Source organism: Acinetobacter sp. NIPH 542 (assembly GCF_000369825.1).
Taxonomy (GTDB): Bacteria; Pseudomonadota; Gammaproteobacteria; order Pseudomonadales; family Moraxellaceae; genus Acinetobacter; species Acinetobacter oleivorans.
In genome coordinates, this window is the sequence record NZ_KB850206.1 from 2,424,845 (window position 1) to 2,482,515 (window position 57,671).

General features: G+C 37.8%; 55 protein-coding genes, 1 tRNA gene and 3 pseudogenes (2 of these 59 running past the window's edge). 24 read left to right on the forward strand and 35 right to left on the reverse strand.

The window, feature by feature from the left end; all coding sequences use genetic code 11:
- Positions 1-296 carry the final stretch of a LysR family transcriptional regulator gene (locus tag F886_RS16770; protein ID WP_005307775.1) on the forward strand. The gene continues 598 nt to the left of window position 1, outside the view, so 296 of the gene's 894 nt are visible here — the last part of the coding sequence; the start codon falls outside the window, past its left edge; the stop codon is at positions 294-296.
- A gap of 234 nt (positions 297-530) precedes the next feature.
- On the opposite strand, the pseudogene F886_RS20050 reads toward F886_RS16770, so the two are convergent.
- The 3 genes and pseudogenes from F886_RS20050 to F886_RS16780 all read right to left on the reverse strand — a co-directional run.
- A pseudogene (locus F886_RS20050) lies at positions 531-650 on the reverse strand (oxidoreductase); the annotation flags it as partial.
- Between the two features lie 349 nt (positions 651-999).
- Positions 1,000-1,848, reverse strand: coding sequence for a 4,5-DOPA-extradiol-dioxygenase (gene ygiD / locus F886_RS16775; RefSeq protein WP_005307778.1), 849 nt, complete (start codon positions 1,846-1,848; stop codon positions 1,000-1,002).
- Positions 1,849-1,884: 36 nt separating this feature from the next.
- Positions 1,885-2,922 (reverse strand): LLM class flavin-dependent oxidoreductase, encoded by a 1,038-nt coding sequence (locus F886_RS16780; protein WP_005307781.1) that lies wholly within the window; start codon positions 2,920-2,922, stop codon positions 1,885-1,887.
- 424 nt (positions 2,923-3,346) lie between these two features.
- Between F886_RS16780 and F886_RS16785 the strand changes: the two genes are divergently transcribed.
- Positions 3,347-4,246 carry a LysR family transcriptional regulator gene (locus F886_RS16785; protein WP_005307784.1) on the forward strand — a complete coding sequence of 300 codons (900 nt, stop codon included), beginning with the start codon at positions 3,347-3,349 and terminating at the stop codon, positions 4,244-4,246.
- A 128-nt stretch (positions 4,247-4,374) separates the two neighbouring features.
- Here F886_RS16785 and F886_RS16790 read toward each other — a convergent pair whose 3' ends face one another.
- Complete coding sequence (locus tag F886_RS16790; protein WP_005307787.1) at positions 4,375-5,328, reverse strand: aromatic alcohol reductase; 954 nt, start codon at positions 5,326-5,328, stop codon at positions 4,375-4,377.
- A gap of 182 nt (positions 5,329-5,510) precedes the next feature.
- Between F886_RS16790 and F886_RS16795 the strand changes: the two genes are divergently transcribed.
- A complete protein-coding gene (locus F886_RS16795; RefSeq protein ID WP_228129974.1) occupies positions 5,511-5,837 on the forward strand; it encodes a winged helix-turn-helix transcriptional regulator in 327 nt (108 codons plus the stop codon).
- A gap of 37 nt (positions 5,838-5,874) precedes the next feature.
- On the opposite strand, the gene F886_RS16800 is transcribed toward F886_RS16795, so the two are convergent.
- Positions 5,875-6,138, reverse strand: coding sequence for a hypothetical protein (locus tag F886_RS16800; RefSeq protein ID WP_245349784.1), 264 nt, complete (start codon positions 6,136-6,138; stop codon positions 5,875-5,877).
- Positions 6,139-6,243: 105 nt separating this feature from the next.
- Between F886_RS16800 and F886_RS20660 the strand changes: the two are divergent.
- Positions 6,244-6,363: pseudogene (locus F886_RS20660) on the forward strand (TetR/AcrR family transcriptional regulator); the annotation flags it as partial.
- A 3-nt stretch (positions 6,364-6,366) separates the two neighbouring features.
- Complete coding sequence (locus tag F886_RS16805) at positions 6,367-6,807, forward strand: TetR/AcrR family transcriptional regulator C-terminal domain-containing protein (RefSeq protein WP_005307796.1); 441 nt, start codon at positions 6,367-6,369, stop codon at positions 6,805-6,807.
- A 17-nt stretch (positions 6,808-6,824) separates the two neighbouring features.
- Here F886_RS16805 and F886_RS16810 read toward each other — a convergent pair whose 3' ends face one another.
- Positions 6,825-7,628, reverse strand: coding sequence for an AraC family transcriptional regulator (locus tag F886_RS16810; protein ID WP_005307799.1), 804 nt, complete (start codon positions 7,626-7,628; stop codon positions 6,825-6,827).
- Positions 7,629-7,714: 86 nt separating this feature from the next.
- Between F886_RS16810 and F886_RS16815 the strand changes: the two genes are divergently transcribed.
- Positions 7,715-8,911 (forward strand): MFS transporter, encoded by a 1,197-nt coding sequence (locus F886_RS16815; RefSeq protein WP_005307811.1) that lies wholly within the window; start codon positions 7,715-7,717, stop codon positions 8,909-8,911.
- Between the two features lie 48 nt (positions 8,912-8,959).
- Here F886_RS16815 and F886_RS20170 read toward each other — a convergent pair.
- Together F886_RS20170 and F886_RS16820 are read right to left on the reverse strand one after the other, a co-directional pair.
- Positions 8,960-9,121, reverse strand: a pseudogene (locus F886_RS20170) (ethanolamine permease); the annotation flags it as partial.
- A gap of 13 nt (positions 9,122-9,134) precedes the next feature.
- Positions 9,135-10,085, reverse strand: coding sequence for a helix-turn-helix domain-containing protein (locus F886_RS16820; protein WP_005307814.1), 951 nt, complete (start codon positions 10,083-10,085; stop codon positions 9,135-9,137).
- A 395-nt stretch (positions 10,086-10,480) separates the two neighbouring features.
- Here F886_RS16820 and F886_RS16825 point away from each other — a divergent pair, with 395 nt between their 5' ends.
- The 6 genes from F886_RS16825 (at position 10,481) to F886_RS16850 (ending at position 16,789) form a co-directional block, all read left to right on the forward strand.
- On the forward strand, positions 10,481-11,530 hold the full coding sequence (locus F886_RS16825; protein WP_005307815.1) for an aliphatic aldoxime dehydratase: 1,050 nt from the start codon (positions 10,481-10,483) through the stop codon (positions 11,528-11,530).
- A 113-nt stretch (positions 11,531-11,643) separates the two neighbouring features.
- Complete coding sequence (locus F886_RS16830) at positions 11,644-12,495, forward strand: transporter (protein ID WP_228129975.1); 852 nt, start codon at positions 11,644-11,646, stop codon at positions 12,493-12,495.
- A gap of 140 nt (positions 12,496-12,635) precedes the next feature.
- Positions 12,636-14,150: an amidase gene (locus F886_RS16835; RefSeq protein WP_005307817.1), complete on the forward strand. Its 1,515-nt coding sequence runs from the start codon at positions 12,636-12,638 to the stop codon at positions 14,148-14,150.
- A 90-nt stretch (positions 14,151-14,240) separates the two neighbouring features.
- Entirely contained in the window at positions 14,241-14,840 is a 600-nt protein-coding gene (nthA, locus tag F886_RS16840) for a nitrile hydratase subunit alpha (RefSeq protein WP_005307820.1), read from the forward strand.
- Positions 14,841-14,884: 44 nt separating this feature from the next.
- Positions 14,885-15,532: a nitrile hydratase subunit beta gene (gene nthB, locus F886_RS16845; RefSeq protein WP_005307822.1), complete on the forward strand. Its 648-nt coding sequence runs from the start codon at positions 14,885-14,887 to the stop codon at positions 15,530-15,532.
- 42 nt (positions 15,533-15,574) lie between these two features.
- Positions 15,575-16,789 carry a GTP-binding protein gene (locus F886_RS16850; RefSeq protein ID WP_005307824.1) on the forward strand — a complete coding sequence of 405 codons (1,215 nt, stop codon included), beginning with the start codon at positions 15,575-15,577 and terminating at the stop codon, positions 16,787-16,789.
- A gap of 484 nt (positions 16,790-17,273) precedes the next feature.
- Here the strand turns inward: F886_RS16850 and F886_RS16855 are convergent, their stop codons facing one another.
- The 10 genes from F886_RS16855 to F886_RS16895 all read right to left on the reverse strand — a co-directional run bounded on the left by F886_RS16855 (position 17,274) and on the right by F886_RS16895 (position 24,922).
- A complete protein-coding gene (locus tag F886_RS16855; protein WP_005307825.1) occupies positions 17,274-18,311 on the reverse strand; it encodes a DUF932 domain-containing protein in 1,038 nt (345 codons plus the stop codon).
- 56 nt (positions 18,312-18,367) lie between these two features.
- Positions 18,368-18,661 carry a hypothetical protein gene (locus tag F886_RS16860; RefSeq protein ID WP_005307826.1) on the reverse strand — a complete coding sequence of 98 codons (294 nt, stop codon included), beginning with the start codon at positions 18,659-18,661 and terminating at the stop codon, positions 18,368-18,370.
- Between the two features lie 81 nt (positions 18,662-18,742).
- Positions 18,743-19,072 (reverse strand): hypothetical protein, encoded by a 330-nt coding sequence (locus tag F886_RS16865; RefSeq protein WP_005307827.1) that lies wholly within the window; start codon positions 19,070-19,072, stop codon positions 18,743-18,745.
- Between the two features lie 58 nt (positions 19,073-19,130).
- A complete protein-coding gene (locus tag F886_RS16870; RefSeq protein ID WP_005307828.1) occupies positions 19,131-19,823 on the reverse strand; it encodes a hypothetical protein in 693 nt (230 codons plus the stop codon).
- Positions 19,824-19,904: 81 nt separating this feature from the next.
- Positions 19,905-20,930: a J domain-containing protein gene (locus F886_RS16875; protein WP_005307829.1), complete on the reverse strand. Its 1,026-nt coding sequence runs from the start codon at positions 20,928-20,930 to the stop codon at positions 19,905-19,907.
- 73 nt (positions 20,931-21,003) lie between these two features.
- Positions 21,004-21,150: a hypothetical protein gene (locus F886_RS20400; protein ID WP_005307830.1), complete on the reverse strand. Its 147-nt coding sequence runs from the start codon at positions 21,148-21,150 to the stop codon at positions 21,004-21,006.
- A gap of 99 nt (positions 21,151-21,249) precedes the next feature.
- Positions 21,250-21,513 carry a hypothetical protein gene (locus F886_RS16880; RefSeq protein ID WP_005307833.1) on the reverse strand — a complete coding sequence of 88 codons (264 nt, stop codon included), beginning with the start codon at positions 21,511-21,513 and terminating at the stop codon, positions 21,250-21,252.
- 499 nt (positions 21,514-22,012) lie between these two features.
- The gene (locus F886_RS19520) at positions 22,013-22,801 is read right to left on the reverse strand and encodes a hypothetical protein (RefSeq protein ID WP_005307836.1); all 789 of its coding nucleotides are present in this window, start codon (positions 22,799-22,801) and stop codon (positions 22,013-22,015) included.
- Positions 22,802-23,079: 278 nt separating this feature from the next.
- Positions 23,080-23,937: a YagK/YfjJ domain-containing protein gene (locus F886_RS16890; RefSeq protein ID WP_228129976.1), complete on the reverse strand. Its 858-nt coding sequence runs from the start codon at positions 23,935-23,937 to the stop codon at positions 23,080-23,082.
- Between the two features lie 721 nt (positions 23,938-24,658).
- On the reverse strand, positions 24,659-24,922 hold the full coding sequence (locus tag F886_RS16895) for a hypothetical protein (protein WP_034591270.1): 264 nt from the start codon (positions 24,920-24,922) through the stop codon (positions 24,659-24,661).
- Positions 24,923-25,019: 97 nt separating this feature from the next.
- Between F886_RS16895 and F886_RS16900 the strand changes: the two genes are divergently transcribed.
- The 4 genes from F886_RS16900 to F886_RS16915 all read left to right on the forward strand — a co-directional run bounded on the left by F886_RS16900 (position 25,020) and on the right by F886_RS16915 (position 28,681).
- Positions 25,020-25,979, forward strand: coding sequence for a hypothetical protein (locus F886_RS16900; RefSeq protein WP_005307844.1), 960 nt, complete (start codon positions 25,020-25,022; stop codon positions 25,977-25,979).
- A 548-nt stretch (positions 25,980-26,527) separates the two neighbouring features.
- Positions 26,528-27,367, forward strand: a complete 840-nt coding sequence (locus F886_RS16905; RefSeq protein WP_157411683.1) for a hypothetical protein — start codon at positions 26,528-26,530, stop codon at positions 27,365-27,367.
- A gap of 15 nt (positions 27,368-27,382) precedes the next feature.
- Positions 27,383-28,354 carry a hypothetical protein gene (locus tag F886_RS16910; RefSeq protein WP_005307858.1) on the forward strand — a complete coding sequence of 324 codons (972 nt, stop codon included), beginning with the start codon at positions 27,383-27,385 and terminating at the stop codon, positions 28,352-28,354.
- A gap of 60 nt (positions 28,355-28,414) precedes the next feature.
- Complete coding sequence (locus F886_RS16915; protein ID WP_005307859.1) at positions 28,415-28,681, forward strand: helix-turn-helix transcriptional regulator; 267 nt, start codon at positions 28,415-28,417, stop codon at positions 28,679-28,681.
- A gap of 120 nt (positions 28,682-28,801) precedes the next feature.
- Here the strand turns inward: F886_RS16915 and F886_RS16920 are convergent, their stop codons facing one another.
- The 5 genes from F886_RS16920 to greB all read right to left on the reverse strand — a co-directional run bounded on the left by F886_RS16920 (position 28,802) and on the right by greB (position 33,332).
- Complete coding sequence (locus F886_RS16920; protein ID WP_005307861.1) at positions 28,802-29,062, reverse strand: hypothetical protein; 261 nt, start codon at positions 29,060-29,062, stop codon at positions 28,802-28,804.
- A gap of 235 nt (positions 29,063-29,297) precedes the next feature.
- Entirely contained in the window at positions 29,298-31,052 is a 1,755-nt protein-coding gene (locus F886_RS16925; protein ID WP_005307864.1) for a hypothetical protein, read from the reverse strand.
- 205 nt (positions 31,053-31,257) lie between these two features.
- Positions 31,258-32,490, reverse strand: coding sequence for a tyrosine-type recombinase/integrase (locus F886_RS16930; RefSeq protein WP_005307867.1), 1,233 nt, complete (start codon positions 32,488-32,490; stop codon positions 31,258-31,260).
- A gap of 168 nt (positions 32,491-32,658) precedes the next feature.
- Positions 32,659-32,748 (reverse strand) — tRNA-Ser (locus tag F886_RS16935).
- Between the two features lie 89 nt (positions 32,749-32,837).
- Positions 32,838-33,332 (reverse strand): transcription elongation factor GreB, encoded by a 495-nt coding sequence (gene greB, locus F886_RS16940; RefSeq protein ID WP_005307869.1) that lies wholly within the window; start codon positions 33,330-33,332, stop codon positions 32,838-32,840.
- 372 nt (positions 33,333-33,704) lie between these two features.
- Between greB and F886_RS16945 the strand changes: the two genes are divergently transcribed.
- A complete protein-coding gene (locus F886_RS16945) occupies positions 33,705-34,817 on the forward strand; it encodes an MltF family protein (RefSeq protein WP_005307871.1) in 1,113 nt (370 codons plus the stop codon).
- Positions 34,818-34,907: 90 nt separating this feature from the next.
- On the opposite strand, the gene F886_RS16950 is transcribed toward F886_RS16945, so the two are convergent.
- Together F886_RS16950 and ttcA are read right to left on the reverse strand one after the other, a co-directional pair.
- Positions 34,908-35,291, reverse strand: a complete 384-nt coding sequence (locus F886_RS16950; protein ID WP_002118641.1) for an SCP2 sterol-binding domain-containing protein — start codon at positions 35,289-35,291, stop codon at positions 34,908-34,910.
- 205 nt (positions 35,292-35,496) lie between these two features.
- Positions 35,497-36,402 carry a tRNA 2-thiocytidine(32) synthetase TtcA gene (gene ttcA, locus F886_RS16955; RefSeq protein ID WP_005307874.1) on the reverse strand — a complete coding sequence of 302 codons (906 nt, stop codon included), beginning with the start codon at positions 36,400-36,402 and terminating at the stop codon, positions 35,497-35,499.
- A gap of 505 nt (positions 36,403-36,907) precedes the next feature.
- Here ttcA and F886_RS16960 point away from each other — a divergent pair.
- Complete coding sequence (locus tag F886_RS16960; protein WP_034591274.1) at positions 36,908-37,768, forward strand: lytic transglycosylase domain-containing protein; 861 nt, start codon at positions 36,908-36,910, stop codon at positions 37,766-37,768.
- Between the two features lie 246 nt (positions 37,769-38,014).
- Positions 38,015-38,920, forward strand: a complete 906-nt coding sequence (gene htpX, locus F886_RS16965) for a protease HtpX (protein WP_005307880.1) — start codon at positions 38,015-38,017, stop codon at positions 38,918-38,920.
- Positions 38,921-38,969: 49 nt separating this feature from the next.
- On the opposite strand, the gene F886_RS16970 is transcribed toward htpX, so the two are convergent.
- Both F886_RS16970 and F886_RS16975 read right to left on the reverse strand, forming a co-directional pair.
- A complete protein-coding gene (locus tag F886_RS16970; RefSeq protein ID WP_005307882.1) occupies positions 38,970-39,545 on the reverse strand; it encodes a DUF4112 domain-containing protein in 576 nt (191 codons plus the stop codon).
- A gap of 72 nt (positions 39,546-39,617) precedes the next feature.
- Positions 39,618-42,713: a multidrug efflux RND transporter permease subunit gene (locus F886_RS16975; RefSeq protein ID WP_005307884.1), complete on the reverse strand. Its 3,096-nt coding sequence runs from the start codon at positions 42,711-42,713 to the stop codon at positions 39,618-39,620.
- A gap of 263 nt (positions 42,714-42,976) precedes the next feature.
- Between F886_RS16975 and F886_RS16980 the strand changes: the two genes are divergently transcribed.
- The gene (locus tag F886_RS16980; RefSeq protein ID WP_005307886.1) at positions 42,977-44,119 is read left to right on the forward strand and encodes a glycerophosphodiester phosphodiesterase; all 1,143 of its coding nucleotides are present in this window, start codon (positions 42,977-42,979) and stop codon (positions 44,117-44,119) included.
- A gap of 43 nt (positions 44,120-44,162) precedes the next feature.
- On the opposite strand, the gene F886_RS16985 is transcribed toward F886_RS16980, so the two are convergent.
- Entirely contained in the window at positions 44,163-45,125 is a 963-nt protein-coding gene (locus tag F886_RS16985) for an MBL fold metallo-hydrolase (RefSeq protein WP_005307889.1), read from the reverse strand.
- Positions 45,126-45,231: 106 nt separating this feature from the next.
- On the opposite strand from F886_RS16985, the gene F886_RS16990 reads away from it, so the two are divergent.
- Complete coding sequence (locus tag F886_RS16990; protein ID WP_005307893.1) at positions 45,232-45,606, forward strand: diacylglycerol kinase; 375 nt, start codon at positions 45,232-45,234, stop codon at positions 45,604-45,606.
- 171 nt (positions 45,607-45,777) lie between these two features.
- On the opposite strand, the gene groL is transcribed toward F886_RS16990, so the two are convergent.
- The 4 genes from groL to F886_RS17010 all read right to left on the reverse strand — a co-directional run bounded on the left by groL (position 45,778) and on the right by F886_RS17010 (position 49,624).
- Positions 45,778-47,412 (reverse strand): chaperonin GroEL, encoded by a 1,635-nt coding sequence (groL, locus tag F886_RS16995; RefSeq protein ID WP_005307896.1) that lies wholly within the window; start codon positions 47,410-47,412, stop codon positions 45,778-45,780.
- 58 nt (positions 47,413-47,470) lie between these two features.
- Positions 47,471-47,761: a co-chaperone GroES gene (locus tag F886_RS17000; protein WP_002120604.1), complete on the reverse strand. Its 291-nt coding sequence runs from the start codon at positions 47,759-47,761 to the stop codon at positions 47,471-47,473.
- 185 nt (positions 47,762-47,946) lie between these two features.
- Complete coding sequence (locus F886_RS17005) at positions 47,947-48,705, reverse strand: metallophosphoesterase family protein (RefSeq protein ID WP_005307899.1); 759 nt, start codon at positions 48,703-48,705, stop codon at positions 47,947-47,949.
- Complete coding sequence (locus F886_RS17010) at positions 48,686-49,624, reverse strand: diacylglycerol/lipid kinase family protein (protein WP_005307901.1); 939 nt, start codon at positions 49,622-49,624, stop codon at positions 48,686-48,688. The genes F886_RS17005 and F886_RS17010 overlap by 20 nt, the downstream gene beginning before the upstream one ends.
- 389 nt (positions 49,625-50,013) lie before the next feature.
- Here F886_RS17010 and F886_RS17015 point away from each other — a divergent pair, with 389 nt between their 5' ends.
- Positions 50,014-51,846: a phosphoenolpyruvate carboxykinase (GTP) gene (locus F886_RS17015; RefSeq protein WP_005307903.1), complete on the forward strand. Its 1,833-nt coding sequence runs from the start codon at positions 50,014-50,016 to the stop codon at positions 51,844-51,846.
- Between the two features lie 41 nt (positions 51,847-51,887).
- On the opposite strand, the gene glpD is transcribed toward F886_RS17015, so the two are convergent.
- Positions 51,888-53,405 carry a glycerol-3-phosphate dehydrogenase gene (glpD, locus tag F886_RS17020; RefSeq protein WP_005307905.1) on the reverse strand — a complete coding sequence of 506 codons (1,518 nt, stop codon included), beginning with the start codon at positions 53,403-53,405 and terminating at the stop codon, positions 51,888-51,890.
- Between the two features lie 153 nt (positions 53,406-53,558).
- The gene (glpK, locus tag F886_RS17025) at positions 53,559-55,067 is read right to left on the reverse strand and encodes a glycerol kinase GlpK (RefSeq protein WP_005307907.1); all 1,509 of its coding nucleotides are present in this window, start codon (positions 55,065-55,067) and stop codon (positions 53,559-53,561) included.
- Positions 55,068-55,439: 372 nt separating this feature from the next.
- Here glpK and F886_RS17030 point away from each other — a divergent pair, with 372 nt between their 5' ends.
- Together F886_RS17030 and F886_RS17035 are read left to right on the forward strand one after the other, a co-directional pair.
- Positions 55,440-56,771: an MFS transporter gene (locus F886_RS17030; RefSeq protein ID WP_081402205.1), complete on the forward strand. Its 1,332-nt coding sequence runs from the start codon at positions 55,440-55,442 to the stop codon at positions 56,769-56,771.
- Positions 56,772-56,887: 116 nt separating this feature from the next.
- Entirely contained in the window at positions 56,888-57,310 is a 423-nt protein-coding gene (locus F886_RS17035) for a hypothetical protein (RefSeq protein ID WP_005307920.1), read from the forward strand.
- Between the two features lie 21 nt (positions 57,311-57,331).
- Here F886_RS17035 and F886_RS17040 read toward each other — a convergent pair whose 3' ends face one another.
- A protein-coding gene (locus tag F886_RS17040) for a class I SAM-dependent methyltransferase (RefSeq protein ID WP_005307923.1) crosses the window boundary here: on the reverse strand, positions 57,332-57,671 show its 3' portion. Its footprint extends 329 nt past the window's final position; 340 of the gene's 669 nt are visible here — the last part of the coding sequence; its start codon lies off the right edge, out of view — the gene reads right to left on this strand; its stop codon occupies positions 57,332-57,334.

The window sequence follows — 57,671 nt, forward strand, 5'->3', positions numbered from 1 at the left end:
TTTTTGAATTTATGCTTGATGGGGTGAATACTTTCATTCCTCGCCATTTAGAATTCTTTACTACCGATTCTCAGGCTGAAATTCAGGCGGCATTAGCGGGTAAGGCTGTGATCCAGTCCAGCAATTTAGCTTGTAAGGAATACCTTAAGAATGGAAGATTAGTAGAAGTTCTGCCCGAATTGAAACTTGAGACTTGGCAACTTTATCTTTATCGTCCCTACCAAACACTTATACCTAAGCGTATAAAAAAAACCTTTGATATTCTTGAAGATATTTTACTCGAACATTTTAAATAAAACCTTATTAGAATAAAATTAACATTTCCTTTAAAGATCATCAATTAGCCCCACCAGTACTTTATAAATGCTGTATCTTTCACACTTATGAGTACTGGTCACCATTTGAATCACCCTATTGGCTAAAAATAAAATAAAGGGAACGAATCATTATTGGGAAATCCTCATCTGAAAAATGAGATTTCCACCATTTCTAAGTTTGAAAATCCACTCTAAAATTTTTAAAACTAAAAATTATAGCTTTACAACAACTCTGCCTCTTATTTTTCCATCTAAAATTTCATTTGAAAAATTTAAAGCATCGCTTAGCTGAATCTCTGTCGTTACTGTTTCCAATTTCGTTTTATCTAATTCTAAGGTTTGCAATCACACAATTCAAAATTCTGGTTTAATCACTGTGTGGGCCCATACACCAAGGCAAGACAATGAGCAATCCACACGGATGTGTCACCCTATATCTGGTGATCCAACAGATATAAAGAAAATGAAACCAGAAGAAAACGCTATCTGTTATTTACACGACTGGAAACCATAAAAACTCTTTACTTAACTTCATGTTCACATGGAGTCACAACATAAATCTCGGAATAACATTTGTTCGAATGGCATAAGCTAAAAGAAATTCTACGGAATGATGCTCTTTTAATTAACAATGTTTTTTCGCAATTAAGTCCTTAGTATAAGAGAGCCGCAAATAGGTACTCTATTGATTGGATTCATGATTTAAAATAAATGATGTCATACTTAATGATCCCATCGTATTAGATGCATTAAACAACGCCATTTGATCTTTTTCCTCTTGTAGCGCCAAACTATACAACATCGGATAGTAATGATCAGGTGTAGGTATTGCTAATTGCATCGCCAGCCCTTGTTTATCCCAGTCAATCAAAGCATTATGATTATGATTCAACCAATAACTTTGTACTTTTTTATCGGCTTCTATAGCCCAATCATAGCCATAATGCGGGTCATCCATTTTATCCCAAGCAATTTTTCGTAAGTTATGCACAATATTGCCACTAGAAACAATCAACACACCTTTTCTACGAAGTACTGCCAACTCTTTTCCTAAAGCATAGTGATAGCTTGCATCTTTTGAATAATCTATGCTGAGTTGTACAACAGGGATATTAGCTTCAGGGAACATATGAACAAAAACACTCCATGTACCGTGATCTAACCCCCACTGATGATCCTCTTGGACTTGTGTCATATTAATTGCAGCTATACTTGCCTCAACCAAAGCTTTATTCCCCGAAGCAGGATACTGCATTTGAAATAACTGATCAGGAAATCCACCAAAATCGTGAATTGTTGGTGGTAACTCCATTGCAGTAACGGCAGTTGAACCTTGAGTCAACCAATGTGCTGAAATACACAAAATCGCTGTAGGCTGAGCGACTTCTCGACCTACTTTATTCCATGCTTGTGTGAATTCATTATCTTGAATCGCATTCATTGGGGAACCATGACCAACAAAGATCACAGGCATAACAGGCGTATTGGGTAATGCTTTACTCCACGCTGATAAATCTTTCAAATTTTTCATATTTCACCTATTAATAAAAAATCCGATTTAAATTAACTATTTATGTAATGATTTCTTTACTTCAGGAATAATCTTAGTTCCATATATTTCAATGGCACGCATCATGTCTAAATGACTTCGTGCAGCACCTGTATCTAAATGTGCTGCAAAGCGCGATAAACCGAATGTTTCAATGATCTCTAAGATTTTATCTTGGGTGGACGAAACATCACCAACTACTAAATGGCCTTGCTTTGAGCGCCCTTGAGCATAGCGTTGTGGGGTGTATCTTGGCCAACCACGACCTTTACCAATACGATCGATTTGAGCTGCATAGTTTGGATAATGTATTTGCATTAAATCTTTTTCATCATCAACAAAAAATGAATGCATGTGTACACCCATTTGGAATGCACTCATATCGTGACCATATGCTTGATAGCTTTGTCGATAATAATCAAATAACGGCTTATATTCTTTATAGTTACCCCCAATGATCGCAAACATTACAGGTAAACCTAATTTAGCTGCACGGTCAATAGATTCTGGTGTTCCACCTACAGCAATCCAAACAGGTAATTGATCTTGTTGCGGTCTTGGGAAAATAGATTGCTGTTTCAAGCTTGGGCGAAATTTTCCATTCCAAGTTATCGGATTTTGTTGATTTAGCTTAATCAATAAATCTAATTTTTCTTCAAATAATTCGTTGTAATTTTCTAATTCATACCCAAACAATGGAAAAGATTCAATAAATGAACCACGACCTGCCATGACTTCTATTCGGCCATCAGAAAGTTGGTCAATCATTGAAAAATCTTGGAATAATTTAACAGGATCACTTGAACTAAGTACAGAAACTGCACTACCTAAAATAATATTTTTAGTTTGTATACTTGCCGCAGCCAAAATAATTTCAGGTGCAGATACTGCATAATCATCACGATGATGTTCACCTAAACCAAAATAATCTAGACCGACTTCATCCATCAATTTGATTTCTTCGATCATTTCTTTAAGGCGCTCTTTAGGTGCCTGCATTTTTTGCTCTTCTACGCTGAATCGTAAATCTCCAAACATGGTAATCCCGAACTGCATACAAAGATTCCTTACGTAAATATCATCAGTCTAGTATGTTCTTTTTAAATAGACACGTAAGCACAAATAAACATACGTAGCGTTGCAAAAATTACACTTAACAAATATCTATAGAAAAAATTCTCACGACTAACAACTTTTAGCAGCATGAACTTTACTAAAAATAAAATGCGTATTTCTATTTTTATGATTACTAGCGTTAATGCAAATCGATTTATTCATCAATATATAAACTATTTTACTCCCACCTCAAACCGAGGATTATCAAAACCTCTTAACATCAGTTGAACGTATATGCCTCCTAATTTAAATCTACTACTTTGTATTGTCTTCAACCTGCTTAATTAAAAAGTAACTAAACTGTTTTTATTATTCAGCAAAAACGAATAATCTAAAATTATAAAGATGGTACTGGGATAAAGGTATGAGATTGGATCGTATTCAGGCAATGCAAATTTTTGTTCGAGTGGCAGAAGCTGAAAGCTTTATCCACGCCGCAGAAGCACTTTCCCTACCTGCCTCAACAGTCACTAGCACAGTTAAAAATCTTGAAAAGTATTTACAAGTCCGTCTATTAAACAGGACAACGAGACGGGTTAGCCTGACTCCAGAAGGTGCAGAATATCTCATCCAGTGCAGAGATATACTCGACCTAATTGAACATACTGAGTCCAACCTAACTAAGGCCATCAAACAGCCGCAGGGTCGATTAAGAGTTGATATGCCCGCAGGTATTGCTCATTCGGTGATCATGCCAAATCTGAAAGATTTTCAGCACCGTTATCCAGATATTTACCTCATGATAGGCGTCAGTGATAGACAAGTAGATCTTATTAAGGAGGGTGTGGATTGTGTGATCCGCATGGGAAATTTAGAAAACTCCACACTGGTTGCCCGCCCTCTTGGTGAGTTCCGCTGGGTAACATGTGCTTCAGCAGCATATTTAAAAGAAAATGGAATTCCAAAAACTCCCTATGATTTAGAACATCACCGTGCTGTTCATTATTTTTCAGGGAACAATAGACACGCAGGTGAAATGCGCTTTGTACAAAATGGAGAGAAAAAAACTGTACAAATGAGTGGGACTACCGCTGTTAATGAAACTGAGCTTTATATAAAAATGTGCCTTGAAGGATACGGAATCGCTCAACTTGCTGAAAGACTTGTGGAAGAACACTTAAAAGAAAAAAGACTAATTGCCGTATTACAAGACTGGTGCCCGCCGCCTGTTGCTGTGACTTTACTTTATCCGCATCAGCGTTTTCTTTCACCGGCAATACGTGTATTTTCAGAGTGGATGGCCGAAATTATTAACAATAAATGATCTGATTTATTGTTAATAATTTCTTCTGTTTTCTTAAAATAATGACGTTTAGATGCAGAATTGCTCCCCAGCTTATAAAGCTAGAGAGCAGAATTAATTAGTAGGTTTATTACTAATAGAAATTAAATTCACTTGTTGTTATTTAAGATAAGATTTGTATTGATCCAAGATGATACATCAGTAACTGGAATAGCATGCTGATGGTTAAATGTACGCCCCTTATCCCATGCAACCCCGCGCCCTTGAGCAAAAACTGCACGATATTTATTCATCATATCGTTTGGATCACGTTCTAATTTATCCATCAAATACTGCTCACTCCATTCTAAGCGTCTAAAGGGACGGCCAAGTTCAGCCTGCAGTTTGTCAGCAACATCACTGTAAGTAACCGTATCACCAGCGATATACACGATTTCATTACATATACGTGGTTTGAAGAAAACAATTTCGGCAGTTAACATCCCGATATCATCAGGCGTTGTAAGCGTCATCGTGTTGTCAAGACTCCCCAAAGCGTGAACAGTATCGTTTTGCAAGTCAACGACACCAAAGTCTGGTTCAAACAGATAACTCATAAATATACCAGTCGAAATGATAACCCACTCTGTCTCATGCTGACTGCGTAATAATTCACGTACATCTATCTGTGCATCAAAAATGTCTTGAGGACTACCACGACCGATCTCATCAAAATCAGCCCCAAACTGCCATGGGAAATATCTTGGGATTCTTGCCTGCAAAGCAGCTCGCGCCAACTTTATTGGTGTATCGATTCCTGCTGCATAGCCTGCGCAACCGATTACCGTATCATATTGAGCAAATATTTCTGCCAGCTTATCAATAGAACTCTTAACAAGGTCTCCTTCAATGATATCAATTCCGAGATTTCTAATCTCGGTGATAAGATTTCGCTTGTCTGGTTCGTTAGACTCAATGGCACTTGCACGCAATAAAACGCTGATTTTAGCATCACCCTCATCCCTTGCACGGAGCGCAAGGCTGCGTAATACAGGAAAACCCAGTTCGCCAGCACCGAGTACAAGAATATTTTTAGATGTAATATTGGTATCTGCTTTATTCATAAACAGGCCTCTTAAGAAATGAATTGCTGTACTCTAGCAATTCAAGAGTGAGCATAAAAGAAGGTACATACGTGATACTGCTGGGAGCAAAATGAATGGATCAAGATGAAATACTCCAATATTCACAGACCGTTTGTAATGGCTTGAGAGACGATGATGATGGATTACGACGAGAGGTTCTTGTGCATGCAGGAAGCCGTTGGTCTCTTGGTGTTATCAACACGCTGGGCGTGTATGGGAGACTGCGCCATGCTGAAATCGGCAGACGTATGCATGGCGTTACTCAGCGTATGTTGACACGGACTTTACGGCAACTTGAGCGTGATGGCTTAGTACTCCGACATGATTACGCAGAAATGCCACCCAGAGTCGAGTACGAATTGTCTGACACAGGCATGGAGTTACTCGTTCGTATGATCCCGCTCTGGACCTGGATTGTAGAAAATGCAGATCGTTTTCGTGAAGCTAGGCAGAATTTCGATAAATTACATCAGGACTTACACTCATAGCTTCTCCTTTTTCGGAATGGATGGCAGAGCTAATGATTCATAGCCCTGCTACCAACATAAGCCCACCAATAAGTGATATATGTTCTAATGCAATATGAAATTCAGCGGTTCGCTTAGGTTCATTAAATTTCCAGAAAGCATGGCCAAACGGAATAGTTAAAAGAGTGAAAATAATTAAACCACTAGCACCAACCCATCCATAGCCCAGAGGATTAAAAATAACCAAGGCTGACTCAATAAGATGATAAAGTATTGTAACTACTGAAAATAACTTAGGATTTGGACGTTTAACTTCGATCATTTCTTTTTCAATTTCATTAAAGTTGAAAAGCCCGTAAGTACCGATCATCCAAAAGAAAAAAGTCGCGGCCCTAGTCGTCCCAAAGACAAGTCAAAAGAAATCGTAATTCTTACAGCAGCTCGAAAATTATTTCTCGAAATTGGTTTAGACGTTACAACTGATGCAATTGCATTAGACGCAGGAGTAGCGAAATCGACAATCTATTCTTATTTTTCAGATAAAGAGTGCTTGTTAGAAGGTGTCATTCGATTAGAGTCTTACCTCACTATAAGTGATGAACAATTTGAAAAAAGCTTCGGTTTGCCTTTGTATGACGTTCTTAAATCCTTTGGATTGAGATATGTTAAGTTTATCAATAATAGAGAAATTTTAAGGTGGGGTCGCCTTATTGCATCTGCTGCAATCAAAACCCCAAACTTACCTGAACGTTTTTTTGCAGCAGGACCTGGTCGTGGACAATATATGCTGATCGCTCTATTATCCCAAGCGATAGCCAAAGAACCTCAAGTTGCAGCAGACAATTTAACTGGATTATGGCTAGGGTTCACAAATCTAGAAGTAAAATTAGGGGTTAGACCTGCACTATCAGCGCAAGAAATCGAAAATAGAGTCGAACATGGCATTAATGTATTTATGGCTTTTTATGCCAATAAAAATCAGATTAACTAATTATCAATAAAGAATTTTTAACTTCTGGTTTCTAGTGAAGAAAAATATTTTGTAGGTGATTGCCCCAGTGCTTTTTTGAACATGGTGATAAAAGCATTCACTGAATCATAGCCAAGATTCCCAGCAACATTCTGAACGGAATTCCCTTCAGCTAACTGAGCTAATGCAATCATTAAATGAAGCTGCTGCCTCCATTTTCCAAAACTCAACCCCGTAGATTTTTCTATTAGTCTTGCTAGTGATCTCTCACTTATTGCAAGTTGATTTGACCATTGTTTCAAAGTCATTCGATTGCTTGGATCAGATATAAGTGTATCTACCATAGATTTTATTTTCGGATGACCTGAAATCGGTAAATGTAACTCTTGAATTGAGGCTTTTGAGAGTTGCTCTAAGAGTACAGTAACAATACGTGCAGTTGCCCCATCTGATGGGTATGATGGCTCTTGTTCGGCCAAATAAAGGATTAACTCTCGAACCAATGGTGTAATAGCAACAGTACAACATTCGTCAGGCATTAAAGCCGCATCTGGATCAATGAATAAAAAATATGTTTGAGCATTTTCAGTAGCACGACAGCTATGTGATATGCCACTGGGTATCCATACAGCATGCTGCGGAGGGACTAGCCATAATGCATTAGCTACTTCGCATGTAACTGCCCCCTGTAAAGACAAAATTAATTGCCCCTTTCTGTGATTATGTTGTTTTGGCTCAATGGGTTTTAGCCGCGGAGCTAATTGTAAGGCAATCGCTGTTTGCTCAAAGACATCTGAATCAAACTCTTCATTAGAGCTTACCACTATCTTATTTTTTGGCATATTTTAGATATATCTTGTCTATACATTTGTATTATGCCAAAAATATATCTCATAAAATGCATTTCTTTGCATTTCCTTTTTAATTTATGAGTAGTCTAAAACAATCGCTTAACCCTAAAGCCATCTTCCTTATTCTCGGTATCCTTCTTATTGCATTAAACCTGCGATTGCCTTTTACGGGTATTGCTCCTGTATTACCTTGGATTCAAAAAGAATTTAATTTAAGTACAACTGCAATAGGTTTTCTTACCTCTTTACCACTCATTGCCTTTGCCATATTCTCTCCGTTAAGTGCACCTATAGCTAAAAAATTTGGTATTGAACGAACTCTATTTGCTGCACTCATGACGATAGCATTTGGAATTCTTATCCGCTCAGGACAAAGTGCATGGATGACTTTCTCTGGAACATTACTAATCGGTATTGGGATCGCACTAGGTAATGTTTTATTACCAGGCTTAATCAAACGAAATTTCCATTCACGTGCTGCATCATTAACGGGTGCTTACTCTATTACGATGGGTGCAGGTGGAGCAATCGCATCAGCTAGTGTTATTCCACTTACAGTAGCTTGGGGGTGGCATATTGCTTTGTCCATATTTGTAATAGCACCTGTTCTAGCACTTTTGGTGTGGATTCCTCAATTAAAAAATCATGAAACGATTAATGTATCTAAAAACAACCCACATTCAAGTAGCGCCGTATGGAAATCTCCACTTGCTTGGCAGGTCACTCTTTTTATGGGTTTAAATGCAATGCCTTTTTACATCGCTGTAGGTTGGTTACCAACAATTCTAATGAACAAAGGGTTATCAGCCGCTGAAGCAGGTTCAATGCATGGTTCTCTTCAATTAGCCACAGCAATTCCCGGTTTGATTTTAGCAGCAACATTACGTCGTATGAATGATCAGCGCTTAGCTGCGGTTGTAGTCAGTTTACTATCTTCTATAGCATTTGCTGGTTTTGCATTTGCTCCAAAATTTACATTATTTTGGTCTCTAATACTTGGTTTTGGCTGTGGTGCTAGCATGATGTTAGGTCTAACTTTTATCGTATTACGAACCAACACGACTGAAGATGCAGCAGTACTTTCCGGCATGTCTCAATGTATTGGATATTTAATGGCAGCATCAGGGCCATTAATATTTGGTAAGCTTTTTGATTTATTTAGTGACTGGACAGTACCTTTACTCATGACTTCAATAATCGCCGTATTGGGAGCTTTTAGTGGAATCATGGCTGGAAGAAACAAACATATTGAGCACAAGAGCAAGTTAAATTAGAAGGCGAATCAAAATTAAAGAGGCCGATGCCTCTTTATTTCTATCAGACTAAGAATCAATCATGGAGAATTCTTGCCAAGAAGTGCCTTTAACCAAATGATGACGACTATATAACAAGTAATAAAGAATAAATCCGACATAAATAAGCGTAGCTATCAACGAAACTTATGGGCTAACCATTAGACATCCATTTACAGCAGCAAGAATCAAGAGATACTGGGAACTAACACTTTTTAAAATATTCTCTCGGCGTTACACCAAAAGCTTTTTTGAATGCATGGCTAAAATGCGAAAAATCAGTAAACCCATAATCTAAAGCCACTTCTGAAATGCTGGCCACCCGACCACTTTTTAGTGCATCCCGACTCGCTATTAAACGTTCACACCAAATTACCGACATTACTGTCTTTTGATGTCTCGCAAATGCCCTACTCAATGTGCGTGTTGATACACAATGGGCCTGTGCAATCTTTTCTAAGTTAAGTTCAGGATTTTGTAAATTTCTCAAAATAAAACTCATCGCTTTACTATATAAATCCCGTTCAATATTTACTTTAGCAATATCCTGTACTTCTAAGCTTAATACCAATAACTCTAAAGCTGATTTAGCAAAGCGTTCAGCAAAATCCATGTTAGTAAAATCAAATTTATCATCTACTGATTGGCGTAGCATTTCACGCAGAGGAACAATTCCCGGCCGCGTTTCATCTAAAACTTGAGCAGTTAAATGTTCAATGTTAGGCACACGATTGATTAATAAATGACGAGGAATTCGGATTAAGTGATTTTTGTTCCCTGCTAAATTGAACTGAAAGGTTTGTGCTGCATCGTATAGCATGAGGCTATTATTTTGGTATTGGGTTGCCCTGCCACCTTGGGCTATTTGTCCACAGCCATCTTCCATAAAGCCAAGCCATAAGTCATCATTCGGCCCAAAACGTAGATGCTTTTCGGTGCGTTCCCAAAAGTGCATAGTGGATGAAACAGTGCATATATCTATCAAACCAAGCTGACGTACACTTAATTCACCATTAAAATTTTTTTCATCTTCAGGCTTACTTTGAGCTGGAATACAGTGCCGAAGAACAACATCATTCCAATATTCGAAACGTTCGGATGCACTTATATCTTGAGTTGAATAATGAATCGGATTTAATGACTGATAATGATTCATGGCAATTTAATCCCTTATACGACTACGCAAGATGTCAAAAAATATGGCCTTGCTTTCATCAAGCAACTTTCATACCACTGCTCTTCTGCTATCTCTGTGCATAGTTAAAGCCTTTTCCATAAGACTCATCTGTTCTATTTATCTACTTATACTTTTACATGCTGATCGAGCAATCCTGCATCATCAACAGCTCACTATAAATTAAACGATATATTTTTTTTGATCAAATTAAAACCTGTCTTTTTTAAACAAGAGATTGTCCATTCTGACCAAGTTTCATTTTATGCCTTACGTAATATCAATATAACAACGGTGCTCCAGAACACACATAGCCGTTAAAGCAATACAAATTTTGCGATAGAAATCACTGCAACAAGAGATGTAGGAGAAAGAAAATGGAATCAGCAATCGACAAACATCTAAAATGCCCTCGCACACTTAGCCGACGAATTCATGATGAATACGAACCTCCATTTGCTATGTGGGTAGCACGTGCTGATGAAGATCTTGAGCAAGTTGTGATGGCTTATTTGGGGATACAGTTTAAACCTGATCAAAAAGCTGCTGCTATAAAAGCGATGCAGCATATTGTGAAAAGTTTTGGTTTGGAAAATGGGCCATTAAACCATGATATAACGCATCATACTGATAATCAGAACTATGAAAATTATATTGTGGTTGGTTACTGGCGTGATCCCGCTGCTTACTGTCAATGGGCACGTTTAGCTGAGGTCAATGACTGGTGGAGTTCAGATGATCGACTAAATGATGGTATCGGTTATTTTCGTGAAATTGTTTCACCGCGGGCTGAACAATTCGAAACTTTATATGCATTTAAAGAAGATTTGCCGGGTGTGGGCGCAGTCATGGATCGTATCAGTGATGATATTCAAGAACATGGATATTGGGGATCAGCACGAGAACGCTTTCCAATTTCACAGACAGATCGCATGTTAGCCAATGGTGAATTACAGATACTTTCAGGTGACCCTAAAAAAGGTGGACGTGTGGTCGTACAGGGCCATGACAATATTACGTTAATCCGCTCTGGTCAGGACTGGGTCAATGCAGATGAACAAGAAAGAGCATTATATTTTAATGAAATGCTTCCCTCATTGCAGGATGGCATGGATTTCCTTCGCGATGAAGGCCAATCTGTAGGCTGCTATAGCAATCGTTTTGTTCGTAATGTTGATTTTGAAGGTAACTTACTTGATATCGCTTATGATATAGGCTACTGGCGCTCATTAGATAAACTAGAACGTTGGGCAGAATCACATCCGACACATCTCAGAATCTTTACCACTTTTTTCAAAGTTGTTACTGGCTTACAGAACTTGCGACTTTATCATGAAGTTTCAGTCAGTGATGCCAAACATCAAATATTTGAATACATCAATTGCCATTCTCAAACAGGCATGATGCGCGATGCACAAACGACCTAAATAACCCTCAAAATTATTTTATTTCGCAAGAACACAGGCACAGTCTAACTGTGCTCATGGTGGGCTATTGCCTAAAGGAAATGCAAATGAATTCAAAATATTATAAATATTACATGATGTTAATAGCCCTACTGGCTGCATACGCCGAAACACATGGGGCTGAAGTTATGCCGGGTGACTATGAGCAAGCTCCAGGCGGACTAACTCTCGGCGCAATCTATTATCAGCATGCCACGACCGATGCACTTTATAGCAATGGTTCAACTACAGCAAAAGATATGAAAGTCGAATCAAACATAGGAATCGCAAGGATGATCCATGTATTCGAACTCAATGATCGCGTCACAATTGAACCACAATTCTTATTACCCTTTGGCCGCGTTGAAGGCAAAGACAATGCCAGCGTACTGGGTAGCAGCTCTGGTATAGGAGATCTTGTTTTAACTGCTCCTGTCCGCTATCGCTTAAATGATGCTAAAGATGTTCTTGCAGGAACTCTATATGTCAATGCTCCGACAGGAGATTACGATAATGATAAACCATTAAATTTGGGCAGTAATCGCTGGAAACTCGATCTACAGGGTGCATATGTTAAACATTTCACACCAAATTGGGCATTAGATCTGGTTGGTGATGTCGTGTATTACACCAATAACGATAATTATGGAGCAAATTCGGACACCCTTAAACAAGATATCTCATTTGAAACACAAGTCATGGGACGCTATATGCCAAATGCCACAACTTCTGTGGGATTAGGTATCGGTCATAACTGGGGTGGTGAAACCAAAATCAATAATGTTTCACAGGATAACTCCACCGAAACCACCAACATTCGCTTTGCTATTAGCAAGTTTATGACGCCTAAAGACCAATTCGTCGTGCAGCTGGGGCGTGATCTTTCAGTAGAAAATGGCCTCAAAGAAGATTTTCGTCTGAACTTGCGTTATTTACGCATTTTTTAAAAGTTAGACCCTATCAGGATAACTGCTCATGTTGTCCTTTTTGAACAAATGTCTGGCGCTTTAAATCAAGTTTTCAAGAAAAAAACAGACTAATTTAAAACATATCTACAGTCAGAATAACAAGTGACAGGTAAAAAATTATGGCTATTCAAAGACCAACTATCGGTGATTTAAAACAGATTGCAAGCAACCTGCACATGCAGTTGACTGACTTAGAAGCCGAAGAATATCTAAATATTATGCAGGCTAATTTTGATGCTTATGATTTGATTGATGAGCAGGCAGATGAAATTCCAGAAGTACACTATCCACGTACCGAACCTTATCGACCAGATATCACCGAAAATCATCTAAATGCGTGGTATTACAAAACAGAAGTCAAAGGTGCACCAACTGGAAAACTCTCAGGGAAAACCGTTGCTCTGAAAGATAATGTATCACTTGCTCAAGTTCCAATGATGAATGGCTCATCGACATTAGAAGGTTTCATCCCAGATTATGATGCCACTGTCGTTACTCGTATGCTTGATGAAGGCGCTACGATTTTAGGTAAGGCGACCTGTGAACATTTCTGTCTATCAGGTGGTAGCCATACCTCAGACCCAGCCCCTGTACACAACCCATATCGTCACGGTTATTGTGCAGGTGGTTCATCATCTGGGAGTGCTGCACTTGTTTCAAACGGCGATGTTGATTTAGCAATTGCCTGCGATCAAGGGGGTTCGATCCGTATTCCGGCTGCTTTTTGTGGTGTTTATGGGATGAAACCAACCCATGGATTGGTTCCCTATAGCGGGATTATGCCTATTGAAAATACGATTGATCATGCAGGGCCAATAAGTCGTTCGGTTCAAGAAAATGCACTACTACTTGAAGTCATCGCAGGAATAGATGGGCTAGACCCGCGTCAGTATGGTGTTCATGTTGAAAGCTATACAAGTTATTTAAATCGCGGTGTGAACGGTTTAAAAATCGGTGTTGTTAAGGAAGGCTTTGCTCTACCCAACATGGATCAAAAAGTCGCAGAAAAAGTCCGCCAAGCCGCAGCCGAGTTTGAAAAATTAGGTGCCATTGTTGAAGAAATCTCTTTGCCTGAACATCAACTGGCAGGTGCATTATGGACACCGATAGGCTGCGAAGGTCTGACTGCACAAATGATGCATGGAAATGGTATGGGCTTCAATTGGTCAGGCTTATACGATGTCAAACTACTCGATAAACACAAAGACTGGCGTCAAAAAGCCGATCAGCTTTCTCCAACCTTAAAAGTCTGCATGTTTGTGGGCGAATATGGCATTCGAAACTATTCAGGTCGTTACTACGCTAAAGCACAAAATATTGTAAGACGTGCCCGTGCAGGTTATGACCAAAAATTGGCTGAATACGATCTTCTATTAATGCCAACTTTGCCCATTGTTGCCCAACCTCTGCCTGACTCAGACAGTTCATTAACGGAATACATTACCCGTGCATTTGAAATGATTGGAAATACAGCCCCACAAGATATTACAGGCCATCCAGCGATGAATGTGCCATGTGGGCTAGTAGATGATTTACCCGTTGGCATGATGCTGATCGGACGCCACTTTAACGAAGGCACTATTTATCAAGCAGCAGCAGCTTTTGAAGCAGCCGTTGACTGGAAAACTTTTTAAGTTAAGCAAAACCCGAAACATTCAATCAATCAAACCATTTCTTCATGAATATGGTTCGTTGAAACTCATCTCTACCAAGGAGTATTACACGTGAGTACATCTGTTTTTAAAACATCAAACTCCACCCCAGGCGAGAGAGCATGGGCATTACACACAGTCCTTAGCAATAAAGGATTAATACCTGAAGGATTTATCGAAGGTTTAACTGACCTGCTTGCCAATAAGTTTGATCCAGCTAATGGCGCTCGTGTTGTTGCGAAAGCTTGGACTGACCCAGCCTATCGTGAGCTTTTATTACGTGATGGTACAGCAGCATGTGAAATGTTTGGTTATACCGGCCCACAGGGTGAATATATTGTTGCCCTTGAAGATACACCAACAATCAAAAACGTGATTGTTTGTAGCCTTTGTTCTTGCACGAACTGGCCCGTGTTGGGCTTGCCGCCAGAATGGTACAAGAGCTTTGAATTTCGAGCACGATTAGTACGTGAAGGCCGCACGGTACTTAAAGAATTGGGCACAGAACTACCAGAAGATATCAAAATTAAAGTATGGGATACCTCTGCCGAAACACGTTATCTGGTATTACCAATGCGTCCAGAAGGAACTGAGCATATGACTGAAGAAGAACTTCAACAGCTCATCACCAAGGACGTACTTATTGGTGTTGCATTGCCAAAATTACCTTAGTTTTTAATCACACTTTTTAGCAACGATATAGTGGAGTAAACATAATGGATGGTTTTCATGATTTAGGTGGTAAGCAAGGTTTTGGCGCAATTGATCACCAAATTAATAGTAAGAGCTATAAACCTGTATTTAAAAAAGACTGGGAACACCTCGCCTATACATTAATGTTTTTAGGCGCAGGACATCTCAATAAATTTAATATTGATCAGATTCGTCATGCTGTTGAGCGTATTGGATTACGACAACATGTTGGGACTGAATATTACGAGCGTTATGTGATTGCAACAGCCACTTTGCTTACAGAGACTGGTGTAATTACGCAAGAAGAACTCGATGAAGCTTTAGGATCTCATTTCCAACTCGCTACCCCAAATCATTCAAATGGCCGCGAAGCAATTTCAGGACGCCCACCATTTGAAGTTGGCGACTTGGTTACAGTCCGCGATGAATCGATTTCCGGCCATATTCGTGTACCTGCCTATGTAAGAGGAAAAACAGGTGTTGTCCTTCACCGCACCACGGAAAAATGGCCATTCCCAGATGCTGCGGGTCACGGTCATGCCGATGCATTACCCCAACCCACTTATCATGTTGAATTTTCAACACAGGAATTATGGGGAGATGCAGGTCTTGAAGGTTCTGTAGTCGTTGATTTATTTGAGAGCTATTTAGATAAAGCTCAGACCTCTTAACCCGAGTTTCTATATTAACTATCACGAACTATGAGGTCATGCATGACAGCAATATCATTAAAATCAGAATTTGAACTTAATTCGTCTCGTATTCCTGTGACTGTTTTATCTGGCTTTTTAGGTTCAGGTAAAACGACCCTACTCAACTATATTCTGAATCATCAGCAGAATATGAAAGTAGCAGTAATCGTCAATGATATGAGTGAAATTAATATTGATGTTGAAGATGTGCGCCGTCATGTAGATCTCAGTCGTGGTACTGACCAATTAATTGAAATGAGCAACGGATGTATCTGCTGCACTTTAAGGGCTGATTTACTCGAACAAATTAGTACAATCGCGCAGAAGTCACAGTTTGATTATATTTTAATAGAATCTACGGGTATTTCAGAACCCATGCCTGTTGCTGAAACATTTGCTTTTCTTGATCAAAATGGCTTTAGCTTAAGTGAGCTGGCTCGTTTAGATACTCTAGTCACTGTAGTAAATGGCGAAAACTTTGTTCAAATGATTCAATCTACTGACAAAGTTGAAACGGCTCATCAAGAAGAAGAGTCAATATCGACAACACGCCCTCTATCTGATCTCCTGATCGAACAAGTTGAATACGCTAATGTTATTTTAGTTAGTCGTGTTGATGTGATTGGACAAGAACAATACTCTCAATTGCAATCACTGCTCAATGAATTGAACCCCGCAGCAGAAATTTTACCCATGTCCTTTGGTGAAATTGATTTGGAAAAAGTTCTAAATACTCACAAATTTAATTTGCCTGATTTAGTGAAATCCCCAGGATGGATGAAACAGATGGATCCGAATGAAGAGATTCATTCGGAATCTGAAAATTATGGTATTTCTTCTTGGGTATATAGTGAGCGTCTACCCTTTCATCCTCAGCGTTTTCAGAACTTTTTACATCAAGCGTGGAATAACGGTGCTTTATTACGTTGTAAAGGATATATCTGGTTTGCAAATCGTTATCAGGATATTGCGATGCTGGTGCAAACAGGAAATCAATTTGCATGGGAATATGTGGGAAAATGGTGGAATTTCATTCATCAGGCTGACTGGCCTCAAGATATTTATCGTCGTAATAGTATTTTTGAAAAATGGGATGAACGTACAGGCGACTGTCGACAAGAAATTGTTTTTATTGGACAAGGCGTTAATTGGGAGCAACTTCAGCAACAACTCAACGATTGTTTATTAACAATGGAAGAAATTAAGGATGGGCCTGATGTTTGGTCAGATTATTGAGGGTTCTGAATCGATCAAATCCTAAATATCTAAAAGATTTGTTATCATCTTTTAAATAGTATCTTTTCCAAAAGAGATAGAAAGTATGGATTCTCATAAATGATATTAATTTAATGTTTTTGATGAAAAAAAAGTCCGATAAATTGCTATTAATATTAAACAGCTTATAGTAAAAGACCTGCTTTTTAAGCAGGCCTTTTACTATATTTCAGGATTTAAGCTATTTATTTAATTTTATATAGTTTTCACTTGATATGATCCGAATGTATTTTTATCCGAAGACATCTCATAGTGCATCATGCATTTAAATGTTTTCCCTTTCAACTTGAAAAGATTAAAACACAAAACAGAAAAGTTTAGTGATACCAATAATTTAAAGGGGGCTTTATTAAAATTAAATAAGCTAAAATTGAATTTATTTTTCAGATGCAGCGTAATGAATTGACTTAGTATAAACAAGTAAATTGAATAGCCAACTGTATGATTAAGACACCATCTCTAATGCTTGCTCCATACCTCTTTGCTTAATCGTCGCTCCCATCCCAAACCATGCTGAGTTCAATCGATGATCACGACTCATCGCACGGCGTTCATGATCAACAAATTCCGTGATGCTACAAAGTAAACCATAAGCTGTATCTTTAGCTGAACTCAAATCCGCCCCTCGTCCTTGTCCGTTAAACATTTCCATAGCCTTAGACATCGCTCGACCATTCGGCTCAGATTTGGAGTTTGATTTTTTGTCCATAGATGCTGCTTTTAGGTAATACTGAATAATACTTTCCTCCTGATCTGTAGCATTCATCCTCGTATTATTAAACACAGCATCAAAGTAAGCAGCTGCTTCCTGCTGAGTTACTTTTCGTTGAGTTAGCTGTTTCATTTCATACATATGCTCATCCCAAGTCTTAATTGAAATACCTAATTGCTGTTTGATCTTTTCTGCATCAAATTTAGTGCTATGGGGTACTTTCACAACACCCTCTCCACTAGTCTGACCTCGTATCGCAATACTTAAAGTGTTATTACACACTACACGTACACTGGTGAATTGCGCCGTAGTAGCTAAAGTTCCATCACAAGCTGTCGCTAATAAAATGTAGCCATTACTAACATCTTTCCCTTTCAATGCAGCTGATTGTCCCGTTCTTGCCAATGCCCAGAACTTTCGGCCACCCTTGAGTACACCTGCTGTTTCCAGTTCAAAACCCGATTGTTCAGTAAGGCCACGATAAAATTCTAAAATCTCCATAGGTTGAACTTCTTGATAACGCTGACTCACTACCGAGAGCGGTGCATGCGTATCTGAACGATAAAGCACTCTCTGTTCTTCATAAGTCATCAAAATATTTTGCCCTCGTTCATTCTTTGCCATATAGCTGACATTGGATGATTCTATTCGCCAGTCCATACCCGCCTGCTGTGCCCATACTTCTATGGGTTGATTTTGAGTGAGTTGATTACCCAGACCATGCCAAGGGGTTTGACCAACGAATGCCATTGTTTCTATTTGATGTGCCATGATTATTTTTCCTATTTAAGTGATTTAAATAATTTAAATGCTGTAAAAGATGAGAATTACGAGAAACCTGATTGCTGGATTTCAAAATGTTCCAGACATTGCTCACACTGGTAAAACAGCGTCACCATATTGTCTTGATGCTGAACGTAGAGCAGAAACATGCCGCCGATAACCAAGCCCACAAAACCGCCTACCAAAGGGTGAACAGGACTGCGTTTTGACAACTGCATACAGGCGGCTGCCAGAGACATTGGCGAGAATGATGAAAGCTTTGCAAATACGCCCGAGGTTGGCTCGGTCTGGCGCAGTAAGGTGATATGTAATGAGTGACAGTAAGGACACTGATGCATGATCTTCCTCCTTAAATAAACGGCATAAAAAAACCACAAGCAATTGCTTGTGGCTTGATTAGATTTATGTCGTTTTTTAGATTAACGATTTACCTTTGGAGTTGCTAAAGCTTTCTTGGCACAAGGTTGGATACTTTCAATATATTGCCCATCACCAGTATCTTTAAAGAAACCATTTTTAGATTTGATTTCTAAACATTGCCCTTTCTTATATGGTTTAACTTGAGGAACCACTTTGGCTGGTATTGCATAGCTATTTAAAATGACCTCACCTTTAGTTGTAGAAAATACAACTGATTCTTCACCATAGTAAACATTAGATTTTAGTGTAACCTGCTCTGTTTTAGCGAAGGTAATAGAGCTGACTGAAAGGCTTAAAATTCCACATGCGATAAGTTTGATTGGGTTCATGATATTTTCTCTGATTAAGTTAAATAATAATTAGAAGAATGCTACAGGTCAGCTTTAATTAGTGACTGAAACATGGCTGGTATCCTTCTTTGAGGACTTGATTGCTGTTCTTATCCCAGCTCACCACATACCAGATACATTGGTAACGGTCAGAGTCCCAAGCAGCACGGTAAGTCATGGTATTGCCATGTTGAATCCAACCCTCAACTCGTTTAGCTACCTGATCTGGACCAGAGCGTCCCCATACATTCATGAGATGCGAAGCTAACATTTGGTCAATTGTAGGAATGATTGCTTTTAAATCGGCTGGAGCAGATTTGATTGGTTTTAGCCCGTAATGAGAAGCATTGGAACTTAAAGTTTTTCCTTCATGATACTCAGCATCTACTTCTGAACTGAGGTTACCTAAACTTGTATCTTGTGCTTTTGCCTGATCAACTGCGGCTATTGCACCTGTAACCACTTCATTCTCAGCTTGTGAGTGAGCAGATTGTTTTTCAGGTTTTTCCGCAATGCTTTCAATGCCAGTAAAACCTGATTCAGCGGGTTCTGATGCTGATTGTTCTGAAGAGGACTGATTTTGTAGTTTAGATTGTTCTAAAGCCAGTTGAGCTAACTGAAGTTCATTTTGACGTTTTTGATGTTGATTAAATAGAATTCCACCTGCAATTAACACGACCATCATTACTACAGTTAATAGCCAATATAACGGTGGAATTTTTTGAGTTGAATTAACATTGTTCTTTATCATATTGTCACCTTGAAATTGAGGATATATGGCGTTTTAGGGATGCCTTCATGGAGGTAATATGTAATTGAAAATTCTTTATTTTCAGTTGTTGTCCATATATTGCTTTAGCAATGCCCTCGCCTGATTGATTTGCTGTGCCTGTTGCTCAATGAGTTGTCGTACTGATTCAGGTAAGGTCTGATATTTATCGGGATGGAAATCTGCCATTTTTTTTCGGTAAGCAACTTGTAGGGTTTGCGCACTCAATAGTTCGGGCTGAATCTCAAGAAGTTTGCATGCTTGTCGTTGCTCATGATTCAAATCAGGAACTATTTTTTGATCTTGTTCTTCCGCTAAACATTCATAGATAATTTTGACAAGATCAGGAAAGACCGCTCTAGAAACATTCGATACACGGCACAGGTGAACCATAAAGAGATTCGCTTGCTCTTTATCAATTTTTCCAAGTGCCATCGTATAGACCAATCGCTCAATCATTTCCATACGAAGCTGATAAGCCAGCACATCCTTAAGCTCCGCAAAACGATGTAATAAATCTTCATAATCAAAGTTAGGATATCCAGTTAGTAGGCTTTTAATATATTGCTGTGATGCTTCATCATTCAGTTTGGCAAAATGATGAGATAGGGCTTGACTAGACTCAGCACTCCATCTACCTGTATTAAATGTGATGAAGTAAGCAGATAGATCAATGATAATCTTGATATCTGCTTCAATCTTTGAAGGAGTCTGCGGGGTTTCTGTCTTTCCCTGACAGATTTCATTGAGAAATTCAGCTAATGTTCGTACTGCTCCCTTGTCCAGTTGGGTAAAGCTCAGATTGTCCAACCGATTAAGTACGACGCCATGATTAATGACTCCAATATCATCATCAACACGATGAATATGGTTTAAAGCATAAGCTGCCTCTTCCCCAAAGCTTTCTTTATAAAAAAGCGTTGTTGCTGTGAGGCATAGCCCTGCTTTGGCACTTCCGAAGACGGTATCGTCAATCAACATTAAAATGTCATCTGGATGAATCCCTTTGGGGACATAACTCATAGCACCTTGAAGTTTTTTATAAGGAATAGCTGGTGCGAAATAAATGTTTTCACAAGCCCTTAGCATCAGCATCCAGCGGCTTTTTTGCAGTGACTGTATCGATATAACTGACATGGCAATCTCTTATTAGGTTTAGGTACTAAAACAACCAACGAAGAAAATCAGCAGGCCAGACAATGGCACGACCTAATAAATACATATTTGAAATAACTGGATACTCCCAGATTAAATACAGCCAGTAACCAATAACGATTGTGAAATAAAGACCAACCAATGGATGTTTCATCGTAATTTCCTTTTTTTTTAGATAAGCCTGTCCAACCCGCTATCCGATCACAGCAGGGGGAATTAAAGGCTTAACTAAGATTTAATTTGAAAACTGCTTCTAAAGTTTATGTACGCATTGCTGACCAGACTGAAAAGATACCTCTTCGAAATCTTCAGGCATTTTTACTTGCATTATGCCAATAGCCGTGAGTTTCTCCTCACCATAATGCGCTTCCATCTTGTCGTAGAAGCAGGAGCAGAAACTACGACTACCACCGTTATTCATACAGCCTTGCTTCATTCCCTTTTCAAATTGGGAAGAGCAGCTGCTTATAGAAATGACACAGACACCTAACGCAGCTAATAAAGTTTTATTGATCATTGTTCTATCCAGTGACATAGTCATGGAGCTTAGGCTTTTTTAGGCAATACAAAGCCTTGCCACGGTATATCTCACATGACATTCTTTTAGTTAAATTTTTAGACGAAAAAAACTAAAGCTTGAAGAAGTAGAAGTTCTTCAAACCTATTAAAAACTAATCAGGCGGTATAAAAAGAATATGCATAGCCAACTCCTTTATCTTGGGAGTTCTGCCAAAGCATTAGAGAATTATGGTGGCAGAACGAAAGAGGGTTGACAGACTGATAGTAAAGAACCAGCACGCACAAGGCGTCCCCCTTCCGTCCTACCGCAACAAAAAGAGGGACGGGTGTTCCTACATCGAAAAACAAGTTTTCAATGCACTTTACTATTCGGCCTGTCAAAGCCGACTGGCAATGTAGGCCAGCAGGCAAAGGATAATGTGCAATATTTAAAGTGTCAATCATCTATCGACTAAGTCTTAACGTGATTGTATTTGTTTTTTAATAGATTAATTATCTTATTCAATTTTTACTTCATTTGAATAAGAGGTATTTCGCTTGATATTGACTCCAAAACCACCAGAAGCATCTCTCAATACGAAAATATAAACATCCATTAGGTCAGAATATTGTCGTCCATATTTATCATGGTAAATAATTCTTAACTTGATATCTTGTTGAAATTCGCTTTTTAAAAGTTCAAGTCGCTCTCCTATGAGTTCAATATTAAGCCTAGTTTTCTGCTTTGCTGCTAACTCATAAAACTCTATATTAAAATCATCAAAATTTGAGTCCAACTCTTCAATAGTTACATGCTTTGCCACTTCTCCCCTATTTTCAATAAAAATCTTAATTTCTGCGACCTCATGAGGATCCATACCGATAATAGAGCCATCATCATCGCATTCTGGAAATTCCTTCTCCGTTAAGGTGAAAGGATAACTATAGAAAGTTAAATGAGGCCGTGCTTCAAAATGTTTAATTTCTAACTCTTGCTGTGTGACACTAAGTAGCTTCCTTTGCTCTTCAACATTATTTGCTAATTCTTGAGCCTGTTGATGCAATGCATCTGTGCTCGCTTTTAACTCTTGGCTTTGCATTTGTAAGGCTTTAGTGTTTTGTAAATAACCTAAAATCAGAAATAAAAAGGCCAATGGAGAAAATGCACCAGCTAGGAAATCACCAACTTCATTCGCAGGTAAAGCCTTGACCTTAACGGGTGTAATGCCAAAGAATTTATACAAAATGAAAAAATAGAAAACTGTAAATAGGATAAAGATCCAGTAATGGCTTTTTGTTTGAGTCATGGAAATTTTCCTAGCTGATTCTTAATAATAAAATGACTTCCCCCATAGTTTACCTGACAAAAAAACAGAAAAAGTAATATGCGATTTTTCATTGAAATCGCTCTAATTCATCTTTACATCACATTAAATTTTTTGCTAAATTCTTTTGGGTTACTAGCCCGTAATCAAGTTTAAAGAAAGCCTGACTCCCATAAGTTAGGCTTTCTTTTTATCCGTCAGTTGATGATTTTTAATGAGCTGAAGCAAAGGCTTCTCTCCTCTTCATAGGCTACTACCCATTAAAATGGCAATTCAACCTCATGATCAGATTTTATAGGCGGCTGTCTCTGTATGTGTGGACTTAGGGTAAACTGCCCATGCGCAAAGGTCTTCATTCGATTCTTCTTAATACGCAAACGCTGCTCATACTTATTTTGGCTAGTGAGATACAACCCGACTCGAAGTACATTCTGCAATTTAGTCTCATCCCCTCTAATCAACATATCTAAGCCATCAGTTCCATTTTTAATATAGCCATTCCGATATTCAGCATCATGCAAATTAAAATGGCAACCACGCTCCTTTGTAATCTTATTCCATAGCTTTCCTACCGCATCAGCAAAATACCATCCCCTTTGATGCTTAGAGCCCTTATAGATCAGCAATAAATGAATATGGTAACCGCCATTGTTTCCACCCTGTTCTAATGCCCAAGCGTAACCAATCAAGTCTTTAAAACAAGTATCCTTATCTGATATCCGCTTCAATAGCTTAGAGACATGAGAACTTACCTCAGTAATGGAAATAGAATCCTTGATCTCTTGCTTATACTTTAGGTCTACACGGACAATTAACGATTTACAATAACGCTGCAAGATTCCCCTTAAATACTCCTCCATACTCAACCTGTTGTTAGTTTCTTGCACGCAAAATGCTTTGCGATCTAAATCCCAATGCAACTTTCCAATAGATAAACTCTTGATGACATCAAACCAATAAGGGCTCGCATGAATCTCACAAAGGCTTAAATGGTACTGATGGCAAATAGACTGGATAACAGGCACTACCCGTCTAAAATGCGAAACTGGGAATTGTAACTGGAGTCCCAATGCATCTAACTCCATAAAGGCTGGAATAAGCTCGCAGCATCGTTGCACACATCCTCTTAATAATTGAGTCTTCTTCCAGTTCACATATCCTGCTTGATCATGTATACGGGCTATGTCCAGTAGGAGTTGTTCAATCTCCATTAGTACTACTATTTCATTTTTCATTGGAATCTACCTATTCAATATCATAGGTAGAACAATTCAATTATTTTTAAGTGATGCAGTTCAAATAGGAATATCAAGACAATCTTTCGAGTCGTCTTTGTCACTCCTCGAATAGACAGATATAAATAGGAAGGAACGAATGCAGGGAAAGATTTATGTAGTGATCTAGCTAAGTAATATTGAGATTACTCATCTGAAGTAACTGGTTCTATATTAGTAGTTATAGCTTACTTTCAGAGTTAGTCTAGTTATACATTAATTATATTAATATTATCATATACCCACTGCATCGAAGAGTTGAATGCCCTAGCTTTACCAAGAGCATAATTTCAAATCTATCGGCATTCCCTAGCAATAATTATTATAGGCTCAAGCGGAAGTTAAAATATAAACATCTAAAAATTTGTATCTACAATCATCACTCCTAGATTAATTGATATTGCGCTGCTCAGACTATAAAGATGTTATTTCACGCCCCCCACAAATAACACAGATAATTCAGCATAGGTGATTGATATATCAATATTTACCAACTAACTTTGTACATAATGTGCAGGGCTAATCCTAATAAAAAAGAGAGGCAAAATGCCCCTCCCTTACGTCTTTAACGTGCACCTATTGGTTCCAATCTTTGCCCCTCTGAAATCACAAAATAACGCCCACCATTATTCTGGAATTGTATTTCATTCTCACAGTTCAAACATGATTTTTGAGCTGTAAAAATATTGAGAGATATGTTTTCTAAAAGTGCATCCATTCCTGAATCTAAAAAATCTTGATCCAAACCGATATTGCAATTCGGGCAATTCGCCATCTTCTTTTCTCTTCGCAAGTAATAATGAGGAGATATTAATACGGCAAAATGCATAGAAAAACCAGACCTAAATTAAATGATTAATCAACTAAACTATTCAAGTATTTTATATAATACTTATTGGACTTGATTACAAATGATGCATTAAGTGATGTCAGAACAAATTTCGAATCAGATAGCAGTAGTTGAAAAATATATACTTATGATGTTCCTATCTACCCCTAATTTAATAGTGACTAAAAAAACAAAAAAAGAAGAACAAATTATTTTTACAGATGGGAGTCAAATAACCGAAATGACTCAAGTAGAAATTATCACGCCTACTATTGACTATGAATATCTAAAAATTGAACTTGCAAAAAATCCATTTAACTTGATTAAAAACATTCAGGATATTCACCTTACCTATATTTACTTTCTAACCAAAGATGCTCGCACTGCACTGTGGAAAAATGAGATCGAACGTGTTCAAAAAATCTTAACTCGAATCCAGAAAGTTAGAGATATTTTTGCCATCATGCAGGAAAATACACTTCACATTATTACACCTAATAAATTTGATCAGCCCCTTTCCACAACTCAATTATGTTTTTACTTTCCATGTGGAAATAAAATAATGCTCAGTCAATTTTTTTCCTCACAAAAAGAAACTAATGAATTTTTGAGTAGTAAAATTCAAAATCAACTAAAAGAAGCACATCGTGATATCTTCTACCAAATGATTGAAGAGTCTTATCAACAAGATAGACTATGGAAAAATCCAAATGCAGTAGTAGAAAGCATAAAAAATATTTTTAATGCACATCTCCAAGAATTAGTAGAATCCAACACGTCTAATTTTATTAAAGGTAGAAAAATATTTATCCAGCTCTATACAACCATCCATAAGAAACTAAAGAAGGAATTAAAAGAAAATCGTTCACTTACAGCCGAGCAACGTTCCAATGCAAAACAATGGCTCGAAAAGATTGAGCAATTAATTATTGAACAGCAAAATTATAAGGATCAAGATTTTATGTTCTTGAAAAAGTATTCTTACACAGGACGCATTTTAACTGACTGGTTAAACCAAAATGAAAATCTAAAAGAACAAGTGATCAAAGCCCAATAAACTAATTTTCAACTGAAATACTCTTCAATTCAGTTTGTTTTTTAGACAGTTAAATTCCCCTTTAAAAAACTAATTTTTTCAGAGAAAAGTCATCACAACCCCTATCAAATCATTGTTTTTTATACAGAAAAACCTTGAAAATGGGTATCAACCGCAACATAAAACTATATACTTATTTTTCAATGAGTTAGCTATTCCCCACACTTTATGACACGCTATTCAAAATAGAATTACATCGTTAACGACGCTCTCTACACTAAAAACATACCCAATAACGGAGAGCGCCACTATGGCAAAACAAGTGGATAAAATGCTGATTTCATCGATTCAGGACCATCAACTTATTCTTTCACCGTCTTCCGCGTATGCCTCTGGACGGATCAATAGTGATCCTAGAGTCGAACGATTACTTCAATTCACTAGATTCACTATAGCTTGTACAAAGAGTGAGTTACCCCGGCGTAGAGATTGTTGATCAATATCTCTTTTGGGGAAGAATTCGATATTTCGAATGGTTTCGTCCATTTATTAAACTGTTTGATGAGACATTGAATCCCGATATTAACTTCTTTAAGGACTTTGCTTTATCTGAAGAACTCAAGGTTTTTTTTAAAGCATTATCTTTAATGAAATATCCACCAAGCCTATTAGGTTTGGCTGAAAATAGTTTTAAAGCACAACCCGAGAATATTTGGAAAAATAAAATCCAATATCTCAATGAATTTATAAACCATATTCGTAATCTGATGAATGATACGGGGGTTAAATCCCTCATCAGGAAAAGAGATCAGAAGATTAGCAAGAATTTAAAATCTTGTCGGGAATTTACTAGAGCATTGTTTGAACAGCATGGTGAACTAACAGTCTTTCAGGTTGATTTGGCTTTTACACCACATGTTGAAGACTTAGAACATAATGACCTTACCAATTTAGGTTCATCATTTCATGCTCATCACCAACTTGAGTTACTTAAAAAGAATGTAGCTCAATTTTGGGGAAATCGTCGACACAACAAAATGCTTCAACAAATTGTTGGAAGGATTTTTAATTTCGAACATAGCGTTAAAAAAGGCTTTTATGTTCATGCAATCTTCTTTATCAAAAGCCATCCTGACCGTAATTTTTATTTGACATGCAAGTCAGAAATTACAAGGCAGTGGCAACAGATTACACAAAATAAAGGCTGTACGTATGACTGTAATTTAGCCCCCCGTCAATATTACAAAATTGATAAAGGGCTAAATCAGAGTGCATCAGAGAGAGAAAATCTTATGTTGAATATTGAATGTCGTTGTAAAGCACAAAAGTTTTTTATATTTAAGCTATTGGATTCTAAAGAATATAGAACACTGCAAAAGAGCCAGTGCCCTGTTTCTAAATCATTGTAAGGTGGAGCTTTGACCATGACGACTTATAACGTGCTTCACTTAAACTTTGCTATTGCAAGTATGAGCGGAATCCCAGCAGGCTCACAAACATGCATTACTAGTTTAAGGCAGAATATTAGACGTATTGCATCAAGTTCCTCAATTGGAATGGTAAAAGTTCTCACTGATAAAGAAGGACTGAAGCATACGCATTTGACAAACTTTGCGATTAATCTTGCAGAGACTATCAAATTCGTTCAGCAAATTCCTCAAGCCAATGGTCAGATGCAAGTCTGCTTACCCCCATTGATTGAAAATTTTAAAAACTTGGGGCTCCCATGGTTCAACCAAGATCAAGCTATCAATCCTCAATTTTTTCAAGAGAGCATTTCGCGTTTTCAATTCAATGTGCAAACTAGCGGATTCGATGAGGCAAATGAAGCTTGGTTAACCGTTTCTAAACGTGCAGCTCAAGATTTTGATAAATGTTTCAAAACTTTGTCGAAAAATACGAGGGGGTTCGATCTGTATGAATTATTAATCAGCACACCTTTAAATCCAGACCTTATGCCAAGTTTAATGGTATCGACCCAAACAAAATTTAATCAAACATTGGATAAAGAAATCCTACAACTCATTTGTAAGAACGAAATAAACCAAATTTGTGCAGTGCTGTGTAAGTCTGAAGTCAATATCAATCAACAATATGTTTCTCGATTCATTATCGCTGTCCAATGCGAATATATTAATGATTATCAAGACATAGCTGATAGCTCTTTCGTGGATGAAATTCGAACTCTAATCCAATCATACAACGCTAGTCAGGTCTATTTTCAGCCGTGTAAATTGAATGGTTTCCTTAGAAATAATCGCTTTATGAAGGAATCGCCAACTCTTAAAGCCCAAATAAAGCTACTCAAGACCTACTTGATAGGAACAGATACCTTGATCCGTATTCATCCTCAGCAACCGTCTTGTCGAATACTGTACACAAAATTCAAAGACTGAAACTTATGGTGTAGATACACCACATCTACTAATACGTAATAAATTTAGACTGGATTTAAAATGATTGAAAATCGCTACCGTGTAAAAGACCTCGTGAACTATCCTGAGCGTCAAGCAAAAGACTATATTGATCGTGGTGGTCGCCATCGTCGATTATCTTATAAACCCGCCACAAAGGGCTTATTGAATATCGCAGAATCAACATTCTGGAAAATGATCCGCCGTGGTGACTTCCCAGAACCAACTTATTTAACAGGAAGCATGCCTACTTGGACTGAAAGCCAAATCAATGCTTGGCTTGAAGCAAAGAATCCTAAAGCTGCATAAAGCAAACAGCCTGTCTATGACAGGCTGTTTTTAAATAGAGAATTAAATCATGACATTTCGCATAAGGCGTATTATGTTAATTTTAGGAAAACTTAATTTCTTAATGCGACAGCACCATATTTACTCTGGATCAGCATATAAATGACTAACACATATACCACATACAGAGCGGCCTAATTGAGCACATTTAATACGCACAATGGATTCATCCACTTCACAAGAGATATCCTTAAATCCAGAAACCCATTTCATCTTTTCACAAATTGAAAAACTTTCAGATGTACATTTATTATCTGAATTGGGAGGATTCAATTTGCCTTCAAAAAGGTGAAACTGATCTGTATTAGGATTCTTTTTCAAAGTGTAAGTCTTTTTAGTCATAAGATTCTTCTTTAAAGTTAAAAATATTATTCAACCAATACTAATTATATTACTAATAGACGACAATACTATAAATGGGTTATAGCGACATGTAGTGTCGTATCTTTTCACACATTTGACTATAACTCAGGTTACCAAACATGTATGAATAAAATTTGACGTGACTCCATGCTGAACGAACTAAAAAATAATCCATAAAAAAGGGAGCTTAAGCTCCCTTTTTTATGGATTAACTCTATGATTCCGTAAAGAGTAATTTACCGATCCACCAAATAGACTGGCCAAAATTTGAAATAAGTTGTTCGCCTTGTCTAAGATAAGATCTATTTTCATCAATTCCAGCTAGTTTCAAAGCATCTCCAATTTTAGAACTCATCTGATGTGCATCACCATTTCGCATATCATAGACTCCAGCAATCACTCCAAAAATCTCACGAGCTTTTTCGTTTCCAACTTTATCAGCTAAGATACTTTCAAGAAGTTTATTTGAACCGAGCTTCTCTTTATCTTTATGCGTTGAAAGCTTACGGAGTTGTTCCTTATTCAAACGCTCAGAGAAAAAACGGGTAACTTCCTTTGCTAATCTTAATAATGATGTCTGATCCTTACTCGAAAAACGAGAGATATCCTTAAAAAAGTTTGTATCACTTATATCTTGTGAAAATAACTTAATTCCATATTCATTATAAAACCCTGCTTCTAACAACTTAGTACATTCAAATAGCTTAGTTTCAGCAGCGTGTGTAGAAGCAGGTTTTGCCTTAACCTGTGACATTAGTAATTCAGAAGAAACCTTTCCATCTGGGGCTATGTTATGGCCAGCCCAAACATGTTGCTCCCATGCTTCTAAACGGGCTATATCATAAGCATATACAGTAATGAAATCTGACGAGTTCACTCCAAAATGTATTCTATATCCAGAAGTCGAATGAATAGCCCCAGTTTCTGCCGTATACCATTCAAGAAAAAATCCTCTATAACTAAGCAATTCATTAGCAACACTAGAACGAAACCATAGCCAACGACCTATATCTTCATCGTTTAATGAAGCAGCATTCATTCTTGTCCCATCAGTTTCCACAACGAAATTTGGTAATGTATCGTTTTGATCTCTACGAACACGTATACTTTTTCTTTGATGATGAATCCATTCATCCCTCCAAAACTCTCCTTCTACTCGTACACCTTGATATCCACCTGTATGACCTTTTGATGTTTCATAGTCTGTATTGTCATCATTTTCAGGCCCCATTACTGGTGCATCTTCACCTTCATCGACATCTGTTCTCCAAACTCTAAAAGATGCCCATCCACCTCCAAAAACATCATTTACATTGCGAATAAGTAACTCAAATCTTCCATCGTTTCGCTGTTCTTTAAAATTTGTTAAATCTGCATAAGCACTACTTGCCAAGGATTCAACATTTTCTACTCTTTGACGATAATATGAGAGTCGAAGTGTTAAACCTCTTGCAGCTAAATAATCTATTAAAAATTCTCTTTTAATTTCTATGAGTACATGGTTACCTTTTTCATCAAAGACCTCACGAACAACTTCAACAAAATTTTCCTCAGGTCTTATCCAGCTTTGACCTTCCTTAATTAAACCCAGAGCAACTATCAAGTCTGGATTAAGTATCCACCTTCTTCCACCAATAACAGGTTGTGGATATTCAAAAACTAAATGGACACCTATAGGTTCTCTATCATTGCGTTCATACTGATCAATTGGAGAGTAATGACCATCATTATATGCATATGGTTTACCAATTGAACTAATACCTATATCACTCCAACTTAAGTTATTTGCTTTATCTACATGCTCTGGTGGAAATGCAACTGATCCACATCCAAAAAACTCACTTTCAAAACCTATATTTTTGACAGAGTCTTTTTCATTGGTCTGTGACGCTCTAAGAGGAATCCAAGTTGAATTATTGAAACTTCTGCGAGTCTCTTGAATTTGAAGAATCCAGTTTTTTTTATCCACATTATTTCCTCTATATACTTTAATTCATTAAGATTAAGCTTACCCATTATTAATATAATATATTTTAAAATAAGTTAATTAAGATAAAAAATAAAAAGATTTTAAAAAATAATATTCCTTTAAAGTACATAGAGCCAATTTATTACAAATTGGCTTCACGTTAGACTTCATGGTAATATTTTGCCAAGCAATTTAAATCAAAAAATCAGTGATCTTCTGGCTTTTGATCAGTATGTTCAAGTAAAGAATCCAAATAATCAGCCCATTCTTGCATCATCTCTCTACGATTATTTAGAAATTTAGTCCGGTTATAAGCTGTCCCATTATTATCCTTTACTTTATGAGCTAACTGATGCTCAATAAAATCTACACGTTGCTCTAAAATTTCATCAAGCATAGTCCGCGCAGTTGCCCTGAAACCATGGGCAGTCTGTTCACCAGCATAACCCAATCGCTTTAAAGCTGAGTTAATGGTATTGTCAGAAATATAAGTTTTTCCATCCCGCCCTACAAAGATATATTCACTGTAAGGGTGTAAATCAATGATTGACTCTATTAGATCAAAGGCTTGATCTGATAAAGGCACAATATGAAGCTGTTTGGTTTTACTAGCCGTAAATTTAAAACAACGCTCCTCACGGTAGAAAAACTCCTTTTTAAGCATTCGTATCTCACCCGGTCGCTGAAAGGTCAATACAATGATTTTTAACGCAACCTGTGTTGTCAGCAAGCAACGAGGATAAATTTTGGAGTAGTTCCAAATTTTATTCAGCATAGGTGCTAAGTCTTGCTCTTCTGTCACTGCTGCAAAATTTCCGCCCTGTGGTTTTGGTAGTTCAATATCTTCAATAGGATTGTATTGAATCAGCTTTTTCTTACGTGCCGATTTAAATATTTGATTGAGGTCTGATTTAAGACGTTTGGCAACAGACAAAGCGCCACGTTCTACAATGCGTTTAAAGACCTTTATCTCAAGTACTTCCAACGTAAGCTGAGGAAAAGTTAGATCACCAATATAAGGATAAACATCGTGATTTAAACGACGGACTGTTTCTTCATCCTGTTTTTGTTCCAGTTCACGTTTATACAACCATGATTCAGCAATAACACGAAAGGTATTTTCTGCTTCTTTCTGCTTCTGTGACTTGGTTTCAATCCGCTCCATTGCTGGGTCAATCCCCTGCTTAATGAGCTTCTTATATTCATCTCGTATGGTACGAGCATCATCTAGTGAAACTTCTGGGTAAGTACCCAAAGATAAATCGTTACGTTTGCCCAAAAACGGACGTGTATAATTGAATATCCAGTATTTGCTACCACTCTGGTCAATACGCAAATACAAGTTTCCCCCATCTGACAATTTATATATTTTATCAGTATCAGGTTTAGCTTTTTTAACTTGTAAAGCACTAAGCTTATTTATTCCACGGGTCGTCATAACTCAGACATAAAAAAATGCAGTAAGAGATTATCTTACTGCATTTTTTACTACTTTATAACTGCTCATTGACGTACTGTGTCATAGCTTGCTATATCGCTAATTTCTAACTTTAACCTTATAAATCAATTATTTATAGAGTGTTAAACAGTGTCAGAAATTTGAATTTGGCGGAAGCGGTGAGATTCGAACTCACGGAGGACTCACACCCTCGTCGGTTTTCAAGACCGGTGCATTAAACCGCTCTGCCACGCTTCCAACGAGCGCTATAATATAAATAAAAACTCAAGTTGGCAAACCTTTTATTTAACTTTTAATTCAAACGCTCAAAATAAATACAAATTAATTTAATTTTCTGAATTTTCGTTCTTTTCATAGCGAATTGTATTGATATACCAAAGCTTTTTTCCAGATGGCGTGTGTACTTCAATCTCATCATCTACTTGTTTACCGAGCAGTGCACGAGCCATCGGCGATTCAATTGAGATATGTTGCGGGTGATGATCATAAATTTCATCGATCCCTACAATACGTAAAGTTTTTTGCTCACCTTCTTCGTTTTCAATCTCTACCCAAGCTCCGAAGTAAACCTTGCCATCTTGCTCAGGTGCGTAATCAATGATTTTTAATTCTTCTAACCGTTTTCCTAAATAGCGTACTCGTCGATCAATTTTTCTAAGTAGCTGTTTATTATATTGATAATCGGCATTTTCACTGCGGTCACCTAAGCTTGCAGCCCAATTCACTTTCTTTGTGATTTCCGGTCGTTCTTCATGCCAAAGTTGTTTTAATTCAGCAACTAATTTGTCATGCCCAGATCGAGTGATTAAGTTAGATTTCATGATTAAAAACCACTGTTCAACAACATATCGCTTACAAGATGTAGCATTTTATACCCTATTTTCTCATATCAGAAGTGTATAAATTTTCTTCCTTAAGAAATTCATGTGTTTATGATGATATATCGAATATTTAATTGTACGAAATTTGACAATACTTTTTTTCAATACTATGATGCGCGCAGATTAAATGTTGAGCAATTTTTAACCTTCTAGAAAACTATGTAGATTTTCTACACAGTTTGTTTTTTTCATTTCATGTCATTTTGAATGACGTCATGACTGCCCACCCCTTATTGAATTTATCAACTTTTAGAAGTTATGGCAGCTTTTTGTCTGACTTTTGGGGCATAAATTACCTGTAGCGGAGACAACATGCACAGTAATTCAAGTTCAGGGTCGAGGCTTTGCCTTAACTCTTTATTTTCTTCTCTCCCGTTAAAAGCACTTGCACTCAGTACTATGCTTTTTCCATTTCATAGTATTAATGCAGGAAAAACCCTACAGTACAATACTGTAGTAAATACAAATACTTTAACTGTTGTTGCGGTAGAAAGCCCGACAACCGTTTTCAAAGAAGATCAGTTTTTACATGGTTTTGGTTACGACTTAGCCCGTAACTATGCACAAAGCCTTAATGTAAAGCTGGACTTTAAAATCGTGGCAGACAATGCCACTGCACTTAGATGGGTTCAGCAAGGTAAAGCAAACTTTGCGATGACGACCGCTGGTTTAAGTACCATCGAGAACAAAGGTTTGATGTCTTTTTCTGCAAGCTGTGGTGACACAGTCGATTTGCAAAAAAATGGTTTAAATCCTGAGTTAAGCTGGGTGTTTAAACAAGCTGATGACCCCCTCACCCAGACCGCCAGCGGCTTTGTATGCCAAAGTAAGCAAAATGGTGTGACTCAGCAACTCGCTTCTTTTTACAATCGTAATGTGGTGAAACCAGAAGCTTGGTCAACCATTCAACGTGACTTAACGACACGTTTACCGATTTATAAAGCGAGCTTTAAACAAAGTGCAGCTAAATACGATCTCGACTGGCATTTACTTGCCGCAATTGGTTATCAAGAATCATATTTAAAGCCAGAATCTGTTTCTCCCACAGGTGTTCGTGGCTTAATGATGCTGACCAATAGCACTGCTCGAGCAATGGGTGTGAGCAATCGTAGTGATCCGGTTCAAAGCATTCAAGGTGGCGCGAAGTATTACGACCAGATGTTAAGTGAATATGATGATATTCCTTTCCCTGATCGGAACTGGTATGCGCTGGTGGCCTATAATATGGGACCAGGTGCGGTAAACCAGATTCAGAAGCGCTTGCAAGCACAAGGGAAAGATCCGAACCAATGGGTTAATCTCTACGATTATTTGCAAAGTAATAAAACGCGTAATGGTCGATATAAGCAAGCGGTTCAATATGTCACGCGTATTCGTGCTTATCTTGAACATATCAAAACAGCGCAAACACGAATTAATATCTAATTTTATTATTTAAAAGTTGATAAATTCTTTGTTTGTGTGAATAAAAAGCTTACCTCTTGGGGTAAGCTTTTTATATGAATTCTTTTAGATTTAAGCTGTATGCTCTAATACTTTCTTAAACAAATCTTTTTGTTCTTGGCTTGGCTTAGCTGTTTGTAAAGCCATTAATTGAGACATATCGCCTTGAACTTTAATTTTACCAGTCATGAATGCCTGCATAGCAGCAGCCATATCAAACTCTAAGAATACTTTACGTAAAGTTTCAGCATCCATATTTAAAGTTGTTTTGGCATTTGAAGACAAACCTTTTTGGATTTTACCCCCATCTAAAGCTAATTCGGTATTTCCAGAAGCATCTGTAACTACTAAATTAATTGCCAAATTCGCAAGAGCAGGTGGCAAATTAAGATCCCCTGCTTCAGCAGTTAATTTTTCGACAGTAGCAAACCAATCTTCAGTTAAAAATGCAGGCATGATTCTTCCTCAAATTTATTTGTTCAATTTCTCTAGTTGTCTATCCAGACAACATCATGTGAAGCAATTCTGCTTGAGCGTTGTTATAGCATGTAATTTAAATTTAGGGCTATGACTTTTTGTACGGAACATTCATTTTTTAGTATTTTGATACATTAAAGGCACTTGTTTATAAAGTGCCTTTAATATTGTCTATATCTAGCGTTTATTCAGCAGCAAAGCTTAAGTTCACGACATCTAAACGGTTTTTAAGCTCTTCTGGATCTTTAAAATCTAACTCGCGCTGAGAATCTAAAGCTTCAAAATCGAACAATTCACGGTCCGCTAACTGAGACGGCGATACGTTTTGTAACGCACCGAAAATACTGTGTAAGCGTTTCGGATATTGTTTATCCCAGTCACGCAGCATTTCATTAAGCATTGCACGCTGTAAGTTTTCCTGCGAACCACAAAGGTTACATGGAATGATTGGGAACTGACGTAACTCCGCATATTTGATGATGTCTTTTTCTTCAACATATGCCAATGGACGAATCAGAATATTCTTCTTGTCCGATGATAAAAGCTTTGGAGGCATCGCCTTTAAACTTCCGCCATGAAACAAGTTTAAGAAGAACGTTGCAAGAATATCATCACGGTGATGTCCTAAAGCAACTTTAGTCGCACCAATTTCTTGTGCAAAGCCATATAAAGAACCACGGCGTAAACGTGAACATACTGCACAGTAGGTTTTACCTTCCGGTGTCAAACGTTTAGTAATGGTATAGGTGTCTTTTTCTAAAATGTAATATGGAATGTTATTTTCTTCCATATAACGAGGTAAGACATCTTCAGGAAAGCCGGGTTGCTTTTGGTCAAGGTTAACCGCAACAACATCAAAATTGATTGGTGCAATACGTTTAAACTGCAACATGATATCGAGCAAGGTATAACTGTCTTTACCACCAGACACACACACCATGACCTTATCGCCCTCTTCAATCATATTGAAGTCACGAATAGCATGCCCAACTTGACGGCGAAGCTTCTTGAGCAAACGGTAATAGGCCGAGCTTGTTGGAAGTTCAGGCTTAAAATTAAATCCCTGATTGGACTCAACTGGCGCGTACATAGACGAGATATACCCATAAATAAAAATACCGCGCAATTTTATATGATTCAGAAGAGAATCGCATCAAAAGAATAGTTTCAATTCTTGAAGTCGTCACATTGCTCATGCATGATGCAAAAGTGATGCTCTATTTTTGACTGAAGCGTTCAAAAAATGTGCAAAATGCTTACTTTTTGGACTTTTCCACAGTTTTCCACAAAACCTGTGGATAAAATTGTGGATTTCTTCGTACTTGACAAACTGTTTTGACCTTCTGTTAAGGGTTTTATTTAAATTGATCATTTTTTAACCAATGTTTTTTATCCTTTAATATCAACATGTTATTCAAGTCAATAGAATCATTTTAAAAATAATTTTTAATTTTTTTTGATGAGCATTCGAACAAAACAGCTTGATTTTTTGAAAGAGTCGAAATAAAAAAAATTACACAAAACTTCTTTAAGTAATATTTTTTGATAAACTCTTTGGCAAGTTTTAAATACCTTAAAATTGTGAATAACATAAAATGAAAAATTCGGTTCAATTTATTATTTCTTGTTTGCTGGGGATGACCACTTTTACGGTCGGCATAACTTCGAGTTCAGCAGGCCAAATGTATATTTACCAAGATAAAAATGGTAGTACATTGCTCACCAACCGAAAAAGTTATGATCAATCACTTAAAAAAGTAAAAGTGACTTACTACCCTGATAGTAATATTCATAGTTATACGAACTGGGGAGCATCAGAAGCTTCAGTTCTGCCAAGCTACAATAAAAATAAAAATGCTTTTGACCATATTATTAAACAAGCTGCTCTACAGCATGGTGTATCTGAAGGCTTAATTAAGGCTGTCATGCATACTGAGTCAGGATTTAACGTCAATGCCCGCTCTCCAGTAGGCGCGCAAGGTCTTATGCAACTCATGCCTGCGACTGCACGTCGATTTAACGTGACCAATGCCTTTGATGCTCAGCAAAATATTTTTGCAGGTGCAAAATATTTAAGCTGGTTACTCAAACGTTTTGGGGGTAATACTCAAATGGCGCTTGCTGCTTATAATGCTGGCGAAGGAAACGTTGATAAATACGGCGGTATTCCACCTTTTCGTGAAACACAAGATTACGTGCGCCGTGTAACAAGCCGATATCAAAACTTATATTCATCTGGTTCGGGTTTTTCATCTTTTTCTAATACTTCAGCACAAGTCACCTCTCAATCTTCTAATTCAGTGGAAAACACAACAGCTCAAATAGCAGCACCGGCTCCTAAATATTCCAATTCTCGTCAAATTGTGACTTTATCTAATGGAACATTTACTGATGCGCCTACAGGTACTTATGTCACAAACAATGCCACAGCAATTGCACATATTCGAATAGAGTAAGAACGTTTACTGAGGGTTTATTCCGTCAAGTTTATGTGTTTTAAATTGTAATGATCTATTACCTGATCCTTACCATTTAGGCGAATTTAGCCAATTATTCTTTAAATTTAGGTACATTCTACTTCGTGAAAGAATGTATCAATTCCTTATTTTTTTCTTGAATTTTTCCCCTAAGCCCCGCATATTAGCTGCATGATTTAGAATTTGTAAATCAGATAACATTTTATTTATAAGAGGATTTTCTCAATGATGCGGATTGGTTTGTTTTTGCTTACCAACCTCGCGGTACTGGTTGTAGCTGGCATTATTTTGTCACTCTTCGGTGTCGGTAGTTACCATGGCGCGGGTGGCTTGAATCTAGGCAACCTTTTAGTGATCTGTTTTGTGTTTGGTATGGTGGGATCTTTAATCTCGTTATTCATGTCAAAATGGATGGCTAAGAAAACGACCGGTACAGAACTGATCGACCCGAATGCTCCTCGTAACCAAGCTGAAAGCTGGTTATTGCAAACAGTCGCTGAACTTTCTCAACGTTCTGGTATTAACATGCCAGAGGTTGGTATTTTTCCATCATATCAATCCAATGCCTTTGCAACAGGCTGGAATAAGAATGATGCCTTAGTTGCCGTTTCATCTGGTCTACTTGAACGTATGAACAAAGATGAGCTACGTGCTGTGCTTGCGCACGAGATTGGTCACGTTGCGAATGGTGACATGGTTACCCTAGCACTCATCCAAGGTGTCGTGAACGCCTTTGTTATGTTCTTTGCTCGCGTAGTCGGTGATTTTATCGACCGTAATGTTTTTGGTCGTCAAGATGATCAAGCCCCAGGTATGGGTTATTTCCTCATTACCATGGTATTAGATATCGTCTTTGGTATTCTCGCTTCTGCGATTGTGATGTGGTTCTCTCGTTATCGTGAATACCGTGCTGATGAAGCAGGTGCACGTTTAGCAGGTAAACAAGCAATGATTTCTGCATTATTACGTCTACAAGCTGAGACAGAATTGCCAGATCAAATGCCAAAAGAAATGAAAGCTTTCGCGATTGCGGAAGGTAAAGAACAAGGCTTTAGCTTAGCTGCTTTGTTCCAAACCCACCCAACAATTGAACAACGTGTGGCAGCTTTACATCAATTAGATTGCCCATAAAACGTTTAAAGTGAAGAAATAAAGCCTCCAACTGGAGGCTTTATTTTTATTACATGGTTTGATAGAGATCCCAAAGATAACTTGCACCCCACCAAACAGCGAAGCCAATTAAAAGCAGTACAAACGCGCCTAATAAATCGGGTATATGTAACCATAACCAACTCACCACAGGATTACGCCAGAAAGCTGAGTGCTGCTGCTTTTTTTCGAGCTTTTCATGCAAATATGGATGAACAACATGAATATCGCTCTGAATCGCATATTCTTCACGTATGTGTGTATGAACCACATCTAATGCTTTTCTACTAGGACGTATAAAAATATCAAAAATAGTCCCAGCAACTGGAACAAAACCCACTACAGCATCTACAACAGCGAGTTTGATAACTGGAGTTAACTTATGTTGTGGTACACCAATCTGTTTAGCTTTATAAATCGCATAACACGTCAGCACAAAACCTGCGACATCACCGGCAATCGGAATCGTGCTCAGTGCAGCATCAGCACCAATGCCCTGCTTCGTAAAAGGAATGCGCACTGCGCTGTCCATCATGGTGGCAAACTTGGCAAGGTCTCGTTCTAATGCGATGACCTGTTGCTCTGTTAATTTTTTTTCTTGAGGCATCTAAATCAAATATATGAAGAGAAGTTAAACTTAATATACTTGATTTGATACCTCTTTTTAAATTGTTTACTTTTAACTAGATGCTTTCGATCTAAATAGTGAACGCAATAACACATACATAACTGGAATAAAGAATAAAACCAGCACCGTACCAAACATCACGCCACCTAAAATACTAATACCGATTTCTTGACGGCTCACAGCCCCAGCACCTTGAGCAAATACAAGAGGAATCACACCTGCACCAAAAGCTAAAGATGTCATTAAAATCGGTCTTAGACGCAAGCTAGCGCCCTCTAAAGCCGCCTGAATGGCATTCTTACCCTTTTCTTGAGCCAAGGCTGCAAACTCAACAATTAAAATTGCGTTTTTACATGACAGGCCAATTGTGGTTAACAGTGCAATCTGGAAATATACATCATTTGGTAATCCGAAAATATAAGAGAAAATGACACTTCCTCCGACACCTAGCGGAATAGAGGTCATCACAGCGGCTGGAATGCTCAAGCTTTCATAAAGAGCGGCTAAACATAAGAAAATAAAGCCTGCCGAAATTAAATATAACCAGACGGCCTGATTTGTCGACTTCTGTTCTTCAAAAGATAAACCTGTCCAAGCTAAACCGACATCTTTTTGCTGATTTACAAGTTGTTCAACATCTTTCATTGCCTGACCTGAACTGCTACCACTCGCAACATCTGCTTGTAACTGCAAGGCGCTATAACCCATATAGCGTTTTACGATTTCAGGAGCACCACCCCAGCTAAAGTTAGCAAATGAACTAAAAGGCACCATTTCATTTTGGTTGTTACGCACAGACCAGTTATATAAATCTTCAGGTTTCGATCTGAACTCGGCATCACCTTGAATCATGACACGCTTAATACGGCCACGGTCAATAAAGTCATTTACATATGTTCCGCCCCACGCACTCGACAAAGTGTTGTTAATTGCAGGTAGTTCTAAACCATTTGCTAATGCTTGTTTCTGATCAATTTTGATATTGAGATTTGCTTTACTATTGGTTGATTGCTTATCAAAGTTTTCAAAAGTTGAATAATTTTTACTTTGAGTTTGCAATTGACGGAAGGTGCTATCTAGAAAATCTTGTCCTTGCCCATTTAAATCTTGAATCCATAAATCCATACCATCGGTTTGACCTAAACCATTTACTGAAGGTGGTAAAGTCACATTAATTTGAGCATTATTTAATTGACTAAAATATTTCATTGCCCGCTTTTGTATAGCATCCGCTGAGTTTTCTTTTCCAGTACGCACATCCCACGGTTTTAAAGCAATGAACCCTTGTGCTAAATTTTGCCCTGTACCCGAATTGTTTCGACCATAGCGGATTAAGACTAAATCCACATTTTTGTCTTCTTGAGTTAAGAAATATTGACGAACTTGTTCACCAATTTTCTGACTTTGAGAAATTGGAGCACTATCAACAAGCTTAATTTGAACGCTTAAAATGCCTTGATCTTCTTTAGGAATAAATCCACTTTTTAAACCGCTATAGAACAGGGCAAAAATAGCAATCAAAGCCACAAAAATCACAACAACCGACTTACTGTAACGAATGCTTGTTTGAACGATCTTGATATATTGATTTTTAAGTTGATCAATCTTTTGGTTAAACCAAACTGCCCAGCGCATAGGCTGAGGATTAGGCTTTAAAATTAAGGCACACAATGCTGGTGTTAGGACTAATGCAACAACAAGCGATAACGCCATAGCGGCAACTAAGGTAATTGAAAACTGGCGGTAAATCACCCCAATTGAACCACCTAAAAAAGACATTGGAATAAAAACAGCAGTTAGTACCAATGTAATCCCAATTAAAGCACCACTAATTTCGCCCATTGACTCTATAGCTGCTTCTTTGGGTGTTAAGTGCTGTTCATGCATGAGCCGTTCAACGTTTTCCACGACTACAATAGCATCATCCACTAACAAACCAATCGCGAGTACCAGTGCAAATAAGGTTAAGGTGTTAATGCTAAAACCGAGCACATATAAAACAGCAAAAGTTCCTAAAATAACAACCGGAACGGTAATACTCGGAATGAGTGTCGCGCGCCAGCTTTGCAAGAACAAAAACATTACCAGAATAACTAAAATAATCGCTTCAATAAGCGTCTTTACGACTTCCTTAATCGACTCTTGAACAAACGGCGTGTTATCACGTGGATAAACAATTTTATAACCCGCAGGTAGTTTAGTTGTAAGCTGATCTAGAGTTTGATGGATGAGTTTAGAAGTTTGAATGGCATTTGCACCCGAAGACAGAGAAATACCTAAACCTGCGGCAGGATAACCATTAATGGTGTTAAAAGACTGATAGTTTTCTGCACCCAACTCAACTCTAGCAATATCTTTTAGATAGACATAACTCGCTGTTTGGTTTGATTTCACTACAATATTTTTAAAATCTTCGACTGTTTTTAGTCGAGAACCAGCTGTAACTTTAGTATTTAAATATTGTCCATCAATAACAGGTAAATCACCAATTGCACCCGCAGCCACTTGGGTATTTTGAGCGGTGATTGCATTGGCAACATCACTTGGCATTAAATTATATTGTTTTAATTTATCAGGGTTTAACCAGATTCGCATTGCATATTGCGAACCGAAAACATCAGACTCACCCACTCCTTCAATACGGTTCAGGTTATCGACCACGTGTGTCGTTAAATAGTCTGATAGCTCAATATTCCCCGCTTTACCAGTCGAGTCATATAAACCCACCACCATAAAAGTATCGCCCAGAGACTTACTTACCGTCACCCCTTGGCGTTGTACTTCATCTGGTAAACGTCTTATCACGCCACTAATGCTATTTTGTACTTGCACCTGTGCCGTATCTGGATTTGTTCCATTATCAAAACTAATCGTAATTCGGCTACGTCCCGACGAATCACTTGTAGAGCTGAAATAAAGTAAGTGATCAATACCTTGTATTTGCTGTTCTAAAATCTGAGTAACACTTTGCTCAACCGTCTGTGCATCTGCCCCACTATAACTTGCCGATACTGTAATTTTTGGTGGTGCAATATCGGGATAGCGTTCTACTGGCAAATTCATAACCGAGAAAATACCAAATGCCATAACAATAATTGCGAGTACACTGGCAAAAATAGGGCGCTGAATAAAAAATTTAGATAGCATGGCTGCTCAGAATTAAGTCGTCAATTAACAGGTGGCAATACCGAATTCGGCATCTTGATCATCAACGAGCGATATATAAAAGACAAGTAGAATTAACACAATAAATGCAATTAGGACAAAAACAAAGCAGGAATGAGCATTTCCTACAAACCCATAAAGAAGGTTTTAACAAGTGTCACTGAAAATTCATGAATTCTTCATGATCAAGTCAAACTCAATAAGCAGACTAGAGCCGTTTCAACTAAAACAATATGAGTAGAATTATGTTTAAAAGAGCAATTTTATGCTTAAGTTTAATTAGCTTGGTTGGTTGTAATGACGATGATAAAACCGAAAACACGCCTACTACACCAGAATACCAACTACCTAAAATTTTAGTAATAGGACATCGTGGCGCTAGCGCTTTACGCCCTGAACACACTTTAGCTTCATATCAAAAAGCTATTGATGATGGTGCAGATTTTATTGAACCGGATTTAGTGTCTACAAAAGACGGCGTGTTAGTTACTCGCCATGAAAATGAGATTGGTGGAACAACTAATGTAAGCACTTTAACTCAGTTTACAGACCGTAAAACAACAAAAAATATTGATGGTAAAGACCTAACAGGTTGGTTTACAGAAGACTTCACTTTAAGTGAATTACAGCAGCTTAAAGCTCGTGAACGTATTCCAGAGTTCCGACCTGCAAACACAGCTTATAATGATCTCTACCCTGTCCCGACTCTAGAACAAGTGATTGAGCTGGCAGAAGCAAATTATAAAAAAACGGGAAAAATTATTGGCTTATATATTGAAACTAAACATCCGACTTACTTTAAAAATCATAATCTGGCAATGGAAGATACCCTTCTTAAAACCTTAGCCAAATATAAATATACACGTGATATTGCACCTGTCTATTTACAGTCTTTTGAAGTTCAAAACTTAAAAGATTTAAAAAGGGAGCTTGATCTTCATAAGACGCTTAAACATGCACAAATTATTCAATTATATGATGCTAAAACTTCGCAACCAGCCGACTTTGTTGAATCTGGTGAAACTAAAACTTATGCTGATTTAGCCACAGCACAAGGCTTAAAAGACGTAGCTAAATATGCAAACGGTGTAGGACCAAGTAAAAGTTATATTCTAAACTTTAATGACAATGGCTCAGTTCAAACGACTTCGTTTATTTCTGATGCGCATAAAGCTGGCTTAAAAGTACATCCTTATACTTTCCGTCCAGAAAATAATTTCTTACCAACGCCTTTAAAATGCAGTCAAGATAAACCAGCTGAGCGCTGCCCAACTGGTGCTTTAAAAGAATTTGAAGCCTATTTCAAAGCGGGTGTTGATGGAGTCTTTACAGATGACCCAGCACTTGGCCGTGAAGCCGTTATTAATTATGAAAAAGCCGCAAAATAATTAAAGTTTTTAATAAAAAACAGGGCAATAAATGCCCTGTTTTTTATTTCTCTACGACATTATCAAAATAAAGTGGGATCCACTGATATTGCTCAGCGTTTACTTTATAAACATGACCAATGCCTGGGAATGGTAAATGTGGTGCTGCGACCCATTGCTGTTTATTTGAAATTTCAGCGAACATTTTTAAACGGGTATTAATCGCCTGCTCAGAATTCACATCAAAATCTACACCAGTTTTTGGAGCATCAAACTGCAAAGAATGCGAGTGAACAATGTCTCCAACAAAAATAATTTGCTGATCATTACTTTTTAAGCGAAAGCTATGATGCCCAGGTGTATGACCTCGCGTATCGATCACTTCAAAACCTTGAATAACATCACCATCTTTAAATGTCTTGAATGCTTTTTTTGCTTGATATGGAGCAAGAGCAGTTTTTATGTTTTTCACAGTACCTAAATAGTTTTGCTTTTTATCTGCTGGTACTGTTTTTTCAGAAGCAGGATTTAGCCAGTAATCAGCCTCGCGTTCATGTGCATATATAGTTGCATTTGGAAATACAGCTTTCCCATTTTGAGCAATTCCGCAAACATGGTCTGGGTGTAAATGTGTGAGCAACACTGTTTTTACATTAGCAAGTTGATAACCTGCCAATTCAATATTTTTTGCAATCGAACCCAATTGTGGGCCAAAACAACTTGCTGCACCACTGTCGACAAGCGTTAAACTCTTACCATCATCTACTAAAAATGCATTGACCGAAGTTTGGATACCCTTCTCATTCACAGCAGCATATTTAGTTAATATTTTAGTTTTCTGAGTCTGATTTAAATTTTTAAACAAGTTAGGATTTAGATAAATCGTGCCATCAAGTAAAGACGTTACACGGTATTTTCCGAATTGATGCTTATAATATCCAGGTACTTGTTGAGTAGGAGTTTGCTCAGCATACGCAGCATGCATGCTACAAAATGCAAGACCCAAAGCTACACATAATTTTTTCATCTCTTCTTCTCTATTCAGTTATAAAGTCAAAATCTTTAAAAAAGATTTAATAATTTTTTAAGACCCAAATTATATAATGCATGAAATGTGTCAGAAATATAAGTAAATGAATAGCTATTCTCCTTATAAAGGTAAAACAGGCCTTAAGCGTATATTAAATGCAACCGGCTACTCGATTTCCGGATTTAAAGCAGCATATAAAAATGAAGCAGCTTTCCGTCAAATTGTTTTGATTAATCTTATTTTAATTCCAGTTAGTTTCTTTCTTGACGTAACCCGCAGTGAACACGTCTTACTCATTATTGTATGTCTATTTGCAATGATCGTTGAATTGTTCAACTCGGCTATTGAAGCAGTCGTTGATCGAGTTTCTCTTGAAAAACATCAGCTTTCTAAAAATGCTAAAGATATGGGAAGTGCGGCTCAATTTGTTGCGCTTTCTATTATTGCTATTACATGGTTGTTCATTTTATTTGGATAAAAAAAACCATGCTTATAAGTAAATAAGCATGGCTGTAACAAAGAGGAACTTCTAGCTGCTGTTCCTGTTTTTTAATATAAGTTATTGAAATTAACTATTTCTTAAAATCACGTAAAAATAAAAAATCCCTGTATAAACAGGGATTTTTTTGGTTAAAGCGTTGATGCGTTATTACATCATTCCGCCCATACCACCCATACCGCCCATATCTGGAACAGCTGGTTTATCTTCTGGAATGTCAGTAATCATACATTCTGTAGTTAACATTAAACCAGCTACAGAAGCAGCGTGTTCAAGTGCAGAACGAGTTACTTTAGCTGGGTCAAGAATACCCATTTCTAACATATCGCCATATTCGCCAGTTGCAGCGTTATAACCGAAGTTACCTTCACCAGCTTTAACTGCATTGATAACTACAGATGGCTCATCACCAGCGTTTGAAACGATTTGACGAAGTGGAGCTTCGATCGCACGGCGTAAAATATTGATACCCGCTGTTTGATCGTCGTTAGCACCTTTTAGGTTGTCTAATACATTTACAGCACGTACTAGCGCAACACCACCACCAGCAACCACACCTTCTTCAACTGCTGCACGAGTTGCATGAAGTGCGTCGTCTACGCGGTCTTTCTTCTCTTTCATTTCAACTTCAGTTGCCGCACCAATTTTAATTACAGCAACACCGCCTGCTAATTTAGCAACACGTTCTTGTAATTTTTCACGGTCGTATTCTGAAGAAGATTCTTCAATTTGAGCACGGATTTGCTGAACACGCTCAGCAATAGCAGCTGCATCACCAGCACCATCAACAATTACAGTGTTTTCTTTAGAAACAGTGATCTTGTGTGCAGTACCTAAATCTTGAAGAGTTGCTTGTTCTAAAGACATACCAACTTCTTCAGAAATAACAGTTGCGCCAGTCAAGATTGCGATGTCTTGAAGCATTGCTTTACGACGGTCACCGAAACCAGGAGCTTTAACAGCACATACTTTGATAATACCACGCATGTTGTTTACAACAAGAGTAGCAAGTGCTTCGCCTTCAACATCTTCAGCGATGATAAGAAGTGGTTTACCAGTTTTCGCAACTGCTTCTAAAACAGAAATCAATTCACGAATATTACCGATTTTTTTGTCAACAAGAAGAATGAACGGGTTTTCAAGCTCAGCTGTTAAAGTATCTTGCTTGTTTGCAAAGTACGGAGAGATATAACCACGGTCAAACTGCATACCTTCTACAACGTCTAAAGCGTCTTCGAAGCCAGAACCTTCTTCTACAGTGATTACGCCTTCTTTACCTACTTTTTCCATCGCTTGAGCGATAAGTTTACCAACAGTAGTGTCAGAGTTAGCAGAGATAGAACCAACTTGTTCGATCGCTTTAAAATCATCAGCAGGTTTTGCATTTGAACGGATATTTTCAACTACAGTTTTTACTGCGATATCGATACCACGTTTTAAATCCATTGGGTTCATGCCTGCAGTTACAGATTTGATCCCTTCATTTAAAATTGCTTGAGCAAGTACAGTTGCAGTTGTAGTACCGTCACCAGCGATGTCGTTAGTTTTGCTAGAAACTTCACGAACAAGTTGAGCACCCATGTTTTCAAACTTGTCTTTTAAAGAAATTTCTTTAGCAACAGTTACACCGTCTTTAGTGATGTGCGGAGCACCGAAAGAACGGTCAATCACTACGTTACGACCTTTAGGGCCTAAAGTCACTTTAACAGCATCTGCAAGTACGTTTACGCCTGCAATCATTTTTGAGCGAGCTGAATCACCAAATTTTACGTCTTTAGCTGACATATTAAACTCCAAATCTTTTTAAATACTGAATCTGATAATGAATTGAGTTATGGATTGATTAGCCTTCCAACACAGCTAAAATGTCTGACTCTTTCATGATTAAGAGTTCTTCACCACTTACTTTCACTGTTGTACCTGCATAAGTACCAAACAATACTTTGTCACCAACTTTAACATCCAAAGCACGTACGCCATTCTCAGTGATTTGACCATTACCTACTGCAATTACTTCACCTTGAGATGGTTTTTCAGCAGCAGAACCTGGAAGTAAAATACCACCAGCAGTTTTGGTTTCTTCTTCTACGCGACGAATTACAACGCGATCATGTAATGGACGAATGTTGCTCATAATTAACTCCATCAGACTAAGTCTTTTTGATTAATCGTTATTGCTTTAATCCAGAGCAATAACAAAATATTTAGATGTCACTTTTGTGGGGATGAAAAAAAAGGCTTCAAGGGGAAAATGAAAAAAAACTTATCTTTTTCGAATATTTTTTAAACAATCAAATAATTAAACTCATCTAAACCAAATCAATCAGAAGTGAATTCAGCCAGCTGTGCATTAAACCAATAATGATTAATTCTTCCTTCATTTGAAATGACATTAAAACTATTTGGAACATGATAATGCAAACGGCTAGATGTCGCTGTTCCTGCATGAATATCATAAATAGGATGATCTATTTCTAATTGATAAATTTGCGTTAAATCATATACGGCTGTTTTATGAAGATGCCCATGTAGCATACCAAATAGCCCGGTCTTACTCCATTTTTCGAGAGCCATTTTCCCTAATACGGGACAATCTTTAATACCATGCTCATCATCAGGCGGGGTATAAAAAGGCTGATGAAAAACCACTAATTTGATTTTATTCTCTGGCCCTTGCTGTAATCGCTCATATGTAGTTTGAATTTGCTCAATCGAAATATGTCCACGCGTATGATAACGGCGACGTATACTGTTTACGCCAACAATATAGAAATGTTCAGTTTCTAAAGTTGGTTCAAGCTGGCCAAAAAAATATTGATAGCGAGTAAATGGTGAGAAAAAACGGTTCCAGACATGATACAACGGAATATCGTGATTACCAGGCACAACAAGATAAGGAATATTAAGACTATCTAAAAACTGACGACAATTATAAAACTGTTGATATCTGGCTCGCTGAGTGATATCTCCACTCACAACAATAACTTCAGGTTTATGTTCGGTACAAAAAAGCCGAATTGCATCTAAACAGGCCTCAATTTCTGTTCCAAAATGCAAATCAGACAGATGTAATAACATTGGGCACCATAATATTTAAAGCATTCTTTTCTACAGTGAAATTTAATGGTGTTTTCATCTCTAAAATTTCACCATCTAAAGCTACAGTAAGTTTTGATTTTTTTGCACATTCAACAATGACATGATCAGCACAAAAACTATAAACATCTTTTGTCTCTTCAACCTTTCCCTGAATCCATTGCCAAAGCATATGTAATAAACTAAGCCTATCACTTTTTGTAATGACTACTCCAGCGACTCTCCCCTGTGCAGCACAATCAGCAATTCTTAATTTCATATCACATAGTTGAAGTTGATTATTACCAAAGAAAATTAGAGGGGTTTTGACTGGATATTTTTTTCCATCAACCGTGACGGAAAGCTTCATAGATTTATTTTCTCTTAATAAAACATCCAAAGCTGAGGTATACGCATGTAAAGGCAAACGTCCTAAGTATTTATTGTAGAGCTCACGTTTTTTTATAAACAATGGATAAAGGCCTAGGCTCGCATTATTTAAATAAATATGATCATTAATAGTCGCAATATGTACAGAACGGGGTGTTCCTGTAGCAATGACTTCAGCCGCCTCTAACAAATCCAAAGGAATATCTAAAACTTTAGCGACGTAGTTAAAAGTTCCCAAAGGTAAAATTCCCATAGGAATATTCGTATGACGAAGTTTTGATGCCACTGCATTTAACGTCCCGTCCCCACCCGCTGCCACAACAACACCTAAATTTGCGTTTTGACTATGCCGATGAATCACTTGATTCATTAAATCATCAAATGAAACATCTTCCGATAATTCAAAAACTTGTATTTCAAAACCAAATTCGGTGAGTACAGTCATTAATTGTTCATACATATCTTCATGTTTTGAAGCATGAAAACCCGACTTCTGGTTATAGATGATAGAGAGAGGTTTTAAAGTCCGCATTTTTATTATCTTAAAGAGGATTCACCTTGTATTTTGTATAGAAAATCGCCTAATAAAAGTCTCTTTATGTAAATTTCGAATGATGATCATTTGTTTAATCAATAATAATTCTCAAGAAAAATTTAAACATCAAGTTATTGATTTTAAAAAAAATAAATAATATAAATAACACACATACAACATAAAAATGTAAAGAATAAAATACACCAAAAAACAATAAACATATGATTTAAATTAAAAAAAATAAAAAATCAAAATATCTATTTCTTATTCTTTAGTCTTATTTTTTTTATGATTTTGTGCTTTAATACAGCCACTTTTTTATTTGATCTTTCATTGTAACTCAATGAATGACTTGTACGTTGTACATATTTTGAATAGGCCTCACCATGACCACAGTGAACGCACCAGAATTCGTTCGTCATCCTAAGCTTATCGCATGGGTTGAAGAAATTGCAAACTTAACCAAACCAGCAAAAATCGAATGGTGTGACGGAAGCGAAGAAGAGTATCAACGTCTAATCGACTTGATGATCGCTAACGGCACCATGCAGAAATTAAACCAAGAAAAACATCCTGGTTCTTATCTTGCAAATTCTGACCCATCTGATGTTGCGCGTGTTGAAGATCGTACTTACATTTGCTCTCAAAAGAAAGAAGATGCTGGTGCGACAAACAACTGGGAAGAACCAGCTGTTATGCGTGAAAAGTTAAATGGTTTGTTCGAGGGATCAATGGAAGGTCGTACAATGTACGTTGTGCCTTTCTCTATGGGTCCACTTGGAAGCCATATTGCTCATATCGGTATTGAATTAACTGACTCTCCTTACGTTGCTGTTAGCATGCGCAAAATGGCACGTATGGGTAAAGCAGTTTATGACGTGTTAGGTACAGACGGCGAATTTATTCCTTGTATTCATACCGTAGGTGCTCCACTTGCTGAAGGGCAAAAAGACGTTGCATGGCCTTGTAACCCTGAAAAATACATCGTTCATTACCCAGAAACTCGTGAAATCTGGTCTTACGGTTCTGGTTATGGCGGTAACGCATTACTTGGTAAAAAATGTTTAGCACTTCGTATCGCTTCTGTTATGGGTCGCGAACAAGGTTGGTTAGCTGAACATATGCTTATTCTTGGTGTGACTAACCCACAAGGTGAAAAGCACTATATCGCTGCAGCATTCCCATCTGCGTGTGGTAAAACAAACTTCGCAATGTTAATTCCACCAGCAGGCTATGAAGGCTGGAAAATTGAGACTGTAGGTGACGATATTGCTTGGATCAAACCAGGTGAAGACGGTCGTCTATACGCAATCAATCCAGAAGCTGGTTTCTTTGGTGTTGCTCCTGGTACAAATACCAAGACTAACCCTAACTGTATGGCAACTCTTCACAAAGATGTTATCTATACAAACGTTGCGGTAACTAATGATGGTCAAGTATGGTGGGAAGGTCTTTCTAAAGAAATTCCAACTAACTTAACTAACTGGAAAGGTCAACCTCACGTAAATGGTGAAAAAGCTGCTCATCCAAATGCGCGCTTCACTGTTGCTGCTGGTCAATGCCCTTCTATCGATGCTGACTGGGAAAATCCAGCAGGTGTTCCAATTTCTGCATTTATCTTCGGTGGTCGCCGTGCAGATACGGTTCCTTTAGTTTCTGAAGCTTTTGATTGGGTTGATGGCGTTTATAAAGCTGCAACTATGGGTTCTGAAACTACTGCTGCGGCTGTTGGTCAACAAGGTATCGTTCGTCGTGACCCATTCGCGATGCTTCCATTTGCTGGCTACAACATGGCTGACTACTTTGATCACTGGTTAAGCCTTGGTCAAGAAGTAAGTACAAAAGCTGAAGCTGCTGGTAATAAATTACCAAAAATCTTCAATGTAAACTGGTTCCGTCGTGATGCTGAAGGCAACTTCGTATGGCCTGGTTTCGGTCAAAACATGCGTGTTCTTGAGTGGATCATTGACCGTTGTGAAGGTCGTGCAAACGCTGTTGAAACACCAATTGGCCTTGTTCCAACTTACGATGACTTGAACTGGGAAGGTACTGAATTCTCTAAAGAAGAATTTGACCTTATCACAGCTCAAGATAAAGATCAGTGGGTTACTGAAATTGAAAGCCACACTGAGTTATTCAATAAACTTGGTGAGCGCTTACCAAAAGCATTAAAAGAACGTCAAGCAGCTTTACTTGAAGCTGTAAAAACTGGCTTCTAATTGCTAAATATAAAAAAGGTCGCCTTGTGCGGCCTTTTTTATTATGCGGCATCATCTTTTTGTCGACGTCCCGTCAAATAGCTTTCCAAATTTTTTACTTGTTTTTCATCAAATACCAAACCTAACTTAGTTCTACGCCACAATATATCTTCTGCCGTATTTGCCCATTCATTTTCACATAAATACTGAACTTCAGATTCGAATAAACCGTGACCAAAATCTTGCCCTAACTGCTCAAGAGCTTTTCGCTCATGCAAAATACCCAAAACCCTAGAGCCATAGGCATTTGCCCAACGAGTAGCGAGCTGCTCGGTTACCCCTTCAACTTGGTTTTGAATCTTTATAACTAAATCTTCAAGTGTGGTCCAATTCTCCGCCCCAGGTAACACTTCATTTGCAGTCCACTCATCTCCCATATTTGTAAAAAACGGGTCAAGATGCTCCAGAGCCGATTCAGCTAATTTCCGATAAGTTGTAATCTTTCCACCAAATACCGACAGCAAGGGAGTTGTTTTATCTTCAACTTGCAATGCCAAAGTATAGTCACGTGTAACTGCAGAAGGATTATCTGACTCATCATCACATAAAGCTCGAACTCCAGAAAACTGACTGACGATATCTGTACGGGTGAGCTGCTTTTTAAAATGTGAATTTGTGACTGTCAAAAGATAATCTATTTCTACATCGGTAATCTCTACCTTTTGTGGATCACCTGTATATTCCTGATCTGTGGTACCAATTAATGTGTATTTTTCTAAATAAGGAATGGCAAACACGATGCGTCTGTCTTCATTTTGCATGATAAATGCTTTATGACAATCATAGAGTTTAGGCACAACAATATGACTTCCTTGTATCAGCCGAATTTGATATGGCGATTTTAATTGTAGGTTTTCACTAATAATTTCTTCGACCCAAGGGCCTGCTGCATTCACTAAGGCTTTTGCTCGTATTTGATAAGACTCAGCCCCGCTTTGTAGTTCCAAATGCCACAATTCTTGTTGTCTATAAGCCTTAACACATCTTGTCCGTGTTACAACTTTGGCACCCTTCTCTTTAGCTTGTAGCGCATTCAATACAACAAGACGTGCATCATCTACAGTACAGTCCGAATATTCAAAGCCACGCGTTATAGCTGGTTTTAGGGGACTATCTTCTTTGAAGTAGATAAGATTTGACCCTAATAATTTTTCTCGTTTTCCTAGATGATCATAAAAAAATAGGCCTGCCCGAATTAACCACGCAGGACGCAAATGTGGCCGATGAGGCATAATAAAACGCATTGGTTTAATAATATGCGGAGCTTTAGCCAACAAGACTTCACGCTCTGCTAAAGCCTCTCTAACCAACCGAAATTCTTTATGTTCTAAATAGCGCAAACCGCCGTGAATTAATTTACTGCTCGCAGATGAGGTATGACTAGCCAAATCATCTTTTTCACATAAAAATACCGATAAGCCCCGACCTGCCGCATCATTAGCAATACCGACGCCATTAATACCACCACCAATCACGGCAGTGTCATATATTTTTGAATAATCATTAGGCTGTACTGTCATTTCTCATTTTCTTTTTATTGTTGATCTTATAAAAATTAAAACATCAAATTGATGAAACAACAATCAAAAAAGTAGAATAATCAATTTTAAATAACCGAGTATTTACCGTTAATTGATTACCCTACTATTGAATTTAACCAGTTAAAGAACAGATCAATCCTCAGCCCAACTTTGACTACGCTTAACTGCCTTCAGCCAACCTTTATAAATAACTTCAGATTGCTCACAAGACATTTTTGGTTCAAATACCTTTTCTATGGCAGACTTATTTCTTAACTCGTGAAGATCTTGCCAGAAACCCGTTGCCAATCCTGCAAGAAAAGCTGCACCCAAAGCGGTAGTTTCTTTCATTATTGGGCGTTCGACTGGTGTAGCTAAAATATCGGACTGAAATTGCATCAAGAAATTATTTTCTGTTACCCCACCATCGACTCTAAGTGTACGAAGCTCTTCTTCTGCATCTTGCTGCATAGCATCAAGTACATCTCTTGTCTGGTAAGCAATTGACTCTAAAGTTGCACGAATAATATGTTCTATACTTGCTCCACGAGTGAGACCAAAGATTGCCCCACGCGCTGTCGGGTCCCAATAGGGAGCACCTAAACCTGTAAAAGCAGGTACAACATATACACCATTGCTGTCTTTTACACGTGTTGCATAAAGCTCAGAGTCTTTAGCGTTCTTAATTACCTTTAACTCATCACGAAGCCACTGTACGCAAGAGCCACCATTAAACACGGCACCCTCTAAGGCATAGTTCACTTCACCATTTGCACCACATGCAATCGTCGTCAGTAAACCATGCTCTGAACGAACAATCTTTTTACCCGTGTTCATGAGTAGAAAACAGCCTGTGCCATAGGTATTTTTTGCTTGTCCGGGTTCTACACACATTTGCCCGAAAAGTGCAGCTTGTTGATCCCCTGCTATACCGGCAATCGGAATCCCCACTTCTTGCCCGCTAATGGTATGTGTGTATCCATAAACCTCAGATGAACTACGCACCTCTGGTAGCATTGCTCTAGGAATATCTAAAGCTTGTAAAAGTTTTTCATCCCATTCGAGCTTTTCAATATCAAAAAGCATGGTTCGCGAAGCATTGGTAAAATCAGTGACATGGGCTGCGCCATTGGTTAATTTCCAGATTAACCATGTGTCCACCGTACCAAACAATAACTCTCCTCGCTCAGCGCGCTCACGACTTCCTTTTACATGGTCCAAAATCCATTTAATTTTTGTAGCAGAAAAATAAGGATCAATAACTAAGCCAGTTGTTTTACGAATATATTCTTGCCAACCCGCTTTATGCAATTGATTACATATTTCAGTTGTCTGTCGGCTTTGCCAAACAATCGCGTTGTAAATCGGCTTGCCTGTTTTCTTATCCCATACAATTGTGGTTTCCCGTTGGTTTGTAATCCCAATTGCTGCAACTTGTTCACTCTTGATGCCAGCTTGAGCTAGAGCTTCTACCCAAACAGCACTTTGTGTGGCCCAAATTTCCATAGGATCATGCTCAACCCAACCTGGCTGCGGATAAATCTGAGTAAATTCTTTTTGAGCAATACTTACAACGTTAGCATCATGATCTAAAACAATTGCTCTTGAGCTTGTTGTTCCCTGATCAAAAGCAACAATATATTTTTTCGGGCAATTTGACATCTGAATGTCCCTTTCATTATCCACACACATCTAGTCCACAATGCCAAGACATCATGCCTACCTGTATTTATTTAAAATTTTCTTTGGAATATATCATTATTTTTAAGAGATATAGGTTTTCTTGGCTTAAACATTACGCATTCTTTATCACTTTTTACTACTTGGAAAAAATAGTATGTCAAAGATTGGAGCAAGACTATAAAAATGAGCTGATCGGCTAATTTGAAATCGCATGAATATTCAACTTATTCCTTTGCTTAAATAATAAACATTGTTTTACAGACATAAAAAAAATAAAGTGAAATACTCCTTTGGATAATATGTAAAAACGGAATAAAACTTCTCTTTTTTAGCATTCAACCCAAGCGAAACATGGAGCGACTCATGGTTGATCAACCTTCTACCGCAACAACTCCACATTCTAATTTAGATACAAAAACTCGTCTAAAATCAATTTTGGGCGGTTCTGCCGGTAACCTTGTCGAATGGTACGACTGGTATGTATATGCCGCATTTACGCTCTATTTTGCTCATGCCTTTTTCCCAAAAGGAAGTCAAACTGCTCAACTTCTTCAAGCAGCTGCAATTTTCGCAGTAGGTTTCCTTATGCGTCCCATCGGCGCATGGATTATGGGAATCTATTCAGACCGTAAAGGACGCAAAGCGGGTCTTACACTTTCCGTCACTTTAATGTGTATAGGTTCGCTGCTTATTGCCGTGACGCCAAGTTATGAAAGTATTGGTGTATTTGCTCCTCTTCTTTTAGTTGTCGCTCGTTTAATTCAAGGCTTAAGTGTAGGCGGTGAATATGGGGCTAGTGCTACCTATTTAAGTGAAATGGCTGAAAGAAATCGACGTGGTTTTTTCTCGAGCTTTCAATATGTCACCTTAATTGCAGGACAACTGACAGCTCTATGTGTTCTTTTAATATTACAAATGGTATTAACCGAACAACAGTTGCATGATTGGGGATGGCGTATTCCATTCTTTATTGGTGCTTTACTTGCCATTGTTGTGTTCCGTATTCGTCGTGGCTTATTAGAAACACAATCTTTTAAAAATGCTCAAGCTGAAAAAGACCAACCACAATCAGGCATGTTTGCTTTATTCAAGCACTACCCTAAAGAAGCTTTTACAGTATTATTTTTAACAGCTGGTGGAACTTTAGCTTTTTACACCTACACCACTTACCTACAAAAATATTTAGTAAATACATCCGGATTTACAAAACCCGAAGCTACTCAAATTACTACTTTAGCGCTATTTATTTTCATGTGCTTACAGCCTGTAGCCGGTGCTTCGTCAGACCGAATTGGTCGAAAACCTCTTATGATTTTCTTCGGAATAACGGGTGTTTTATTCACATATATTTTATTTGATGCACTCGCAAACACGCATAACTACTGGACAGCTTTCTGGTTATGTTTTGGAGGTCTAGTGATGGTGACTGGCTACACTTCAATTAATGCTGTAGTGAAGGCCGAACTTTTCCCTGCTCATATTCGCGCTTTAGGAGTAGCTTTACCCTACGCGATTGCCAATACATTATTTGGCGGTACAGCAGAGTTCTTTGCTTTAAGTTTTAAAGAAGCTGGACATGAATCTTGGTACTTTATTTATGTGAGTATTATGATCTTCATTTCACTTATTATTTATATTTTTATGAAAGATACTAAGCATCATTCAAAAATTAAAGAACATTAATATTTTAACAAAAGAGCTAATATCGCCAGCCGATGTTAGCTTAAATCGTGCGATTAAGCCCCAACAATCGCTGTGTTTTATGAGATACTAGAGATAAGAATATAAGGATGATACTGATGAATAGAAGTATTTTATGTTTGGCATTAAGCAGTATGTTTGTTTTAACCGCTTGTCAGACCACCCCTCGACAATACAATGGTTCAACTGGCTATCAGATTGAAAACCAAACAAAAACTTCGGCAACTTTAGCTTACACATTGGCTAGCCGCACTAATCAGCAGTTAGATGAACGTAAATTGCAACGTGCTTGTCAAAATGTATTAGGCGCTCAAAAAGTTTATAAATTATCAGTTCTAAGCATTAATGAGATTTCAAACCCAGCTCAACAAGAACATTATGGCGTTCAATTGGGTGAAACTCGTGCCTCATTTGGTTTATCGAATACGCCAAGCTTAAACAATGGGGAAGATTATGCGACTCGCCAAGCACTTGAAGCACGTCCAAGTACATTAAAAGTAGTTCGTTATACTTGCTCATAATTTAAATAAGACGCTGTTCTTTTACAGCGTCTTATAAAAACTTACATTTCTAAATTCTTTAGCTTCATCAAGATCTGGCCATGTGGATGCACTTCTTTCATCAATTTTTTGATATTTTGGATGACTAAAGTTTTTAACACGACTATCTGCGACCCAGACCTCTGGTGCAAATTTCAAAAATTCATCTAAAAAGAAACGGTTGCACTGGTCATACAACACATCAGCAGCCAATAAAACATCAACTTGCTCTGCTTTATACAAATCGTCCAAATATTCGAGCTCTACACCATTAAGTAATGCATTTTCACGGCAAGCATTTAAGCTAACCTGATCAATGTCACAGCAGATTACTCGTTTTGCT

Excerpts from the sequence above, each read along its gene's own strand:
- F886_RS16975 (WP_005307884.1), bottom strand. The coding sequence starts at position 42,713 with ATGCTATCTAAATTTTTTATTCAGCGCCCTATTTTTGCCAGTGTACTC.
- F886_RS19520 (WP_005307836.1), bottom strand. The coding sequence starts at position 22,801 with ATGACTCAAACAAAAAGCCATTACTGGATCTTTATCCTATTTACAGTT.
- F886_RS16990 (WP_005307893.1), top strand. The coding sequence starts at position 45,232 with ATGAATAGCTATTCTCCTTATAAAGGTAAAACAGGCCTTAAGCGTATA.
- F886_RS16850 (WP_005307824.1), top strand. The coding sequence starts at position 15,575 with ATGACAGCAATATCATTAAAATCAGAATTTGAACTTAATTCGTCTCGT.
- htpX (WP_005307880.1), top strand. The coding sequence starts at position 38,015 with ATGATGCGGATTGGTTTGTTTTTGCTTACCAACCTCGCGGTACTGGTT.
- F886_RS16960 (WP_034591274.1), top strand. The coding sequence starts at position 36,908 with ATGAAAAATTCGGTTCAATTTATTATTTCTTGTTTGCTGGGGATGACC.
- groL (WP_005307896.1), bottom strand. The coding sequence starts at position 47,412 with ATGTCAGCTAAAGACGTAAAATTTGGTGATTCAGCTCGCTCAAAAATG.
- F886_RS16810 (WP_005307799.1), bottom strand. The coding sequence starts at position 7,628 with ATGCCAAAAAATAAGATAGTGGTAAGCTCTAATGAAGAGTTTGATTCA.
- F886_RS17015 (WP_005307903.1), top strand. The coding sequence starts at position 50,014 with ATGACCACAGTGAACGCACCAGAATTCGTTCGTCATCCTAAGCTTATC.
- F886_RS16785 (WP_005307784.1), top strand. The coding sequence starts at position 3,347 with ATGAGATTGGATCGTATTCAGGCAATGCAAATTTTTGTTCGAGTGGCA.
- ttcA (WP_005307874.1), bottom strand. The coding sequence starts at position 36,402 with ATGTACGCGCCAGTTGAGTCCAATCAGGGATTTAATTTTAAGCCTGAA.
- F886_RS17000 (WP_002120604.1), bottom strand. The coding sequence starts at position 47,761 with ATGAGCAACATTCGTCCATTACATGATCGCGTTGTAATTCGTCGCGTA.
- F886_RS16835 (WP_005307817.1), top strand. The coding sequence starts at position 12,636 with ATGGCTATTCAAAGACCAACTATCGGTGATTTAAAACAGATTGCAAGC.
- glpD (WP_005307905.1), bottom strand. The coding sequence starts at position 53,405 with ATGACAGTACAGCCTAATGATTATTCAAAAATATATGACACTGCCGTG.
- glpK (WP_005307907.1), bottom strand. The coding sequence starts at position 55,067 with ATGTCAAATTGCCCGAAAAAATATATTGTTGCTTTTGATCAGGGAACA.
- F886_RS16855 (WP_005307825.1), bottom strand. The coding sequence starts at position 18,311 with ATGGCACATCAAATAGAAACAATGGCATTCGTTGGTCAAACCCCTTGG.
- F886_RS17010 (WP_005307901.1), bottom strand. The coding sequence starts at position 49,624 with ATGCGGACTTTAAAACCTCTCTCTATCATCTATAACCAGAAGTCGGGT.
- nthB (WP_005307822.1), top strand. The coding sequence starts at position 14,885 with ATGGATGGTTTTCATGATTTAGGTGGTAAGCAAGGTTTTGGCGCAATT.
- F886_RS16825 (WP_005307815.1), top strand. The coding sequence starts at position 10,481 with ATGGAATCAGCAATCGACAAACATCTAAAATGCCCTCGCACACTTAGC.
- F886_RS17005 (WP_005307899.1), bottom strand. The coding sequence starts at position 48,705 with ATGTTATTACATCTGTCTGATTTGCATTTTGGAACAGAAATTGAGGCC.
- F886_RS16895 (WP_034591270.1), bottom strand. The coding sequence starts at position 24,922 with ATGCATTTTGCCGTATTAATATCTCCTCATTATTACTTGCGAAGAGAA.
- F886_RS16790 (WP_005307787.1), bottom strand. The coding sequence starts at position 5,328 with ATGAATAAAGCAGATACCAATATTACATCTAAAAATATTCTTGTACTC.
- F886_RS16985 (WP_005307889.1), bottom strand. The coding sequence starts at position 45,125 with ATGAAAAAATTATGTGTAGCTTTGGGTCTTGCATTTTGTAGCATGCAT.
- F886_RS16945 (WP_005307871.1), top strand. The coding sequence starts at position 33,705 with ATGCACAGTAATTCAAGTTCAGGGTCGAGGCTTTGCCTTAACTCTTTA.
- F886_RS17035 (WP_005307920.1), top strand. The coding sequence starts at position 56,888 with ATGAATAGAAGTATTTTATGTTTGGCATTAAGCAGTATGTTTGTTTTA.
- F886_RS16860 (WP_005307826.1), bottom strand. The coding sequence starts at position 18,661 with ATGCATCAGTGTCCTTACTGTCACTCATTACATATCACCTTACTGCGC.
- F886_RS20400 (WP_005307830.1), bottom strand. The coding sequence starts at position 21,150 with ATGAAACATCCATTGGTTGGTCTTTATTTCACAATCGTTATTGGTTAC.
- F886_RS16900 (WP_005307844.1), top strand. The coding sequence starts at position 25,020 with ATGTCAGAACAAATTTCGAATCAGATAGCAGTAGTTGAAAAATATATA.
- greB (WP_005307869.1), bottom strand. The coding sequence starts at position 33,332 with ATGAAATCTAACTTAATCACTCGATCTGGGCATGACAAATTAGTTGCT.
- F886_RS16920 (WP_005307861.1), bottom strand. The coding sequence starts at position 29,062 with ATGACTAAAAAGACTTACACTTTGAAAAAGAATCCTAATACAGATCAG.
- F886_RS16800 (WP_245349784.1), bottom strand. The coding sequence starts at position 6,138 with ATGATCGAAGTTAAACGTCCAAATCCTAAGTTATTTTCAGTAGTTACA.
- F886_RS16915 (WP_005307859.1), top strand. The coding sequence starts at position 28,415 with ATGATTGAAAATCGCTACCGTGTAAAAGACCTCGTGAACTATCCTGAG.
- F886_RS16910 (WP_005307858.1), top strand. The coding sequence starts at position 27,383 with ATGACGACTTATAACGTGCTTCACTTAAACTTTGCTATTGCAAGTATG.
- ygiD (WP_005307778.1), bottom strand. The coding sequence starts at position 1,848 with ATGAAAAATTTGAAAGATTTATCAGCGTGGAGTAAAGCATTACCCAAT.
- F886_RS16870 (WP_005307828.1), bottom strand. The coding sequence starts at position 19,823 with ATGATAAAGAACAATGTTAATTCAACTCAAAAAATTCCACCGTTATAT.
- F886_RS16970 (WP_005307882.1), bottom strand. The coding sequence starts at position 39,545 with ATGCCTCAAGAAAAAAAATTAACAGAGCAACAGGTCATCGCATTAGAA.
- F886_RS16930 (WP_005307867.1), bottom strand. The coding sequence starts at position 32,490 with ATGACGACCCGTGGAATAAATAAGCTTAGTGCTTTACAAGTTAAAAAA.
- F886_RS17030 (WP_081402205.1), top strand. The coding sequence starts at position 55,440 with ATGGAGCGACTCATGGTTGATCAACCTTCTACCGCAACAACTCCACAT.
- F886_RS16830 (WP_228129975.1), top strand. The coding sequence starts at position 11,644 with ATGATGTTAATAGCCCTACTGGCTGCATACGCCGAAACACATGGGGCT.
- F886_RS16780 (WP_005307781.1), bottom strand. The coding sequence starts at position 2,922 with ATGCAGTTCGGGATTACCATGTTTGGAGATTTACGATTCAGCGTAGAA.
- F886_RS16875 (WP_005307829.1), bottom strand. The coding sequence starts at position 20,930 with ATGCTAAGGGCTTGTGAAAACATTTATTTCGCACCAGCTATTCCTTAT.
- F886_RS16980 (WP_005307886.1), top strand. The coding sequence starts at position 42,977 with ATGTTTAAAAGAGCAATTTTATGCTTAAGTTTAATTAGCTTGGTTGGT.
- F886_RS16950 (WP_002118641.1), bottom strand. The coding sequence starts at position 35,291 with ATGCCTGCATTTTTAACTGAAGATTGGTTTGCTACTGTCGAAAAATTA.
- F886_RS16820 (WP_005307814.1), bottom strand. The coding sequence starts at position 10,085 with ATGAATCATTATCAGTCATTAAATCCGATTCATTATTCAACTCAAGAT.
- F886_RS16815 (WP_005307811.1), top strand. The coding sequence starts at position 7,715 with ATGAGTAGTCTAAAACAATCGCTTAACCCTAAAGCCATCTTCCTTATT.
- F886_RS16865 (WP_005307827.1), bottom strand. The coding sequence starts at position 19,072 with ATGAACCCAATCAAACTTATCGCATGTGGAATTTTAAGCCTTTCAGTC.
- F886_RS16880 (WP_005307833.1), bottom strand. The coding sequence starts at position 21,513 with ATGATCAATAAAACTTTATTAGCTGCGTTAGGTGTCTGTGTCATTTCT.